The 57,671-nt window shown below is 47.0% G+C and carries 51 protein-coding genes and 1 riboswitch (1 of these 52 running past the window's edge); of the genes, 27 read left to right on the forward strand and 24 right to left on the reverse strand.

Annotated features, from left to right (window positions below; translation table 11 throughout):
• On the forward strand, positions 1–361 hold a 361-nt coding region (locus ACWIP2_RS08315), incomplete at its 5' end, for a PD-(D/E)XK nuclease family transposase (protein WP_448519458.1).
• A gap of 1 nt (position 362) precedes the next feature.
• On the opposite strand, the gene ACWIP2_RS08320 is transcribed toward ACWIP2_RS08315, so the two are convergent.
• Entirely contained in the window at positions 363–2,393 is a 2,031-nt protein-coding gene (locus ACWIP2_RS08320; protein WP_448519459.1) for a tetratricopeptide repeat protein, read from the reverse strand.
• A 103-nt stretch (positions 2,394–2,496) separates the two neighbouring features.
• Here ACWIP2_RS08320 and aroA point away from each other — a divergent pair, with 103 nt between their 5' ends.
• The 3 genes from aroA to ACWIP2_RS08335 all read left to right on the forward strand — a co-directional run bounded on the left by aroA (position 2,497) and on the right by ACWIP2_RS08335 (position 5,727).
• On the forward strand, positions 2,497–3,768 hold the full coding sequence (gene aroA, locus ACWIP2_RS08325) for a 3-phosphoshikimate 1-carboxyvinyltransferase (protein ID WP_448519460.1): 1,272 nt from the start codon (positions 2,497–2,499) through the stop codon (positions 3,766–3,768).
• Entirely contained in the window at positions 3,765–4,649 is an 885-nt protein-coding gene (locus ACWIP2_RS08330; protein ID WP_448519461.1) for a DMT family transporter, read from the forward strand. Before aroA ends, ACWIP2_RS08330 begins: the two co-directional genes overlap by 4 nt.
• Before the next feature lie 160 nt (positions 4,650–4,809).
• Positions 4,810–5,727 carry an EamA family transporter gene (locus tag ACWIP2_RS08335; protein ID WP_448519462.1) on the forward strand — a complete coding sequence of 306 codons (918 nt, stop codon included), beginning with the start codon at positions 4,810–4,812 and terminating at the stop codon, positions 5,725–5,727.
• Positions 5,728–5,755: 28 nt separating this feature from the next.
• Here ACWIP2_RS08335 and ACWIP2_RS08340 read toward each other — a convergent pair whose 3' ends face one another.
• The 3 genes from ACWIP2_RS08340 to ACWIP2_RS08350 all read right to left on the reverse strand — a co-directional run bounded on the left by ACWIP2_RS08340 (position 5,756) and on the right by ACWIP2_RS08350 (position 8,300).
• Positions 5,756–7,333, reverse strand: a complete 1,578-nt coding sequence (locus tag ACWIP2_RS08340) for a S8 family peptidase (protein WP_448519463.1) — start codon at positions 7,331–7,333, stop codon at positions 5,756–5,758.
• A 20-nt stretch (positions 7,334–7,353) separates the two neighbouring features.
• Entirely contained in the window at positions 7,354–7,572 is a 219-nt protein-coding gene (locus tag ACWIP2_RS08345) for a hypothetical protein (protein ID WP_448519464.1), read from the reverse strand.
• 356 nt (positions 7,573–7,928) lie between these two features.
• Positions 7,929–8,300: a transposase gene (locus ACWIP2_RS08350; protein WP_448519465.1), complete on the reverse strand. Its 372-nt coding sequence runs from the start codon at positions 8,298–8,300 to the stop codon at positions 7,929–7,931.
• 530 nt (positions 8,301–8,830) lie between these two features.
• On the opposite strand from ACWIP2_RS08350, the gene ACWIP2_RS08355 reads away from it, so the two are divergent.
• From ACWIP2_RS08355 to ACWIP2_RS08365, 3 genes are read left to right on the forward strand one after another with little or no spacing between them, the layout of a single operon-like run.
• A complete protein-coding gene (locus tag ACWIP2_RS08355; protein ID WP_448519466.1) occupies positions 8,831–9,961 on the forward strand; it encodes a BamA/TamA family outer membrane protein in 1,131 nt (376 codons plus the stop codon).
• Between the two features lie 48 nt (positions 9,962–10,009).
• Positions 10,010–10,645 (forward strand): cyclase family protein, encoded by a 636-nt coding sequence (locus ACWIP2_RS08360; RefSeq protein ID WP_448519467.1) that lies wholly within the window; start codon positions 10,010–10,012, stop codon positions 10,643–10,645.
• Positions 10,646–10,697: 52 nt separating this feature from the next.
• Positions 10,698–12,437, forward strand: a complete 1,740-nt coding sequence (locus tag ACWIP2_RS08365; RefSeq protein ID WP_448519468.1) for a hypothetical protein — start codon at positions 10,698–10,700, stop codon at positions 12,435–12,437.
• A gap of 82 nt (positions 12,438–12,519) precedes the next feature.
• On the opposite strand, the gene ACWIP2_RS08370 is transcribed toward ACWIP2_RS08365, so the two are convergent.
• The 12 genes from ACWIP2_RS08370 to ACWIP2_RS08425 form a co-directional block, all read right to left on the reverse strand.
• Complete coding sequence (locus ACWIP2_RS08370; RefSeq protein WP_448519469.1) at positions 12,520–14,007, reverse strand: Do family serine endopeptidase; 1,488 nt, start codon at positions 14,005–14,007, stop codon at positions 12,520–12,522.
• Between the two features lie 144 nt (positions 14,008–14,151).
• The gene (locus tag ACWIP2_RS08375) at positions 14,152–16,197 is read right to left on the reverse strand and encodes an OmpA family protein (RefSeq protein WP_448519470.1); all 2,046 of its coding nucleotides are present in this window, start codon (positions 16,195–16,197) and stop codon (positions 14,152–14,154) included.
• Positions 16,198–16,297: 100 nt separating this feature from the next.
• Complete coding sequence (gene rplT / locus ACWIP2_RS08380; protein WP_448519471.1) at positions 16,298–16,642, reverse strand: 50S ribosomal protein L20; 345 nt, start codon at positions 16,640–16,642, stop codon at positions 16,298–16,300.
• A gap of 102 nt (positions 16,643–16,744) precedes the next feature.
• Positions 16,745–16,939 carry a 50S ribosomal protein L35 gene (rpmI, locus tag ACWIP2_RS08385; protein ID WP_448519472.1) on the reverse strand — a complete coding sequence of 65 codons (195 nt, stop codon included), beginning with the start codon at positions 16,937–16,939 and terminating at the stop codon, positions 16,745–16,747.
• Positions 16,940–16,965: 26 nt separating this feature from the next.
• Complete coding sequence (gene infC, locus ACWIP2_RS08390; protein WP_448519473.1) at positions 16,966–17,508, reverse strand: translation initiation factor IF-3; 543 nt, start codon at positions 17,506–17,508, stop codon at positions 16,966–16,968.
• 58 nt (positions 17,509–17,566) lie between these two features.
• Positions 17,567–18,073: a hypothetical protein gene (locus ACWIP2_RS08395; protein WP_448519474.1), complete on the reverse strand. Its 507-nt coding sequence runs from the start codon at positions 18,071–18,073 to the stop codon at positions 17,567–17,569.
• Positions 18,074–18,287: 214 nt separating this feature from the next.
• Positions 18,288–18,620: a hypothetical protein gene (locus ACWIP2_RS08400; protein ID WP_448519475.1), complete on the reverse strand. Its 333-nt coding sequence runs from the start codon at positions 18,618–18,620 to the stop codon at positions 18,288–18,290.
• A gap of 53 nt (positions 18,621–18,673) precedes the next feature.
• Positions 18,674–20,200, reverse strand: coding sequence for a lysine--tRNA ligase (gene lysS / locus ACWIP2_RS08405; RefSeq protein WP_448519476.1), 1,527 nt, complete (start codon positions 20,198–20,200; stop codon positions 18,674–18,676).
• A 60-nt stretch (positions 20,201–20,260) separates the two neighbouring features.
• Positions 20,261–21,367, reverse strand: coding sequence for a M20 family metallo-hydrolase (locus tag ACWIP2_RS08410; RefSeq protein WP_448519477.1), 1,107 nt, complete (start codon positions 21,365–21,367; stop codon positions 20,261–20,263).
• Positions 21,368–21,382: 15 nt separating this feature from the next.
• Positions 21,383–21,724 (reverse strand): phage holin family protein, encoded by a 342-nt coding sequence (locus ACWIP2_RS08415; protein WP_448519478.1) that lies wholly within the window; start codon positions 21,722–21,724, stop codon positions 21,383–21,385.
• 2 nt (positions 21,725–21,726) lie between these two features.
• Positions 21,727–23,628 carry an OmpA family protein gene (locus ACWIP2_RS08420; protein ID WP_448519479.1) on the reverse strand — a complete coding sequence of 634 codons (1,902 nt, stop codon included), beginning with the start codon at positions 23,626–23,628 and terminating at the stop codon, positions 21,727–21,729.
• 182 nt (positions 23,629–23,810) lie between these two features.
• Complete coding sequence (locus ACWIP2_RS08425) at positions 23,811–24,473, reverse strand: hypothetical protein (protein WP_448519480.1); 663 nt, start codon at positions 24,471–24,473, stop codon at positions 23,811–23,813.
• Positions 24,474–25,139: 666 nt separating this feature from the next.
• Here ACWIP2_RS08425 and ACWIP2_RS08430 point away from each other — a divergent pair.
• Both ACWIP2_RS08430 and ACWIP2_RS08435 read left to right on the forward strand, forming a co-directional pair.
• Positions 25,140–26,435: an adenosylmethionine--8-amino-7-oxononanoate transaminase gene (locus ACWIP2_RS08430; RefSeq protein WP_448519481.1), complete on the forward strand. Its 1,296-nt coding sequence runs from the start codon at positions 25,140–25,142 to the stop codon at positions 26,433–26,435.
• A 5-nt stretch (positions 26,436–26,440) separates the two neighbouring features.
• The gene (locus ACWIP2_RS08435; protein WP_448519482.1) at positions 26,441–27,220 is read left to right on the forward strand and encodes a M48 family metalloprotease; all 780 of its coding nucleotides are present in this window, start codon (positions 26,441–26,443) and stop codon (positions 27,218–27,220) included.
• Between the two features lie 26 nt (positions 27,221–27,246).
• Here the strand turns inward: ACWIP2_RS08435 and ACWIP2_RS08440 are convergent, their stop codons facing one another.
• Both ACWIP2_RS08440 and ACWIP2_RS08445 read right to left on the reverse strand, forming a co-directional pair.
• Positions 27,247–28,476: an FtsX-like permease family protein gene (locus ACWIP2_RS08440; protein WP_448519483.1), complete on the reverse strand. Its 1,230-nt coding sequence runs from the start codon at positions 28,474–28,476 to the stop codon at positions 27,247–27,249.
• The gene (locus tag ACWIP2_RS08445) at positions 28,473–29,627 is read right to left on the reverse strand and encodes an aminotransferase class I/II-fold pyridoxal phosphate-dependent enzyme (RefSeq protein WP_448519484.1); all 1,155 of its coding nucleotides are present in this window, start codon (positions 29,625–29,627) and stop codon (positions 28,473–28,475) included. The genes ACWIP2_RS08440 and ACWIP2_RS08445 overlap by 4 nt, the downstream gene beginning before the upstream one ends.
• 186 nt (positions 29,628–29,813) lie before the next feature.
• Between ACWIP2_RS08445 and ACWIP2_RS08450 the strand changes: the two genes are divergently transcribed.
• The 4 genes from ACWIP2_RS08450 to ACWIP2_RS08465 all read left to right on the forward strand — a co-directional run bounded on the left by ACWIP2_RS08450 (position 29,814) and on the right by ACWIP2_RS08465 (position 33,512).
• Entirely contained in the window at positions 29,814–31,031 is a 1,218-nt protein-coding gene (locus tag ACWIP2_RS08450; protein WP_448519485.1) for an asparagine synthetase B, read from the forward strand.
• 153 nt (positions 31,032–31,184) lie between these two features.
• The gene (locus ACWIP2_RS08455) at positions 31,185–32,444 is read left to right on the forward strand and encodes a DUF349 domain-containing protein (RefSeq protein ID WP_448519486.1); all 1,260 of its coding nucleotides are present in this window, start codon (positions 31,185–31,187) and stop codon (positions 32,442–32,444) included.
• A 90-nt stretch (positions 32,445–32,534) separates the two neighbouring features.
• Positions 32,535–32,756, forward strand: a complete 222-nt coding sequence (locus ACWIP2_RS08460; protein WP_448519487.1) for a DUF2795 domain-containing protein — start codon at positions 32,535–32,537, stop codon at positions 32,754–32,756.
• A gap of 261 nt (positions 32,757–33,017) precedes the next feature.
• The gene (locus ACWIP2_RS08465) at positions 33,018–33,512 is read left to right on the forward strand and encodes a hypothetical protein (protein WP_448519488.1); all 495 of its coding nucleotides are present in this window, start codon (positions 33,018–33,020) and stop codon (positions 33,510–33,512) included.
• 77 nt (positions 33,513–33,589) lie between these two features.
• Here the strand turns inward: ACWIP2_RS08465 and ACWIP2_RS08470 are convergent, their stop codons facing one another.
• The 3 genes from ACWIP2_RS08470 to ACWIP2_RS08480 form a co-directional block, all read right to left on the reverse strand.
• A complete protein-coding gene (locus tag ACWIP2_RS08470) occupies positions 33,590–34,465 on the reverse strand; it encodes a DUF3822 family protein (protein WP_448519489.1) in 876 nt (291 codons plus the stop codon).
• Between the two features lie 21 nt (positions 34,466–34,486).
• Entirely contained in the window at positions 34,487–35,101 is a 615-nt protein-coding gene (locus ACWIP2_RS08475; RefSeq protein WP_448519490.1) for a hypothetical protein, read from the reverse strand.
• Positions 35,102–35,236: 135 nt separating this feature from the next.
• On the reverse strand, positions 35,237–36,757 hold the full coding sequence (locus tag ACWIP2_RS08480; RefSeq protein WP_448519491.1) for an NAD(P)H-hydrate dehydratase: 1,521 nt from the start codon (positions 36,755–36,757) through the stop codon (positions 35,237–35,239).
• Between the two features lie 124 nt (positions 36,758–36,881).
• On the opposite strand from ACWIP2_RS08480, the gene ACWIP2_RS08485 reads away from it, so the two are divergent.
• The 5 genes from ACWIP2_RS08485 (at position 36,882) to ACWIP2_RS08505 (ending at position 44,330) form a co-directional block, all read left to right on the forward strand.
• Entirely contained in the window at positions 36,882–37,328 is a 447-nt protein-coding gene (locus tag ACWIP2_RS08485; protein ID WP_448519492.1) for an HYC_CC_PP family protein, read from the forward strand.
• 136 nt (positions 37,329–37,464) lie between these two features.
• Entirely contained in the window at positions 37,465–39,744 is a 2,280-nt protein-coding gene (locus ACWIP2_RS08490) for a TonB-dependent receptor (RefSeq protein WP_448519493.1), read from the forward strand.
• 353 nt (positions 39,745–40,097) lie between these two features.
• A complete protein-coding gene (gene hemA / locus ACWIP2_RS08495) occupies positions 40,098–41,369 on the forward strand; it encodes a glutamyl-tRNA reductase (RefSeq protein WP_448519494.1) in 1,272 nt (423 codons plus the stop codon).
• 309 nt (positions 41,370–41,678) lie between these two features.
• Complete coding sequence (locus ACWIP2_RS08500) at positions 41,679–42,392, forward strand: arylesterase (RefSeq protein WP_448519495.1); 714 nt, start codon at positions 41,679–41,681, stop codon at positions 42,390–42,392.
• A 96-nt stretch (positions 42,393–42,488) separates the two neighbouring features.
• Entirely contained in the window at positions 42,489–44,330 is a 1,842-nt protein-coding gene (locus ACWIP2_RS08505) for an ABC transporter ATP-binding protein (protein ID WP_448519496.1), read from the forward strand.
• Here the strand turns inward: ACWIP2_RS08505 and ACWIP2_RS08510 are convergent.
• Positions 44,320–44,985, reverse strand: coding sequence for an outer membrane beta-barrel protein (locus ACWIP2_RS08510; RefSeq protein WP_448519497.1), 666 nt, complete (start codon positions 44,983–44,985; stop codon positions 44,320–44,322). The two genes, ACWIP2_RS08505 and ACWIP2_RS08510, sit on opposite strands and share 11 nt — an antisense overlap.
• A 204-nt stretch (positions 44,986–45,189) precedes the next feature.
• Here ACWIP2_RS08510 and ACWIP2_RS08515 point away from each other — a divergent pair, with 204 nt between their 5' ends.
• Positions 45,190–45,609, forward strand: coding sequence for a hypothetical protein (locus ACWIP2_RS08515; protein WP_448519498.1), 420 nt, complete (start codon positions 45,190–45,192; stop codon positions 45,607–45,609).
• Positions 45,610–45,729: 120 nt separating this feature from the next.
• Here the strand turns inward: ACWIP2_RS08515 and ACWIP2_RS08520 are convergent, their stop codons facing one another.
• A complete protein-coding gene (locus tag ACWIP2_RS08520; protein WP_448519499.1) occupies positions 45,730–48,108 on the reverse strand; it encodes a TonB-dependent receptor in 2,379 nt (792 codons plus the stop codon).
• 85 nt (positions 48,109–48,193) lie between these two features.
• Positions 48,194–48,299: riboswitch (TPP riboswitch) on the reverse strand.
• 102 nt (positions 48,300–48,401) lie between these two features.
• Here ACWIP2_RS08520 and ACWIP2_RS08525 point away from each other — a divergent pair.
• The 5 genes from ACWIP2_RS08525 to eat all read left to right on the forward strand — a co-directional run bounded on the left by ACWIP2_RS08525 (position 48,402) and on the right by eat (position 52,849).
• Complete coding sequence (locus tag ACWIP2_RS08525; RefSeq protein ID WP_448519500.1) at positions 48,402–49,310, forward strand: hypothetical protein; 909 nt, start codon at positions 48,402–48,404, stop codon at positions 49,308–49,310.
• Positions 49,311–49,383: 73 nt separating this feature from the next.
• Positions 49,384–50,508 carry a DNA polymerase III subunit beta gene (dnaN, locus tag ACWIP2_RS08530; RefSeq protein WP_448519501.1) on the forward strand — a complete coding sequence of 375 codons (1,125 nt, stop codon included), beginning with the start codon at positions 49,384–49,386 and terminating at the stop codon, positions 50,506–50,508.
• Between the two features lie 7 nt (positions 50,509–50,515).
• The gene (locus ACWIP2_RS08535; RefSeq protein ID WP_448519502.1) at positions 50,516–50,995 is read left to right on the forward strand and encodes a low molecular weight protein-tyrosine-phosphatase; all 480 of its coding nucleotides are present in this window, start codon (positions 50,516–50,518) and stop codon (positions 50,993–50,995) included.
• A 4-nt stretch (positions 50,996–50,999) separates the two neighbouring features.
• Positions 51,000–51,476, forward strand: a complete 477-nt coding sequence (locus ACWIP2_RS08540) for a DinB family protein (RefSeq protein WP_448519503.1) — start codon at positions 51,000–51,002, stop codon at positions 51,474–51,476.
• Positions 51,477–51,532: 56 nt separating this feature from the next.
• A complete protein-coding gene (gene eat / locus ACWIP2_RS08545; RefSeq protein ID WP_448519504.1) occupies positions 51,533–52,849 on the forward strand; it encodes an ethanolamine permease in 1,317 nt (438 codons plus the stop codon).
• 4 nt (positions 52,850–52,853) lie between these two features.
• Here eat and ACWIP2_RS08550 read toward each other — a convergent pair whose 3' ends face one another.
• Positions 52,854–54,332 (reverse strand): xylulokinase, encoded by a 1,479-nt coding sequence (locus ACWIP2_RS08550; protein WP_448519563.1) that lies wholly within the window; start codon positions 54,330–54,332, stop codon positions 52,854–52,856.
• A gap of 112 nt (positions 54,333–54,444) precedes the next feature.
• Here ACWIP2_RS08550 and ACWIP2_RS08555 point away from each other — a divergent pair, with 112 nt between their 5' ends.
• From ACWIP2_RS08555 to ACWIP2_RS08565, 3 genes are all read left to right on the forward strand, one after another.
• Positions 54,445–54,882, forward strand: coding sequence for a Fur family transcriptional regulator (locus tag ACWIP2_RS08555; protein ID WP_448519505.1), 438 nt, complete (start codon positions 54,445–54,447; stop codon positions 54,880–54,882).
• A 200-nt stretch (positions 54,883–55,082) separates the two neighbouring features.
• Entirely contained in the window at positions 55,083–57,164 is a 2,082-nt protein-coding gene (locus tag ACWIP2_RS08560) for a tetratricopeptide repeat protein (RefSeq protein WP_448519506.1), read from the forward strand.
• 98 nt (positions 57,165–57,262) lie between these two features.
• Positions 57,263–57,671: the start of a hypothetical protein gene (locus ACWIP2_RS08565; RefSeq protein WP_448519507.1), read on the forward strand. The gene runs 2,816 nt beyond the window's last position; only the first 409 of its 3,225 coding nucleotides appear in the window; it begins with the start codon at positions 57,263–57,265; its stop codon lies beyond the right edge, outside the window.

Raw genomic sequence — 57,671 nt, forward strand, 5'->3', positions numbered from 1 at the left:
ATTCAACAAAACGCTGGACGAACTGGAAACCAGATTTGACAAGTGGCTCTTTGTTATCAAAAATCTCAATCGCTTAGACCGCGTGCCTGACAAACTACGCGAACGAATTTTTGAGCGGCTCTTTGAAGTAGCAGAAATTGCCAAGTTCAACCGCGATGAACTGCTCTCCTACGAAGACAGCCTCAAATATTACCGCGATTTGAAAAATTCATTGGATACGGCGTTCGAGGAAGGCGAAATCGCCAAGGCAACCGAAGTTATCCTGCGCGGACATGCAGAAGGACTTTCTGTTACCATGCTTGCCAAACTCACCGGACTTTCAGAAGCAGTTGTGCAAAAAATCATCAGCCGCAGCAATTAATTTAGCCTTTCAAACGAATACCAATCAGCAAAATATCGTCGGTTTGTTTCTGCGGGCCGAAGCTCATCCAGTGAGCAAGCGTAGCTTCTAACTTGTGCTGCTGCTGGTAGGCTGGGAGCGTATGAATATCCTGCAAGAGTTGGCGTAAGTTTTTGGACATAAACTTTTTGTTCTGAATACCGCCGAACTGGTCTTGGTAGCCGTCGGAAGCTAAATAAATCATTGTATCGCCTTCAATATCAAAGGTGCAGCGCGTAAACGAGCCTGAATAACCGGCTATCCTGCCGCCAATCGGCTTTTTATCAGGATTGACTTTTGTAATTTCGCCGTTGCGGGCAATGTAGAGTGGACTCATCGCTCCGGCATATTCCAACTGTCGGGCAGCCAAATCAAAGGTACAAACGGCAATGTCCATCCCGTCGCGACTGTCGCTGTCTTCAATTTTCAGTACGCGGCGCAAATTCTGGTGCAATTGATTGAGAATCAGATCGGGATGTATGATGTGGCGCTCGTGTACAATCTGACTGAGCAGGTCGTTGCCTACCATGCTCATCAGTGCGCCCGGTACACCATGCCCCGTACAATCGGCAGCGGCAAGCACTATTCTTTCGCTGCCGTCTGCGACAACCACTTTTTCCAAAAAATAAAAATCGCCGCTGACAATATCGCGTGGTTTGAGCAGGGCAAACGATTCGGGGAAGATAGAGCGCAGACGTTCCTCTGACGGAATAATAGCCGACTGAATGCGCTTGGCATAGTTGATACTGGCTGTGATGTCGTTATTTTTCAATTCCAGCTCCTGATAAACCCGCTCAATTTCCTGTTTCTGCTGTTGGAGCAACTCATTGGCGTTTTTGCGCAGGCGGTTGACGCGCAGCAAAGCCACTGCAAAGACTACGAACAGCCCCAACAATCCTAAAATAAAGTAAAATCGTTGGTTTTGTTGCTTGATCTGCTGCTGTTGGAGCTTACTTTCAATGTTCAGGCGATCTATTTCAGCCTGCTTTTTTTCCGATTGAAAACGCGTTTCCAGTGCAGTAATTTTTTCGCGGCTTGTTTCGTTGAAAATAGAATCTTTCATGCTTGTAAAAAGCACGTGGTAGTCATAGGCTTTTCTGTAGTCATTCAGCAGGCGGTACGCATTGGAAATATTGTTATAGGAAATTTGAACCTCCAATTTTACTCCTGTCTTTTTTGCCAGCGCGAGCGCTTCCTCGTAATATTTCAGCGCACGTGGTACGTCGTTTTGCTTCAAATAAGCATTGCCAATGCTGTTCATCAGGCGGGCAAGGGTAAATTGCTCATTGATAGCCGCCTTGATGTCATACGATTTTTGCAGGTATTCAATGGCGCGTTTGTAGTCCTTTTGTGCCAGATAGATTTCACCTAAAAACTGAAAAATATGCCCGCGCAAACGCTGGTCGCCAAGTGAGTCGGCGATGGGCAGCGCTTTGAAGCAGTATTCCAGCGACTCGGTGTACTTTTTCTGCATCAGGTACATGTTGGCGATATTTTTCAGGCTGGTAGCCACGCCTTCCCTGTCGTTGATGGACTGTTTGAGCGCCAACGACTTGTTGTGATATTCCAGGGCGCGGTCGTAGTAGCCCTGCGTAACATAGATATTGGCGATGTCGTTGTAGCGAAACGCAATCTGGCGGTTGTCTTTGAGTTCTTCAAATAATTTGAGCGACTGCAAATGGCGATCAACAGCTCGGTCGTGCATCCCGAGCCGGTAATAAATCAAGCCCAGAAAGCCCAGACTTTCTGCCATACCCTGCTTATAATTGGCGCTTTGCGAAAGTTTGTAGGCTGCTTCGGCATAGGTGCGGGCTTTTTCAATCTGCGAATTGCGCAGCAGAAATGCCAGTTGGTTAAGCGTGCGGATGCGTACTGTATCGGGTTGCGGCCCTTGCAGGGAGCGCTCCAAACTGTCTATGGTGGGGGGGTGACGAGCCGGTAAGTGACCAAACGACAGCCATAGTCCTAGCAACAACGCCAACCTCACAAAGAAATCCACTTGCACCAATTTCATTACTTCTTGCAGATTATGCCACAATTTACGTGAAACCGACAGAGTTTAACAAGCCTCGCCACCTGAAAAAAACGCATATCTTTGTGCAGTCTCGTTTTTCTACATGGAATTAACTACTATCAATCAGGCATTTGCGCTGGCACTGCAACACCCAACCGGCACAGTACAGGCAATCGTGCCACTACCTTCTTCTAAAAGTGAAAGCAATCGCGCATTGATTATAGCCGCGCTTTGCAGCCAGCCGTGCAAGTTGGACAATCTTTCCGAAGCCCGCGATACGCAAACGATGCAGCGCTTGCTCGCCTCCGACGGCGAAGTGTTGGACGTACTGGATGCAGGCACAACCATGCGCTTTCTGACGGCTTATTGTGCTGTAACGAATCGCAAAAGCCTGCTGACAGGCACGGCAAGGATGCAGGAGCGCCCAATCGGCATTCTGGTAGATGCGCTGCGCGAAATCGGCGCTGATATTTCCTATGAAAAGAACGAGGGTTTCCCTCCTATCCGCATCAACGGTTTTGCACCGCGCCAAAACCGCATAACGATTCGCGGCGATGTGAGCAGCCAGTACATTTCGGCGCTGCTAATGATTGCGCCCGTAGTGCCGGGAGGGCTGACCCTGCAACTGACAGGCAAGGTAGGTTCGCGCCCTTATATTGAAATGACGCTGCAACTGATGCAGCGCTTTGGAGCAAGCGCACAATGGACGGGCGATACGATTCACGTGCCGCAACAACCATATAGCGCGGCTTCCTACGCGGTAGAGTCTGACTGGTCGGCATCCAGCTACTGGTTTAGCATAGCTTCGCTGGCGCAAAAAGCCGATGTTCGCCTGCTGGGGCTGAAAACCGACTCGCTGCAAGGCGACCGCGTGATTACGGACATCATGGAGCGGCTGGGCATCAAATCCGACTTCACCAACGACGGTTTGCAACTCACCAAAATTTCGCAGGTAGATCGTTTTGAGTGGGATTTCAGCGACTGCCCCGATTTAGCGCAGACGATTGCCGTTATCGGCGCGGCCAAAGGGATTTGCATGAAGTTGACCGGACTGGAAAGTCTGCGCATCAAAGAAACGGATCGCCTGACCGCGCTGCAAACCGAGCTTGCCAAATTTGGCATTGCTACCCGCGAAGAGGACGGACATACGCTCTACGTACACGGCAACGAAGTTACGCCGCTGCAAGCTCCTGCCGAAATGATTCACACCTACAAAGACCACCGCATGGCAATGGCATTTGCGCCGCTTGCCCTGCTGCATCCCTTGCAGATAGAACGCCCCGAAGTTGTGGAAAAATCCTATCCACGCTACTGGGAACACCTCGCCGCCGCAGGATTTTTGATTCAAACCATTGAAAAACAGGTTGTTACATGAGTAGTCCCAACGCCGGTTCAAAGCTGGCATGGCTGATTTTATTCCTGCTCGCTTTTGTGTGGGGCAGTTCGTTTATTTTGATGAAACGCGGGCTGACGGTGTTTTCCGCAGGCGAAGTAGGTGCGCTGCGCATCGTGATTGCCTTTGCGCTACTCCTGCCGCTGGCTTTCAGCAACTGGAAACTCGTTCCTGTCAAAAGTCGCCCCTACGTTTTTCTGACCGGATTTTTGGGGAATTTGCTGCCTGCTTTCCTGTTTGCAACGGCGCAGCAATACCTCGCAAGTTCAGTAGTAGGCATCCTCAACGCCTTGACTCCGATTTTCACACTCATTGTCGGGGTTTTGTTTTTTTCTTTGCAACTGAGAAAATGGCAATTTATCGGTATTGCAATGGGTTTTACAGGCTCAATCGGGCTTAGCTGGGTGCAGTCGGGCGGCGAAGTGGGCGATTTCAACCCCTACACGCTGCTGATTGTTGCCGCAACGTTTTGTTACGGCATCAGCGTCAATATTATTGGCAAATACCTGCGCCAACTGCCTGCGCTGGCAGTGTCGTCTATCGCCATGATGATGGTCGGACCGCTTGCGCTCGGCTATTTGTTCGCCTTTGAAAATGTACCTGCCAAACTGGCGCAAGGCAGCGATGCCTGGGCCGCTTTTGGCTATATTAGCATTCTGGGAATCTTCGGTACTGCGCTGGGGCTGATATTTTTCAACAAATTGGTGCAAATGACTTCGCCTGTGTTTGGCAGTTCGGTTACTTACCTGATTCCGCTGGTGGCGCTGCTCTGGGGCATTGCCGACAGCGAAGACTTCGGGCTGCTGCACATGGCAGGCATGGGGCTGATTGTCGGCGGAGTTTATGTTGCCAATCGCTTATAGCATCTAATATCAAACTCAGCGAACTTTGCGTTTTAAACTCGGCGCTCTCTGCGGTAAAAAAAGGTTCAACCGCAAAGGACGCAATGATTTTTCGCAAAGTCGCAAAGAATTATTGTCTGTAACAGCACCTGTAAGAATATAATTTTTCTCATCATAAGCCGTGCAAAAAACATCGCTGCCCGTTTATCTAAACCTGACGGTTATTTATTTGGTTTGGGGTTCTACTTTTTTGGGAGTGCGCTACACGTTGGAGGTGCTGCCTCCCGTTCTTGCCTCATCTATGCGCTTTTTGGTTGGCGGCATCATCTTGCTGCTCGTTGCTGTTTTGTGGCGCATGGCGAAAAATCAACGCCCTGTATTGCCCACTTTGCAACAGACATGGGGGGCGGCACAAGTTGGCATCATGCTCGTCGGGATCGGGAATACGGCGCTTTCCTATGCCATCAAGTTCATGCCGACGGGGCTGGTTGCGCTGCTCGTAGCGACGCTGCCCATCTGGACAGTCGTGCTGGACTTTGCGCTTTTCAGCAAGCTGCGCCCGCACAAGCTCACCGTAACAGGACTACTGCTCGGTATTGTGGGCATGGGCGTACTGCTCAATCCCTTTGCCGGGCTGAACACCTCCGATTTGGTCTGGTTTCCTGCCGTGCTGGTGCTGATAGGCTCTATGTCATGGGCATATGGCTCGCTGCGCGCCCCCTACCTGACCATGCCTCCGCCTTTGCAATCAACAGCTATTCAGATGCTGGCGGGCGGCATTTTTGCGCTGATTATCAGCACGTTTACCGAACCTGATGCACTATTTGCCATCAGCCGCATGAATCATGCTACCTATCTGGCGATGGGCTACCTGATTTTTATTGGCTCATTTGTCGGTTACTCCTCCTATAACTGGCTAATGCGCAATGCACCGCCGGCGCTGGTTTCTACTTACGCATATGTGAACCCTGTAATTGCTATTATTTTGGGCTGGCTGTTCCTCAACGAATCGCTCAGCGGGCACACACTAACAGCATCTGCCATCATCCTGACAGGTGTAGCGCTGATCACACTGGGCAGACGCTACGCCAATCGCTAGCGATGCTGTTCTCGGGAGGCTGCGATGATTAGAATTGAACGGTCATTTTTTGGACAGACTCAACTGCCTTGCCCGGCTGGATGAGCTTGCCCGTATCTTTTGCATCGGGAACAGAGGCTGCGCTTTTCTCTAAGATGCTGTAAGCCTCTTCGGCTGTCAGCTCGGGGCGGATGGACTTCATCAGCCCAAGCAGACCTGCTACATAAGGCGTAGCCATAGAAGTACCGCTCAGGGATTTATACTCATTTTTCGGGAAAGTAGAGTAAATATTAACCCCCGGTGCGGCAATTGGCATGGCGATATTGCGCACATGGTTCGAAAATCCGGCTTTGCGCAGTTGCTCGTCTAAGGCTGCAACTGTAATTACGCCTTTGACATTGGCTGGTGCAAAATTAGCAGCGTCTTCATCTGCATTACCCGCAGCAGCTACAACTATTGCGCCTGCCTGATGCGCATAGCGGACTGCTTCCGTATAAGCGCGTTGTTCGCTGTCGAACGAAGGCCCACCTAAGGAAAGAGAAATTACGTCTGCGCCTTTATCGGCAGCCTCTATAATGCCGTTGATAATATCCTGCTGTGTGCCGCCGCCGAATCTGTTCAATACGCGAATAGAAGTTACGCGCACAAAATTATTATCCGGAGCAAAAGAGGCTATGCCTTTGCCATTGTTGCTGACTGCTGCGGCAATGCCTGCACAATGCGTACCGTGTCCGACAGGATCAGTGTCGTAACTGCGCTTGGTCGAGTGAAAATTGCCCTGTAAATCTTCATGTGCGCCGTCCACGCCGGTATCCAAAATAGCAATGCGAGCAATTTTTTGTGGTTGTATATCTTTGAGCAAGTCAAAGAGTTCCTGCATTTGCATAGCGCTGAAGCCCCAAAGTTGCGCTACGCCCGGATCGTTTAGCCCGAAAGTAGGCTGCTTGCCTCGCGCAGGTGAAGCAGCGGGCAACTCTACCTTCATTACCTCGTTCGCCTCAAAGCCATCAATCAGCCCCGCAGTCTGGAATGCCTGTGCAATGCTTTGCCACTCGTGCAAGCGATCATCGGGAATATCAACTACATAAAATTCGTCTAAAGAGGTGTCATCGGGGCGAGCCACGTTAGGGAAAGCCGGACGACAAACAACACCCATCGCCTTAGCTTTGGCAAACAACTGCGAGGGTGTATATTTTGTATTCAGATCAATCAGCAACTCTGCCTCGCCTGCCAGTGTCAGCGGCGGAAGGGACTGCATCGCGCTTGTTTGCTGCCCTGATGGATTGTATTGTCTTAGCCAATCAACAGCATTGGCTGCTATATCGAAAAAGAAAAACTTGATTGCCAGCAGCACCGCAGCCACAACGCTAAACCAGAGTTTAGAACCCGTAACGTAGCGATTGAACAACAGCAAAATACTGATGAAAATAGCTGCATCCATAGGCAGCATCAGGAACAACTTGACAATCAGAGCGGTATCTTCGAAATACAAACCCAGAATGTATAAAATCAGTGAAACCCAGAAACTTCTACCAAAAAAAGCGGCATAAATCAGGCTTTTGGTTTTCAGAAAAAGCCAGATAACGGCAGAGGCCAGTAGCGCAACAAATCCGATCGTGTACAGCATAATTGACGATGTGTAAATGGTTAGCCTAAAATACTAAAATCAGTAACAAAAATGGGCTTCCCCCACATAAAAATAGAAACCGCCTCTTGAGCAGGCTGTGCTTCAACACGCACCTTTAAACCATCCTGCTGAAGTTCGGTAGGTGGATTGACCATGCGCCATTTTTCCCCCTGCGCGTCAATGATGCCCCAACATCCGACGGCTATCTGTTGATAAGTTGTTGTTCCTGTGATTTGCATGACTATAAAGTTATTACTTCGTAAACGTTTTTTGGCAGCTAATGGTTAAGGCAAAGCAAAATCGGTATTGTGATTTTCTGATAACAAGTAGCATTCTTTTTAGCTCGCTACATACTTTTTGCAGCTGCCAGCTTTAGCAATATGCAATAAAGAGCATAATTTTCATGCCCAAGATGAGTCTTTGCAAGTTTGAACGTACATACAACCTTTGGCTTGCTGCTTTTGGGGCAATAAAACAGTTATACGGAAACGAATCATCTATCATGCGGTTTTATCCAAAAAGTACGATCCTACAGCGTACTGATGCACGGGAAACGAATCATCTATCATGCGGTTTTATCCCGTAGGAACTGTGTTCAAGTGCAAGCCAGAGAGCCAATTTTTTTAGTGTTTCCGGCTGATACATGATAGTCGTCCATATAGGCTTGTTTACTTTTCACCACAGCGAATACTTGTCTGACGAGTTGATGCATGACCGCTACCATTGCCACTTTGTGTGGCTTGCCCTTGGCTCTAAGTCTGCTATATATTTCCTTGCAGGCGGTATGGTAGCGTTTGGCAGATTTGGCACAGTTGTAAAGCAGCGAGCGGAGCAGGGGTGCACCCTGTCGGCAAATGATACCTTTTTTGACTGTTCGCCCCGACTGGTAGCTACAGGGTTTGCCTCCTGTAAAGCAAAACACAAAGGGAAATGGTATACGCCCGTAGCTTCCATAATCGCTGTGCATCGGGGGACAGTTGGTCAATGAAGGCAGCAATCGCCTGCTGGGTGTTAGCAAATTTTCCGATGAAAGCCTTGCCTTCGCGCAAGTAATGATATTGAATGTCCGCTTTACCGACGTCCAGACCGATGTAAGTGCACATAATTTTTGTAATTTTACGTTGACTGATTGAAGTAAATGATCCGAATAGGTTTATCCTCTTACACAGGCTGGCAGCCTAAGGAACTGTCCAAACTTTCGGATAAGAAGAGGGCGACCCTTATCTACGGGACGAGTTTTTCACTAAAGGGATTGTCAGGGTATTGCCCTCTTATTTCTTCAAGTTACCCCTTTTATATTGCTACTGCAAACGTAAGAGAGATTGCAATTGGTAGCATTGTAAGCCTCAATCAAACAACTGATTATCAATCCATTAAATTCCAAAAAACTCTATTGTGTTTTAACTACAGATGCCGTCGTGGCTCCGACAACATTTAGCATAGCAGAACTGTTATATAGTATTAGTTGGCTGGTATGTAGAGCCTTCTCTCTCATCTATGCGCTATTCTCCTATTTATCGCATCTTTTTACTGGCCATGTTTTGCTGGCTGGCAGAAAAAGACCTGTTTGCCCAAAGCAAGTTTCTTCAGCGTTTTCATCCGGACTCTTTAGTTAAACGCAAATTGAGTTTTATTCCTATTCCTGTGCTCCAGAGCAGTCCAGAAACAGGGCTAAAAGGTGGGCTGGCGCTTGATTATTTTTTTAATGCGGGTACTTCGGGCGATCGGAAGATTCGTGATTCTTTTGCATGGATTCAAGGCTTGTACAGCGCACGCAACCAACTCGCTTTAGAAGTTTTCTGGCAGGTTTATACCAAAGATGAAAAATGGTTTCTGAGAAACAGAGGCGGCTATATTGATTTTAACGAGTATTACTGGGGCGTTGGCAATAACACTGTTCCTGAAGACGACTACACCAATTTCTTCTATCAGCGCGTCTACAATACAGGTAAGGTTCTTAGAAAGACAAAAGACAAGATATTCGCAGGGCTGAATTATAATTTCAGCGATACATGGGATATTTTCTTCACAGGCGGCTTTGGAGACAATAAGCCCTTTGGCAGCAAACTGAACGCTACCCGAGTTTCAGGTGTAGGACCCAATATCATTTTTGATTTTAGAGATAACCCCTTCAGCCCTGTCAGAGGCTGGTATCTGGAACTTGGCACACATCATTATCGCAGCTTTTTAGGCAGTAGAAGCACCTATGACGAATACCTGATTGATGCGCGGAAGTATTTCAAAGTTTTCAAAAAAGATTTTTTTGGCGTGCAGTTTCTGGGCAATTTTACACAAGGCGATATGCCTTTCAGGGAACTGAACAGGCTGGGCGGCCCTAACATGATGCGCGGCTTTTTTCAAGGACGCTTTAGGGACAAGCAGCACGTTGCCGCACAAATCGAATATCGCAAGCCGCTCAATCGCTTTTTGCAGGTGGCTGCTTTTACTTCCGCAGGGCAGGTTTTTGAAGAGTTAGACGGATGGAAGTGGCAGCAAATGCGCTATGCCGGCGGACTTGGCCTCAGAGTACTCATCAATAAGGAGAAAAATATTTACTCGCGGTTTGATTTTGCAGTAACCGACATAGGCACAAACGGCTTCTACTTTCGCATAGCAGATGCCTTTTGAGTTTTGACTGTATCAATAAATTTTCATCCAAACTATCGGATTTGATTTATGCAAATTATTGACATTTCTGTTACGCTTCACTCGCAATTGGTCGCTTGGCCGGGTGGCGTAGGCTTTTCTACCTCCCATGCCTCGCGCATTGCCGCCGGCGACGAGGCCAACGTTACCATCATTCACACCAATGCGCACATTGGTACGCACGTAGATGCACCGCTGCACTTCTTGGACAAAACGCGCCACATCGCAGATTTGGAACTGCAACGCATGGTAGGGCCTTGCTCGGTGCTGGACTTTCGCGGACATCGCATCATTACTGCCGACCTATTGCAGCAAGCCAAAGAAACCCGCGCCTTGCATCCGCGCCTGCTGTTCAAAACAGATAACTCTGACCTTTGGCACACGCAAAACAGCACGTTCTACCCCGATTTTTGTGCCTTGAGCCCAGATGCCGCCGAGTGGGCTGTTGCTAACGACATCCAACTGCTGGGTATTGACTACCTCTCCATTCAGCGCTACGAAGACAGTTTTGAAACGCACCGGATCATTTTGCGCAAGGAAATCGTGATTCTGGAAGGGCTGGATTTGTCGCAGGTAGCCGCGGGCGATTATATGCTTTGCTGCCTGCCGCTAAAAATACAAGGTGCAGACGGCGCACCTGCCCGCGCTATTCTGATGCCGTTGTAAAACCTTTTTCGCAGGTTTTTCTTAGATTGAAGGCGCGAAACCTGAAAATCATATGAAGAAAAACCTGCTTACCCTACTATTGCTCTGCTGCTTGTCTGCATTTTCGTGGCAGTTGCAAGCGCAGCGATTTACCGTAACCTATTCTAAAGAACAACTCAACAGCCCTGCGGCAGAAGGCAAGCCGTATTTTGATGGTCGCCTGCTGCTCATGCTTTCCACCAAAGCCACACCCGAACCGCGCTTCACTATCACCGATGCGCACCAGACGCAAATTATTTTCGGTGTGGATGTAGAAAACTGGAAGCCCGGACAGCCGATTGTTTTTGACAGCAAAGTTTTGGGCTATCCGATGGAAAGTCTTTCACAAGTGCCTAAGGGCGAGTATTACGTGCAGGCGCTGCTCCACGTGTACGCTACCTGCCAATTAGCAACGGGACATACCGTTAAAGTGCCGATGGACAGAGGCGCAGGGCAGCAATGGAATCAGGAACCGGGCAATATTTACAGCACACCGCAAAAAATCAACTTTGACCCTAAGTCTGCCAATTTTTCCATCAGCCTGAACACGATTATTCCGCCGATTGAAGAACCGAAAGACACCGAGTTCATTAAACACATCAAAATCCGCAGCGAACGTCTGTCTAAGTTCTGGGGACGCGATATGTACCTAGGTGCGCATGTGCTTGTTCCCGATGGTTTTGAACAGCACCCGGAAGCTCGCTATCCGCTGTGCATCTTCCACGGGCATTTCCCCGCTGACTTTGGCGGCTTCCGCACCACCCCACCCGACCCCGATCTAAAACCCGATTACAGCGAACGCTTCAAAATTGCGGGCTATAACAAAATCGTACAAGAAGAAGCCTATAACTTTTACAAAAAATGGACAAGCCCGAATTTCCCGCGCTTCCTGATTGCGGAAATTCAGCACGCCAACCCCTACTACGACGACAGCTACGCGGTCAACTCTGCCAATATCGGGCCTTATGGCGACGCAATTATGTACGAACTGATTCCCGAAATTGAAAGGCGGTTTCGCGGCATCGGACAAGGCTGGGCGCGGTTCATGTACGGCGGCAGCACAGGCGGCTGGGAAGCGCTGGCAGCGCAGATTTTTTATCCCGATGAATTCAACGGCTGCTTTGCCGCCTGCCCCGATCCGATTGACTTTCGCGCCTACACGCTCATTAATTTGTACGAAGATAAAAACGCTTATTACTACGATGCACCGTTCAAGAAACTGGCACGCCCCGGACATCGCGACTATTTGGGACAAATCAGCACAACCATAGAGCAGATGAACCGCCGCGAGCTGGTGCTGGGTACTAAAAGCCGCTCCGGGCAACAGTGGGACATTTGGGAAGCAGTCTATTCGCCACAAGGCCCCGACGGCTACCCGCAGCGCATTTTTGACAAGAAAACAGGCGATATTAACCCCAAAGTAGCCGAATATTGGCGCGAAAACTACGACCTGCGCTATATCCTACAGCGCGATTGGGCAAAACTTGGCCCCAAACTGGAAGGAAAAATCCACATCTATTGCGGCGATATGGACAATTTTTACCTCAACAACGCTGTCTATCTGATGGAGGAGTTTCTGGAAAAAACCCAAAATCCGTATTACAGAGGCGAAGTGAAGTATGGCGACCGCGCCGAGCACTGCTGGAACGGCGACCCGAACCTGCCCAACTACATCACACGCCTGCGCTACAACACCATGTACGTACAGAAAATGATGGATAGAATGTTGAAAACCGCTCCTGCCGGAGCAGATTTGCGCAGTTGGCGATATTAACTGCAAAAGCGACAAACCCGACAGGTTTCAAAAACCTGTCGGGTTTGTATTTTTATATGGTTGTGAGTCACTTACCAGCTTTTTAGTCCAAACCAATCGCAAAATAGTGCTTGCCCTCGCTGTCGGGGTAGTAGCCCTCTATCATCACACCGCCGCTGTTGTTTTCCAGTACATCGGTTAGGTCTTGTACTGATTTGATAGTTTTGCCACCGACTTTGGTGATGATGAAACCTTCGCGCATCTTAGTATCGCGCATAATGGGCCCGCGGTTGATCTTGGTTACTTTCAAGCCGCCATTAATATTTAGCTTTTTCAATTCTGTAGCTGGAGCAGGCTCGACCTCTATACCAAGTTTATCTAATGCTGTAGTTTTTTTCTTCACAACCTCCGTACTACCGTCGCGGCTCTTCAGGGTCAGTTTGATTTCGCGTGGAGCGCCGTTGCGATAAATTTGCAGGGTAACGCTTTCACCGGGACGCTTTCTGCCAATAGTCTCCTGCAACTCTGGCACTGACTTTACTTTTGTATCTCCAACCTTAACAATTACGTCTCCGCGACGCAGACCTGCCGCATCAGCCGAGCCATTGGGAATAATACTGTCCACGTGTACACCCTCTGTGATAGGCAAATTCAATTCTTTAGATTTTTTGCTGTCCACGTCTGTAATCAGGATACCGAGAAATGCCCGTTGTACAGTTCCGTATTTGATCAGGTCTTCAGCTACTTTTCGCGCTAAATTGGAAGGCACTGCAAATGAATAGCCTGCAAAACTGCCTGTACGAGAGGCAATTGCGGTATTAATACCTATCAAATCACCATTGAGGTTTACCAATGCACCACCGCTGTTACCGGGATTGACTGCTGCATCTGTCTGGATGAAGGACTCGATTGCCATGTTATCGCGGGTGCGCAGCAAGGAAATATTGCGTGCCTTAGCACTTACGATGCCTGCTGTAACTGTAGAAGTCAGGTTGAAGGGGTTGCCGACTGCCATTACCCACTCGCCTACCTGCACCTGATCTGAATCGGCAAATGGTACGGTGGCCAATCCTTTTTCGTCAATTTTGATCACTGCAATGTCGGTAGATGGATCTGTTCCTACCACTTTGGCTTTGTAGGAGCGCTTGTCGTGCAGGGTAACTGTTATTTCATCAGCATTATCAATCACGTGATTGTTGGTAATAATAAATCCATCCTGTGAAATAATCACACCCGAGCCGGTACCTTCTTGCGGACGGTTAAATATATCTTCGTCTCCGAAAGGTATTTCACCGAAAAGATCGAAGGGGAAGTTAAAACGGCGTTGATTTCGGTCGCGATTTTGCGCCATAGGTATTACCTTAGCAGTAATATTTACTACGGCAGGAGTAGTTTTTGCAGCTGGAACAGTAAAATCGAAGGGGGCTGCCAGCGTACCTTTCTGCTCGTTTGGGCGATATTCCGCCATCATAGCAGGGCTGCTTTGTTGTAGAATCACCTCGCGTTTATCGAATCCGGCGAGTTTATACCCGCCTATTGCAAGGATGCCGCCAATAAGAGCAGCACTCAATGTCTGAAGCCAGTTTTTCATTTTTCTAAGCGATGAAGTTTTATATGTAATTTATCAATTTATCACCTAAATACCTAATTTGCAAAAGTTGTACAAAACCGATGATCGGCGAAGCAAACCCGTTCGATTTAAGAAAGTTTGACGTTACTATGACATTTTGTCAGTCTATTTTACTTTCAGAATGCGAAATTCGACGCGTCTGTTCATTTTTTTACTCGCCTCATCGCGGCTGCGCGTCAGCGGGCGCGTGCTGCCAAATGCTTGTATCGCAACGCGGTTTTCGGCAATACCTTCTGCTACTAAATAATCGCGAATACGCTGTACGCGATCTTTTGACAGTTGCATATTCAGCAAAGGATTTCCCTCTATGTCGGTGTGTCCTTCTATGCGTATTTCCATTTGTGGATATTGCCGCATCAATCCGACCAATCGCTGTAGTTCGGCAAAAGATTCAGCTAATAATACGGCAGTACTTTGCTCAAAAAATACATTGTTGAGGCGCACCGCCTGCCCTTCTTCGATCGGTACGAGGTACAAATCGCGAACGATGGATGCGACAGCCGGTGAATCTGCTGATAGATCTACGCGCTCCTCGAGTGAGAAAAAGCCCTCTGCCGTAGCCCTGATACCATAGCTTTGTCTGATCGGCAGCGTTAGCTGGTAGTTACCCGTAACTGGATTGGCGTTGGCAGTGCCAAGCAAGAGATCATTCACAGGATTGGTATATACAATACGTGCAGCAAGCGGAGTATTGGTTTGTGCATTAAAAACGCGCCCAGAGGCAAGCACCACCTGATCGGGGCGGATTTCCTGTGCCAGTTTGATTCTAAACAGATCTGCACTTCCTTTATTTCCGTTGTGGTAGGAAACCAGATACGCATACTCGCCTTTGGCATCAATCGTATAAGAAGCATCCCAGTCTTCTGTATTGATGGGTGGTCCGAGATTAACGGGAGCAGACCAATTTTGCCAAGTATCGTCCAGACGGCGAGTCATGTAAATATCCATATCGCCGTATCCGCTCAAACCGTTCGATGCAAAATACAGGGTGCGATTGTCGGCAGCCAGCACAGGCGTGATTTCACTGCCCGGTGTATTCACCTGTGCGCCCAAATTGCGAGGCGCACTCCAACTGCCGCTTTCCTGCAAAAAACTGACGTACAGATCGCGGCCGCCGTAGCTGTCGCGACGCTGTACAGCCATCAGCAGCACCTGCTGATTAGCTGCCATAAAGTACTCGCTAAAACTGCTCTGATTGTAGAAATCATCAATATTGAGCGGACGAGGAAACTCCCACTCGTTCTCTCCAATGCGCCGCGATACAGATACACCAACCACAGAACGTCCTTCGGGCAGGTAGCGATTGGCCAGTAGCAGCGTGTTGTTATCAGGCAGGGCTGTACAAACGTAGTTGTGGCTGTAGTTATTAAGTGGTGCAGGCATGCGGCGGGCATCTTCCCACAGATCGCTGCCCTTCCTACGCGTAGCATACCAGATGTCGTCGTTCAAAAACTGTGGATTATATGGATTTCGGACATTATCCGGATGATTTTTACGCACAAAGTACAAGGTTTGTGCATCCGGTGCAATTACAGGCATAATTTCATCATACTCGCTGTTGATAGCAGGCCCCAGCGACTCGATAGTGCCTGCAAGCAATGTTTTTGCTCGGTTCAGTCCAATATCGGCAGCTACATCTATTTTCTCTTCGGCAATTCCAATAGCATCTATCTGATTATATCCTGCAACGTCTGCCGTCTTTAGTTCCAGCCGCAGCGCCGCCACTTTGTAGGCTGTCTTCGGCAAATGGTGTACAAACATTCTTGCCTGCTGCCCGACAGGAGCTGGTTGCGAATTTTGGTAAACTGTATATTCTTTGCCCAAAGAGTCGTAAAGTTTGATAGCTGCAATAGCTCCCGGATTGAAGGACTCCGCTATAGCGATTGTCTGCACATGCATCAGGCGATTGAAAGCAACTTGAATCCACTCCCCACGTGGACTATTAGCCACCGCTGGTCGCCATGCGCAGGGGCTTTCCCCACCTGCAGGCAGTTTATTTGGCTTGCCAAGTACCTGCTGCGCGCTAAAAGGTTTAGCAATCCCAGCCTCTACTGTTTCAGAAGATACACCCAATACAGCAGAAGCCCATTCTATTTGTGCTTGAGCGTAGTTGCAGAGCATTATCAGAAGCAGTAATAAAATCAGGCGCATATCTAAGGATTTTTACTTGAGTACCGAAAGATAAAAAAGGCTGTGCAATTTTGTGCACAGCCTTTGTCAAAGTAAGTTGTATATAAAACCAGATGAGGAATTATTTGACGGATTTCACAATTGCTTCGAAAGCACTTGCATGGTTCATAGCCAAATCGGCCAAAACCTTGCGGTTCAGCTCGATGCCTGCTTTCTGAACTTTGTTGATAAATTGTGAATAGCTCATACCATGTTGACGGGCAGCAGCATTGATCCGCTGAATCCACAGCGCGCGGAATTCGCGCTTGCGATTGCGACGGTCGCGATAGGCGTACAACCAACCTTTTTCAACGGCATTTTTAGCTACTGTCCACACATTTTTTCTTCTTCCCCAGTAGCCTTTGGCGTACTTGAGGATCTTTTTGCGGCGTTCTCTTGACGCTACGTGATTGACTGATCTTGGCATTTTGACTTTTTTGTTTTTGGCACCAGGCGATTGCTTGGCAATACTTGAGGGCCTGTAGCCGGGTTGAACATAAATAAACCGAAAAATTGTGTGCTAACCATGCTATGCACACAGCATCGCTTTGATGCGTGCTTCATCAGCAGGCGAAACCAGTGTAGTCTGGCCTAAACGACGCTTCTGACAGGTTTCTTTTTTAGTCAGGATGTGGTTGTGGTACGCACGCTTGCGCTTCACACGTCCTGAGCCTGTCAAATGAAAGCGCTTTTTAGCGCTTGACTTGCTCTTAATTTTTGGCATTTGAGACTAAAAAAAGGTGAAACAATTTATTTAGCAGACTTTGTAATTTTGGGTGAAATCATCACATGCATCCTTTTGCCTTCCAGCTTGGGCATCTGATCAACTTTACCTACCTCTTCTAAAGCCTGCGCAAATTTAAGCAATAAAATTTCTCCGCGCTCCTTAAATACAATAGTTCTTCCTGCAAAGTGCACATAAGCCTTTACTTTGTTGCCTTCTTTGAGAAAAGTTTCGGCATGCTTGAGCTTAAATTCAAAATCGTGATCGTCTGTGTTAGGACCGAAACGAATTTCTTTAACGACTGTTTTGTGGGTCTTTGCCTTGAGTTCCTTGTTCTTTTTCTTCTGCTCGTACTTAAACTTTGAGTAGTCAATAATCTTACAAACAGGTGGAACTGCCTTAGGCGATATTTCAACCAGATCTAATCCCTGCTGACGTGCCATTTCTAAGGCCTTGCTGGTAGGGTAAATACCAGTTTCAACGTTTTCTCCTATCAACCTTACCTCGGGAACTCTGATTTTTTCATTAATTCGGAACGGTTCTTCTACACGTTCGCGCGGGTTTGCCATGCAATATGCGTTAGGTTAATAATTTATTTGTACGCAAATATAATGATCTCGGTACATTTTACCATTTGCGATTAAAAATTTCGGAAAGCACAAAAGCACTTCGCAACTGTTCTACATCGCTCAAAATGGTAGTAAGCGGGTGCTGCTGAACAGCCTGCGATTTTACAGTTGCTTGTTCAACAGGTTTTTTTGTTGCAATAAAGGGCTGCCGCATGCGTATGCGCTCTACCTCTGCCTGCGCATCGGGCTGCTGGTATTTGTCCTCGTAAGAAAAAGGAACTGAAGAGGTCGCTTCTAACTTCTTTTTTTTGCGATTCTTCCGATCTTCAATTGTCTCTTCTACCGGCGGCGGAGGTATTTGCTGTTGTATTTTTTCTTCTAATTCTTTGAGCAACTCTTCAAAACTGACTTTTGCAGGTGGAGCCACCGGTTGTTCCTTATGGTCGAGGTTAGGAGTCTTTCCCGGACGCTTAACACGCTGTTGCTTCACACCGGTCAGACTTTGATAGATAAAATAAGCCACCGCGGCGACTATGGAAAGTATAATTTTTTCGATGTCTTCCATTATTTGTAAAATGTGTATTGAACAAATATAGGTAAAAATCTGCAAAATCAGTGAACAAATACCTCTTTTCTAAGTCCAACCGACTGGTTTTTGAGTGGTACAATACCCAACCGCAATGCCGGAGAATCGCTGCTAATATGATTGTTGCCATTGAGCAGAGGATCGGCAAACCGGCTGTCCTTTTCGTAGAAACGCTGCCAGTCTTCAAAAGGAATCAGCTTTTTAGCACGTGTGTATATGAGTCATCTTCTTCGGTAAAAACCAGCGGCTCGCTCAGTTGATAAACACCTCCGCGAATAAAAACAGTAACGTTTTTATTGAATTGCTTGCGCGAGTTGCGAATTACTTGCTTGACAAATCGAAGCGTTTTGAAAGGTTTTACTACTGTGCCACCGGTAAACTTATCTTCTCCGCCTTTATCGCTGACATAATAGTAAATACCGTCATCATTTGGGTTGATAGAATAAGCATTTGTCTTGGACTGCCCGCAAAGCATGTGAGAAAGCAAAACTAAGAGCAGGAGCAGTCCACAGCATATTGGTTTCATATTCATAAATGATAGAAGACCAATATAAGAAAATGTAGGACAATTTGTAAGATTTACTCGCTTTCTTCAACTTTTCTTTCGGGGCGCATTTGTGGAAAGAAGAGTACATCCTGAATAGACGGCTGATTTGTCATAATCATCGCCAAGCGATCAATACCAATGCCCAAACCTGCTGTTGGTGGCATACCGTACTCCAATGCACGCAAAAAATCCTCATCCAGTACCATTGCCTCGCTGTCGCCGCGTTTGCCAAGCTCGAGTTGTTCTTCGAATCGTTGACGCTGATCTATCGGGTCGTTAAGCTCCGAGAATGCGTTGCAGATCTCTTTGGCGTTGCAAATAGCCTCGAAGCGCTCTACCAAGCCGGGCTTACTGCGATGTCTTTTGGCCAAAGGCGACATTTCAACGGGATAATCTGTAATAAAAGTAGGCTGAATCAGTTGGGGTTCGCAGTGCGCACCAAATATTTCATCAATCAGTTTAGCCTTCCCCATCGTATCGTCTATGTGAACGTGCAATTGGCGGGCAGTGCTGCGCAATGCTGCCTCGTCCATTGCTGAAATATCAACGCCCGTGAAGTGCTGAATAGCTTCAAACATAGTATAGCGCTTCCATGGACGCTTGAAATTGATGATATTTTCGCCCACCTGTACTTCGGTTGTGCCGTGCAAATCAATGGCGATTTTTTCTATCATTTCTTCTACTAAGCTCATCATCCACTCGTAGTCTTTATAGGCTACATAGAGTTCTATCATTGTGAACTCAGGGTTGTGGAAGCGGCTCATGCCTTCGTTGCGGAAGTCTTTGGCAAATTCATACACGCCATCGTAACCACCAACAATAAGGCGTTTGAGGTACAACTCGTTGGCAATGCGCAAGTAAAGCGGCATATCCAGCGCATTGTGGTAGGTTTTGAAGGGACGTGCCGAAGCACCACCGTAAATAGGCTGCAAAATAGGTGTTTCAACCTCTAAGTAGCCCTTTTCGTTCAAAAACTCGCGCATCGAACTTATCATGCGGCTGCGCTTGCGGAATACCTCGCGCACCTCAGGATTGATCACCAGATCGGCATAGCGGCGGCGATAGCGGAATTCCTGATCGGTTACAGCATCGTAGACGTTGCCTTCATCGTCTTTCTTTACGATTGGCAGCGGTTTGAGCGACTTGGCAAGCAGTTTAAGTTCGGTTACATGCACGCTAATTTCACCGGTCTGGGTCGTGAATACGTACCCCTTGATGCCAACAAAATCGCCTATATCTAATAATTTTTTGAATACTGTATTATACAGTGTTTTGTCCTCGCCGGGGCAGATGTCATCGCGGCGTACATAAATTTGAATGCGCCCTGTCGTATCTTGCAGTTCGGCAAAAGAGGCATTACCCATAATGCGGAAGCTCATCAGCCTGCCCGCCATGGAAATATTTTTATAGTCGGTTTTGAAACGTTCGTAGTTCTCCTTAACATCCTTTGCGTAGGCATTAACCTCAAATAAATCTGCCGGATAAGGATCAATACCTAACTGGATGAGTTGTTCTCTTTTCTGACGACGCTGGAGTTCCTGTTCGCTCAAATGTTGCATGGTTGAAAAAAAATTAAAGGTGCAAAGTTAATGGAATTCGGCAAAAAGGTATTGCGCAGATTACGTTTGTCTGATGTCAAGTCCATCGAGCAGTTGGATGTAGAATGCTATACCTTCGCCTATTTCGTGCAGCCAAATATACTCATCGGCGCTATGCGAGCGAGCAGAGTCGCCGGGACCAATTTTGATGGTAGTGAAAGGCATCAGCGCTTGATCGGAAGTAGTTGGCGAAGCGTAGGTAGTCCGCCCCAGTTCTATACCGCGCCTGACAATGGGATGATCGAGCGCAATACTGGACGCATTGAGGCGAAAAGAGCGCTCTTTTACCTCACAATCAACGTTTTGGCGGATAATCTCCAATACTTCTGTATTGTGATAGACATCTGTTGTGCGGATATCAACCGTAAATGTACACTTTTCGGGTACTACATTGTGCTGGCTGCCCGCATTAATGATTGTTACAGACATCTTGACAGGGCCCAGCAGCGGCGAAACTTTAGGGAACTGATAGGTACGAAACCACTCAATATCTTTGAGTGCTTTGTAGAGCGCGTTTTCTCCCTCTTCGCGGGCGGCGTGCCCAGCCTTGCCCCAGACGGTACAATCAATTACTACCAGTCCTTTTTCGGCAATAGCCAACTGTGTGAGTGTAGGCTCGCCTACAATCCCCAAGTCAATTTTTCCTAAGTGTGGTAGCAACATCTCTACTCCCCCGCTACCGCTGATTTCTTCTTCGGCAGTTGCAGCTATAATCAGGTTAAACAGCTGTTTTTCAGGCTGTTGCTCGAATAGCTGATTGTAGTAAATAAAAGTAGCAAGCAGTGCGACCAAACACCCGCCCGCATCGTTGCTGCCCAGACCATAGAGTTTGCCGTCTTTTATGATGGGTGTAAAAGGATCGAACTTATAGCTGGGATTGGGCTTTACTGTATCGTGGTGCGAATTGAGCAAGATAACCGGCAGATCTTCGCGCCAGTTAGCAGATTTGCACCACACATTATTAGCTAAACGCTGGACAGGCAACTGATAGTCTGCCAGAAAATTTGCAATCAAGTCGGCTGTTTGGTGCTCCTCTTTGCTAAAAGAAGGCGTTGCAATAAGTTTTTGCAGCAACTCGACCGATTGTTCGGTGAGTGTAGCAAGATCGAGCGGAAGTTTTTTTGTCATGCTGCAAAGTTACGCTTAATCCTGCTTCAACACGCCCGACACAACTGAATTAAAGACCATCATCACAATGCTGAATACAATCGCTACCAGCCAGCCGCTCACTGCAAAACTTGTCATCAGAGCATCAACAAGCATTACAATTGCCCCATTGACAACAAACGCAAACAATCCCAACGTCAGGATTGTAGCGGGCAAAGCAAGCAAATGCAGGATCGGAGCAAGCACTGCGTTGAGCAGGCCTAATACAATGGCTACAACAAAACTTGCCTCTAATGAGGTAACCGAAATACCCGGTAGCCATTGTGAAAGAAAAAATATGAAAACGCCGTTTAGGACGATCTTGATAATGGTTTTCATTGCTATTGTTTGGCTATTTTGATAGTCGTTCGTCGGTTAGCTTGGTGCTGTGCCTCCGTTCTTGCATTCGGGATTTTAGGCTCAGTTTTTCCATAACCGCGAGCGATGATATTTTCGCGCGGAATACCTTTAGCAACGATGTAATTTACCGCAGCTGCCGCACGCCGCTGGGAGAGACGCATATTATAGTCAGCACGACCGCGCGAGTCGGTATGCGAACCCAACTCAAGTACTGTGGTAGGATACTGCTCGAAGTAGTCTTTGAGGAATTCTACGAAGTTATCTAAAATAGCGGCAGCCGCTGGTGTTATTCGCGAACTGTCGTACTCATATAAAATCTCGATTTCGGGTATGTCGGAAGGGCTGAGGGGGCGTTTGGGATCGCGAGGAGTGCGCAAAGTCGCTAGGATATCCTTGCGTAGGGTCAATTCAACATCGAAAAAGACTTTATTGTTGCGCAGTGGTAATGTTTTAGGATCTACGCCTTTGCCTTGTGTATTCAACTGCTCATTATCAGACAGATAATCAACTTTTTGACCTGTAATTTGGTAAATCCGATCAATTTCGATAGGTCGCTCGAAAACAAATTTGCCCTCTGCATCAGTACGAACGGTATCTATCACCTTGCCGCTATCATCCTTGAGCGTAACGAGCGTTTCGGGCAATAATTCCGATTGCGCGCTGATGTCTGCCTTGCCATAGGTAGTGCCGCGCAGGTAGTAGGCAACAGTTTTGATATCTGCCGAGTCGTTGCGAAACATAAAAATATCATCATCGCCTTTTGCACCGTCTCCGATGCGGTTACTGGTAAAGTAGCCACTGTTTTTAGAGCGGAACAGAATACCAAAATCATCGTAGCTGCTGTTCATAGGCGTACCTACATTTTTGATTTGCAGCTCTTTGATCGGATTTTTTAGGCTGTCGTAACCGATGATAACAGTATCTTGGACGAAAATGTCCAATCCACCCAGTCCGGGATGTCCGTTGGAGGCAAAGAACAAGCGACCATCCGGAGCGATGTAAGGAAATATCTCATCGCCGGGAGTATTGATGGTTCTGCCAAGGTTGCGCGGACGCGACCATGTGCCATTATCGTTCAGGCGGCTGCTGTATAGGTCTGTGCCGCCCTGACTACCATCTTTGCGGTTTGAAGAAAAGTAAAGCGTTTTTCCGTCTAAGCTAAGTGCAGGCGAGGAGTCCCACGTGAGCGAATCACTTACGCGGTCGAGGAATTCGGGGGCTGTCCATTGACCATCTTGCATGCGGCTGATAAAGAGATTGACTTCGCGGAATTCTTCCTTTTTCTTACCACTGTTGCCTCTGGCAAAAATCATAAAGCGGTTGCGGGGAGCAAAAGTAATGCCGCCTTCGTTATGCCCGTCCAGATTGAATTCAGGGCTAAGAAAAGGGCGCACCTCGCCGCTGCAAGTCAGCGTATCCGAAAATATAAATTCATAGAAATCGCTGAAGCCTCCTCCCGTTGTTTCAAATACCTTTTCCCCGCGTCGCGAACTGGCAAACACCAGATTGCCATTGTAAAAAGCAGGAGCATACTCAGAGGCAGGAGTATTGATGGCTTCGCAATTTGAAATGGTTGTGTAGGTTTCCATTTCCAGAATAGCTGTCACTTCCGCAAGATTTTTGACTTCTATTCTTGCCCTGCGGATCAGTTCGGCATCGCGTCCTGTCTTGCTGTACTTTTCTAACTCAGCCGCAGCATCGTTGTACATCTCATTGGCTTTCAGGGACATGCCCAAATGAAAACCAATACTCTCATTCTCAAATCCACTGCTGACTGCTGCCTGATAATAGGGCAGCGCAAGCCGAGAACGGTTAGAAAGACGGTAACACTCACCAATCAGAAAATTAATTTCGGCAGCATTGGCAGGCTTGCTCTCTAGCACTTTTTTATATAGTTGAGCGGCTGTTTCGTATTCAGCCCTAGCGAACTTTGTTTCTGCCTTTTTAAAAACCGAAGTACAGGATGCTAGCAAAGCCATCAGGCAAATTGCAATCAAGGTTTGTTTTATCATAGCCTTTAGTAAGGTGTATTATTGGTTTTTGGTTTTGTTGCTGCCTGCCGGGTTTAGGTACTCATGACGAGCGTAACCATTTCAATAAGTTTAGTGATTGTTTTTTCGATTCCTTCAAAAACCTGTGCCATACTTTGGCTGTTCAGATAACCTGCTGTTGTAATGATATTGTTCAGATCGTCTTCTATGAAGTCATCCGAGTCGGCATCTACGAGGCTTATTCCGGTGTCTTTTGCCTGCGCAATCCACTGCTGAAGAGCCTGATTATCTGTGTGTACAGTTTGCCCCAAAGTAATTTTTGGTTGTAGATCTATCGTGCGTAAGGCTTCTGCAATCCATAGAGCAGCCGTAGAGGTAGCTGCCATCGGCTTACCTGCCGCAGCCATCTGGCGGATGACCTGAGTTATCTCAGCGGGTGCAGGCGCACTGATATCGTGATAGCTGCCGGGGATTACCACAGCATCGAAGTCTGTTACTTGGAAACCGCTCAAAGGCTTAATTTTCCCTCTGGCAATCCTTCCAGACTCTATGAGCATATTGCGCCGGTGCGGCATTTTCTCGCGCGTCAGCGGATTGTACACATCCGACTCATCATCAGGCGCAAAGCACTCATAGTCCACATTCAAACGCTCAAGCATCAAGAGTACAATCACTGCCTCGTGCACGCCGGAACCATCGTATATACCAAATCCCGAAAGCAAAACGCCTATTTTCATATCTCTACAAGATTAGTTCAGAGTTGAAGCCCCGCAAAGGTCTTAATTGCAATTTTAATATTTTGTTTTCTAAATTGAATCATGCCAAGCCGATTATACATAGCTGATGATCTAAAATCGCTGTTAGAGCAGGCCAACCTACGGCTCACATCAGTAGACGCTATTCAAGAAGAAGTGGTTGCTATACAGGCACACCTGTAAGCAAAAAATATCGTCTTCAAAGCTGAAACATCAGCGCTATATCGGTTGAGCCACCGCCGTCTAAGCCTATTTTCTACCGAAGCGATCAAAGAGTGCTTACAGGCGAGGCAGCGCCCTGCCACAGCGTCCTCAAAGTCTGTCAGTTGGCTTGAAAAATTATTGGCACAACAATGCGCATAAGTTGTCGGAAGGCTGATTGGTGGAAAGCACTACCTGCACACCAAATATCGCACCTTTGAAGCTACATCGGCTATCTTTGTAGTAAAATCATACATTCTCTATTGACAGAATGCTGCACGCATAGCAATCGCAAACTCTAGCATATGACCACAAAACGTTGCATTTTGCTAAACTACTTACCAATCTGATTCAGCAGATAACCAGTAGTAAAGTTCAAGCTACTGTAAAGAGTCTTCTGCTAAATGTACGAATACCATAGCAACCGGAAATCAAAATCAAACAGTAATGAACCCTGTTATATCCTCTGAATCAATAAGTCGCATTGTTGCAACCGATGCACGGGCTGTATGGCATCCGTTCACGCCGCTGCATGGTTTGCGTCCGCCGCTGGAGGTCGTTCGCTCGGAAGGGGCATGGCTGCACACCGCTGACGGCCGCAGCATACTCGATGCCATTTCCTCTTGGTGGGTAAACCTGCATGGACACAGCCACCCCTACATCGCAGCAGCAATTGGCAAGCAAGCAGCGACGCTTGCTCACGTTATCTTTGCAGGCTTTACGCATGAACCAGCCGCACAATTGGCCACGCGGCTACTGGAGATTTTACCGCCCAATATGAGTAAAATTTTTTACTCTGATAATGGTAGCACATCCACAGAAGTTGCCATGAAGATGGCTTTCCAATACTTCTATAATCTGGGACAGCACAAGCCAAAAATTATTGCCATAGACGGCGCTTACCACGGCGATACCTTCGGGGCTATGTCCGTAGGCGATCGCAGCCCTTTTAACGCTCCTTTTCAGCCCTACTTATTTGAAGTCGAGTTTATTCCTTTTCCGGAAGCAGATACAGAAGAAACTGTTTTTCAGCAGTTTAGTAGCCTGATTGCACAGGGTGATGTTGGGGCTTTCATCTTTGAGCCGCTGGTACAAGGCGCAAGCGGTATGCGCATGTACAGCGCTGCACTGTTGGATCGGATGATTGCCTATGCCCAACAAAATGGCGTTATCTGCATTGCCGATGAGGTAATGACAGGCTTCGGCAGAACCGGAAAACTATTTGCAAGCCTTCACTTAGCAAACTATCCCGATATTATCTGCCTTTCTAAAGGCATCACGGGAGGTTTTCTGCCACTTGGCGCTACTGCCTGTACGCAGCGTATTCAGGATGCCTACAATAGTCCTGATCTGATGAAAACCTTCTTCCACGGACACTCCTACACTGCCAATCCGATTGCTTGTGCAGCGGCTAATGCCAGCTTAGACTTATTGCTTACTGAAGATTGCAGCGCAGCTATCGCGCGTATCAACAGCAATCACCTGCAATTTGCAGCGCATTTGCAACGGGGCAACTACGCCGTGCGCAATGTGCGCGTACTAGGCACCATCCTCGCGCTCGAAATAGACCGCAGCGGCGAAACCTCTTATTTCCACGAAGCCCGCAACAATTTGTACTACCATTTCTTAGACAAAAACCTGTTGATGCGACCATTAGGCAATGTGGTATATCTATTGCCTCCTTATTGCATAAGCGATGACGAACTCGCGCTTGCTTACAATGCTGTTCTTGAAATTATTTGACAACTATGAAGAAAATCCTTGTAACGCTTTGTGTATTGATCCTGACTTGCTACGGTTCTTATGCCTACGCGCAGATCAATCTGTTTTCTATTGAAGACGAAATCAAACTGGGGCGGCAGGTTGCCCAACAAGTAGAATCAGACCCCAAAAATCGCATTTTGGACGAAAGGCGCTTTCCCGAAGCCTACCGACACCTTCGCAGGATTACTAACAACATCCTCAATTCAGGGCAGGTGCGCTTCCGCAACGAATTTCCCTGGGAGGTAAAAATTATTCACAATGATAGCGTCTTAAATGCTTTCTGCGCTCCGGGCGGTTTTATCTACGTTTACACGGGCATCATTAAATTTTTGGATACTGAAGATGAATTTGCGGGCGTAATGGCACATGAAATCGCTCATGCAGACCGCCGGCACTCGACCAGCAACCTGACGCGCATGTATGGCATTTCGGTGCTGACCGAAATTATTTTGGGCAGAAATCCGGGGCGGCTTACACAAATTGCACAAGGGCTATTAGGCTTGCAATTCAGCCGCAACCACGAGCGCGACGCTGATAATCAATCGGTTATTTACCTGTGTAACACCGAATATGAAGCCAATGGCGCAGCAGGATTTTTTGAAAAAATGCTGCAAATGCGATCTGCCGAGCCACCGGCTTTCCTGAGTACGCACCCTGCCTCAGCATCGCGCGTGCGCGACATCAACGCAGCCGCGCGCGCTCGAAACTGCCGCAAGCAACAAGGACAAAAAAATTATCAGGCTTTTAAAAACAGCCTGCCGTGATAACTGTTGATGTTCTGCCGAGGTGCTTAGAGTACCTCGGCAACATTCACCGCTGCCGCACGCTGTGCAGGCGCATGCGATGCTAATACTGTAATAACAAATACCAATAGGCTAATACTAAGAAAATCAGTCCATTGCATCACCACAGGATAAGCGCTAATCACAGAAGATTGAATGCCTAAGGAGATGATACCAAACCGCATTTGCAAGAAACAGATTGTAAAGCCAAGCAGCATCCCGCCTACTGCCCCTATCCATGCAATAAAAAATCCTTCTACAAGGAATATTTTACGGATCATTTGCACCGATGCGCCCATTGCCATCAGCACTGCAATATCGTGCTGCTTTTCGATAGCTAACATACTGAGCGTGAAGAAGATGTTGAACGAAGCAATCACCAAAACAAAGGCAAGCGCAACAAATACAAAGAGCTTTTCGATGCGAATGGCCCGCATAATACTTTCCTGTTGTTCTTCGCTGGTTTTGACCTGCAACTGCCGCGCTGCCACAATTTCTTGAACAGCTTTTTGCACTGCAAGCAAATTTTTTTTGTCCGGTACGCGGATTTCCAGCGCAGTACGCAGCCCTTGATACTGCATCAGATCTTCTGCCCACTCAATTGGCACGAGAACGTGGTTCTGATCGAACTGCTGCTCAACAGCAATCGCTCCACCCGGTAAAATGATGCGCTGCTCGAAATTGCGCGAAGGATCTGACATATTGACCTGCCTATCTTTACGCGGATACCAGAAGATAAGCGGCTCCATATCATTACCGATATCTATACCGAGTTGCATTTGAACCCCGATTCCTATGAGCGCGTAGGGAATATTTTGCTGTTGCAATGCAAAATTGCCGCTAACTAATTTTTCGCGCAGTGGGTACTGCTGATCGAAATTGCGGCTCAGTCCTTTTACTTTAACTACCAGTTGAGCATCCCTATAACGCAAAAGGGCATCATCGGCAATCACCTCCGTTACTGCCTGTATGCCGGGTACTTTCCCCAAAGCAGCAAGCAACGCATCATCTACAGGAAAAGATTTGCCCTGAACAGGCGTAATTTCCAGATCGGCATGATAGGAAGCGTACAGGCTGCGGGTGAAATCTTCCATGCCATTGAAAACCGACAGCACAATAACCATCGCCGCCGTACCGACAGTTACTCCCACTACCGATACGATTGACACGATATTAATAAAATTGCGCTTTTTCTTTGAAAAGAGATAGCGTCGGGCAATAAATATTGCAGTATTCATCCGAAAAAGCGAGAAATTTGTGCAATTAAATGAACTATTTCTACCTCTGTGTTAAAAGCGTGCAGACAGATGCGCAATCGCTCCACACCTGCGGGAACGGTAGGGGCTAATATAGGCAAAACAATGCAGCCGTTGGCCATCAAATGTGCTGCCAGCGCTTTGCAACGCTCGTTTCCCGGTACTACCAATGCCTGAATCGGACTTTGGTTACAGATCAGCGATATGTCTTCGGGTAATTGCAGGTTGCGGGCCTCTCGCAAGTAGCAGTTAACTATCCATCGCAGGCGCTCGTTGCATTCGGGATGCTGTGCAATGTAATCAAAGGCTGTGTCAATGCTCACCAATGTATGATCGGGCATAGCCGTGCTGTAAATAAACGGTCTGCCAAAATTGACTAAGTAGTCAATGAGCCACTGCGGCCCTACTACGCAAGCCCCGTGCGCACCAATTGCTTTGCCAAAGGTATAGACCCGCGCCAAAAAGTGCTGCTGAAGTTGAAGTTCACAAACCATCCCATTGCCACCTGTGCCGAAAATGCCCGTGCTGTGCGCTTCGTCAATCAATAGATATGCCCCATAATGCTTGCACAGAGCTACTATTTCTGCCAGTACTGCATTATCGCCATCCATTGAATAAACCGATTCGGTAATCACAAAAACACAACCTGAGGCATGTGTCTGTTGGGCATGAACAAGTTTTTGCTCCAGATCTGCCAAGTTATTGTGTAAAAAGGCCTTCCGATCGGCAAAACTAAGCCTGTAGCCTTCGCGCAGGCTTGCGTGAACCAACTCGTCGTAGAGAATCAGGTCGCCTTTTTGTGCCAGCGCAGCAATGAGTGCCATATTTGCCACATAGCCCGAATTGAACAGCAAAGCAGCCTCCCCCTCGAATATACGCGCCAGTTTTTGCTCTAATTGCATGGCTAAGGCACTATTTCCGGACAGCAGGCGCGAGCCGGTAGCGCCCAAGCGGGGTTTTTCTAAAGCTCCGTACCGCTCCGCAACTATCGCTGCTACCTCAGGTAACTGCGCCAAACCTAAGTAATCGTTAGAAAAAAAATCAACACCTTGCCTGTCGGGCTTCAGATAGCGCAAATTGCCTTGAGCTGCCCGCTTGCTTAGTTGTTTGCTGATGCGTTCTTGGATAGACATCGCTCAAAATTGCACGATATTTTGTAAATTCAGCAGCAAATTTGCTTGCAAATCGTTAACATATCTTTGGTTGAAACTTTGCTTTGATAAACAGAGTTTAAAAACCGTACATTTATACAAACCGCTGATACCATGAAACTATCCGGGATAACTCTCTCAGTTGTGCTGATATTATTAACAGCAAGCATGCCACTTCGGGCTTCTTACTTATTAGTGCCGATGGACAAAACCCAGCAAAACCACCTGAAGGCCTACGGCATTACTTATTGGGTATTGAAACAAGACGTTGAGGCAGAGTGGCTGCTGAACTATCGTGGCGGCAGTTTTATGTTTAAATACGCACAAAAGTTTGAGAACGAACTCATTATCAGAGGAATCAGCTACGAAGTAATTTCAGATGCGCAGGCGGTACGCATCAAGGAAGAAATAGCACACCCTGAGGCAAACATGGATGTAATTAAGTTAGAGGTTGCCCCTAAAATAGCAGTTTACTCGCCTAAGACCAAGCAGCCATGGGACGACGCAGTTACATTGGTACTTTCCTATGCAGAAATTCCCTACGACATTATTTTCGATGAAGAAGTAATGGATGGCCTGCTTCCCAAATATGATTGGCTGCACCTACACCATGAAGATTTTACAGGTCAATACGGCAAGTTCTATCGCAACTTCAGCGGGCAGCCTTGGTATCAGGAACAGCAGCGCGAGTTTGAAGGTATTGCCCACAAGTACGGCTACAAGAAGGTTTCACAACTGAAACTCGCAGTCGTTCGGAAAATCCGCGACTATATCGTAGGTGGTGGATTCATGTTTGCTATGTGCTCGGCAACAGACACTTACGACATCGCCTTAGCTGCCCATGCCACCGACATTTGCGATGTTGTATATGACGGGGATCCATATGATCCGGCCGCTAACAGCAAGTTAGACTACTCCCAAACATTGGCGTTTAAAGATTTTCGCGTCATCTTAGATCCCTACGATGTCGAATATTCTAACATAGATAACCAGATGGCAGAGCGTGGATTGACAGAACGCAACGATTTTTTCCGCCTTTTTCAGTTTTCCGCTAAATGGGATCCTATCCCTACCATGCTGACACAAAATCACGAGACCAGCATCAAGGGGTTCATGGGGCAAACGACCGGTTTTAAAAAGCGCTTGATCAAGTCGGATGTGCTTATTATGGCCGAAACTAAAAGTTGCGACGAGGCACGCTACATCCACAACACTTTGGGGAAAGGCACATGGACATTCTATGGCGGACACGATCCGGAAGATTATCAACACTTTGTTGGCGAAGAACCCACCGATCTCAACCTACATCCCAGTTCGCCCGGATATAGGCTCATCCTGAATAATATCCTGTTTCCGGCAGCAAAAAAGAAAAAACAAAAAACCTGATTTAGAATAAGTGTGTAATTTTGAAGAATCAAATCAAATTTAATAACTTAACGTAGTTAAACAATGCACTCACTTGCGGTCTTTAAATTTTAGAGAGCGCATTTTATGCATAAGCCTAACAGTAAACTGACACAATACCATATTCCCATCACTATGGACTCACTAACTACATTCGGCTATACCAAAGATGGTAAAGTCTATTTGAAAGGGTACTTGAACTTCCCCGACCGTGAGATTGGGCTTGTAAAAGAAAGCGAAGAAGCCAGTCTTCAATACTTCATTAAACGATTTGAACTTGCCGAAAACAAGGTAAAAGAACTGGTAGAGGCAGTTGCTAAAACAACTAACAAAGGCTCCTATTTGATGAAACTCGTGCATATGCGCACTTACTTGGCAGAGTTCAACGGACTGGGCGATTTCCCTACCCTATTTGAAAAGTTAGACGAGCTTGAGCAGGATATTCGCGCCTACATACAGGAAAACCGCATCAAAAACCACGAGATTAAAACTAACCTTTTAAAAGAAGCCGAAAGCTATAGCCAAGGCAACAACTGGAATGTATTTACCAAAAAGTTCAAAGAACTGAAGCTGCGCTGGATCAAAACAGGCAGTACGTTTGAAGAGGAGGAAGCCAAATTTAACGAGGCATTCGACAAATATTACAACACCTTTTTCGAGCGGAAAAATCGCTTTTTCGAGCAGCGACGCGAGCTGATGGAAAACCGTCGGATTCGTTATGAAGCCATACTTGCAGAAATGGCAAAAATCAATGCCGAGATGCCCGAAAATGCACAACAACAAATGACGCACCTGCAAAAGCAGTGGAAAGTTGTCGGCAAGATCAACGCTCGCTTTTTCAAAGAGTTGACTAAAAAAATGCAAAACGAGGTCAAAGTTTTTAATGAAAAACTCAAGCGCCTCCAAGAACGTATCCAAGCCAACCCAATCGAGCGTAAGAAAGAGTTGTGCGAAAAAGTAGAAGGCATGCTTCGCAGCGATGCTGCACTGCAAATTGCTATCGTAAAAAGTATTCAGGCTGAATGGAAGCGCTTAGGCAAGTTAAAGCACCCGATGGATAAGGACTACAACACCCGTTTCAAAATAGCGTGTAACGAAATCTTTGAAACCTTTTTTCTCGATCAGACTGCCAAAACTAAATATGAGCATTTTGACGAAAAAACACGCTTTGAGCAGCTAAAAATAAAGATCCGCCTGCTTAAAGACTCCATCAAAGAGGATGAAACCATCCTAAACCAACTCAATGCTCGCGATGGCTACTTTGCTAAACGCTATACAGGCAACAGCGGTGAGACAGGTCCGATAGATATGGAAAAGCTAAATCAGATCAATAAACTAAAAACTAAGCAACGCATTCTTAAAAAACTTCAATCGCAGCTAATGTCCAATTATTGATCTCATAAGACTTTATTGGAAAATTCTTCTGCTAAGAAACATTTTTAAGTGTTTTACTGTTACTTTTCACGAAAAACAATCCATTGCACTATGTACTGGACACTCGAATTAGCGTCTTATCTAGAAGATGCTCCTTGGCCTGCAACAAAGGACGAATTAATTGACTACTCTGTGCGCTCAGGTGCGCCATTGGAAGTGGTAGAAAATCTACAGGAGTTGGAAGATGACGGGCAGCCTTACGAAAGTATCGAAGAAATATGGCCTGACTATCCGACTAAGGAAGATTTTCTCTTTAATGACGACGAGTACTAACCTGAACGTACTTCCATCATCTTAACATGAGGCTGTCCATAAAGGCTACATGTAGCACAGACTTCAGTCTGTAGTTGTTTATCAAGTATTTCAACAATCACAGACTAAAGTCCATTTTACTTTTTGGACAGCCTCTACGTTTCATTTTAATCTGCTTAGGACATTGAGTAATTAGGCGAGTTAAAACGTATCGCATCCCAGAGTATGCTCGTCAATTACTTACATACTTTAAAGGATGTGTCATATTTTGCTCAAATCCCCATGAAACAGGAAAACATAGCTGCTGCCCTACCCGACCATGCACGCGTGTGGATCTATGGTGCTAATCGTCCATTTACAGCACAGGAAGAAGCCGCTGTCAGCAAGTGGCTGTCCGACTTTATCAGTGGATGGAATAGTCACGGCAACAGCCTGACCGCAACTGCACAAGTATTGTCCCATCAAATCATTGTTTTTGCTGTTGATGAAGCAGTGCAACCGCCTTCAGGTTGCTCTATTGATAAGTCTGTAGCGCTCCTGCGTGAGATTGAAAAGCGCTTACAAGTCGTGCTTTTGGATGGCGGAAGAGTTTTTTACAAAAAGGATGATGATACGATTGCTGTATTGTCTTTGCCTGAACTCAGGAAAGCGGTAGCAGAAAGGCACTTACATCCCGAAACACCTGTACTCAATATGCAGGCAGGCAATATTAGAGAAATTAAGGAGCGTTTGTTTATTCCTGCCGCACAGTCCTGGATGGCGCGCTATTTTAGGTAGTGTGAAGTAAGAATTTGTACTTCAGAAATTTTGCCTATCATACATATTTTTTCTCTCTGATTCCAGCGACTGCCCCACTACACAAACAGATAATATGCACTTAGCAGATCGAAGGCAACATGACTATCCAGTTCGTCAAACTGATACTGGTATTGTAGCCCTTTGGGTCTGCTACCAAAAGTTACAAGCGGGAAATAGCGTTCCAAAATAGACAAGCGCTCCGCAAAAGAAGCGCCTATATCTCCCCAAAGCAGTAATTCGGTTGTTTCTTTGTCTAAATTCAGTTCGCTAACAGCAAACAGCACATAATAGATAAAATCTTCAGGCGTATCAAACTGATAAGTATTAAGCAAATGAAGATTACCTACACGAAAAAAAGCGATCGTTAACAGATTGCTATTAACAAACAGATGTAGGTTGCGGTAGTCCAACTTTTCGGGCAGCGAAAGTAATCCTTTAATGATCGCGTCGCTGACGTGTGCATTTTTTAATTGCCGCAGCGGATACAGACCTGCAATAATAGTAGAAATTTGTGTGTTACAGCCTGCTATATTGACAATATTGAGTTGTGTATGATGCGTAAAGGACAGTTGTTCTACAGCCGATGGGGGTGCATGGAGTTGGAGCAATTCTAAGGCAAGATCGGATCTGAAAAACTCGGCAGGGATCTGTACATAGGGAAGTTCTGCTTCTAACAACATAACCTCTTTCCAATACCCGGCCCCAAGAAAATTGTGATGGGTAATTAATTGCTGCAAAGTCTCTTGCAGCGATACAACTTTGGAAAGGCTGAATCGTTCGTAATACACAACGATTTTGCTGGCAGTATCAAAGGCAACCGCCTCTAATATTCTCCCATGCAACTTGAAACACAGAGCATAATAACCTATATGCTCTGTGCTGAAAGATGAGCTGCGCAGTTGCAGCAGTGAATAAAATGCGTTATGATCCAAAATCAATGCAAATACTTGAGCCTAATCTTCCCAGTTACCTGTTGTAGAAACCTCATCCTGAGCACCAAAGCGCAGGAAACGACGCTTGCGGTTCGGGTGATTTTCTTTTCTTGTTTTGTCAAAAGGAAAAGGATCTACCACTTCAATTACATCTACCTTTGCACCACTTTTTTGCGTAAGTTTACCTGCATACATTTTAAATTGTTTGTTTGGATCGTTGTAACCGGGTACCCAGCTAAAAGTTTCGAGGTTAAAGTTGGGAAATTTATCGGCAGGAAATATGTAATCTTTCACTCGTTCGCGGCGGAGCGTATCGTAAGTTACCAATATGCTGTCTCCAAGGTAGGCCAAGTTTGGTGGACGCTGAATAATTGTTTCCTTCTTCTCTACGATAGGAATAATACCTTCTGCAATGAAGGAACGCAAAGTGTCCCAACTGCCAGTGTAGCGTCCGTTAACTAACAGAAACCATTTTTGTACTTCGCGAATTTCTTTCAAACGCTCGATTACAGCCGCTTCTCTGGCCTTGATTTCGCGATCCTCATCTACTTTGTTTTTGATACCCGCAAAAAGGAAATAGGCAAGTGCCAAAATGACAGGCACCATTGCAATAGTAAACAGTTGAGTCTTCTTCATATCGTTTAAAAATGGGAAGGAGTTTCTTTCAGTCGCAATTATAGCATTTTCAAACAAATCAAATTGCACTCTTTGGAAAAAAGATGCTTTTTCAGGACAAATACTTTTGTTGCCTTGCGCAGTTTACCATTTATTTTATTTGATTACTTGCTTCCATGCTTGGGGCAGATAGGCTATCAGGTCGCCTGCTTTCATTGCCTCCTGTGAAAGAGCTGCCGCCGCCAGATCACCTGCTAAACCGTGCAGAAAAGCGCCCATAACAGCCGCCTGTACAGGGGTGTATTGCTGGGCAAGCAGCGCAAGGATTATTCCTGTCAGCACATCTCCGCTGCCGCCTGTAGCCATACCGGGATTACCTGTCGAATTGAAATAGGTAAACCCTTCGGGGGTCGTAATGCACGTATTAGCTCCTTTTAGTAGAATCACGCAATTGTATTTAATGCTGAGCGCAAGTTGCAACTCATGACTTTTAAAATCACTGGCTGCTATGCCGATTAAGCGCTCAAATTCCTTTGGATGCGGAGTCAGGATGCTGCCTGCGGGAATTTTTTCCCACCAGTGTCGGTTTTGAGCCAATAAATTCAAAGCATCTGCATCCCAAACCATTGGGCGCAGGATTGGTTTTTTGAGCATCTCTTCAATGGCTGCCGCTGTGATCCTATCCTGCCCGATTCCCGGGCCAATAGCTACATTAGTGTAGTTGGTTGTATCAGGCAGTCTGTGCAGCACTGTATTGCCCAGATCGGGGAGGCACATAGCCTCAGGCGCAGCTACCTGTAGTATAGGAAGCCCTGCGGCAGGGATGGCAGCAGTCAGCAAACCAATGCCTGAACGAAGAGCCGCTTGAACAGCAAGTACGGCAGCACCCATTTTCCCAATACTGCCCGCTACGATCAGTCCATGACCAAAATTGCCTTTATGCGCTGTTTTTTTGCGGGGCATATGATACTCCCTGACCAGTTCATGGTCAGTGCGTACGATTTTGGTTACTACTTGATTGATAAATTCCGGATGGATACCGATTGGCACAACCTCCCATTCGCCAACAAATTCATCGTAGGCATCATAAAGAAAGCAGCGCTTGGGAAACTCAAAGGTGATGGTATAGTTTGCCCGAAAAGCTATCGCATGGGCAGGAATAGGCTTATCTGCAAATAAACCTGAGGGAATATCTATCGCTACTTTATAAGATTGTGCTTGATTGAGGTGTGCAATAACAGCCGCAGGAAAGCCGGAGGGCGGTCGGTTTAAACCCGAGCCAAAGATGCAGTCAATGCAGATGTCTTCCGTCTGTAGTTCCGGCAGCGGTATATTAGGCGATAAGGTATGCACTTTTGCGCTGTCGCTTTGCTCTAAGCGCCGCATATTAATAATAAAGTCAGGGCTTGGCACATCAGGAACCGGACAAATCCACACATGCACCTCATAGCTACTGCTCAATAAGCGTGCTATTACCAGCCCGTCGCCGCCGTTATTGCCTCTGCCACAAAATATATGTATGCAGCGCGGCGCTAACTTCTTGTCGGCTATGTGGCGCGAAAGTGCATGAAAAGCAGCAGTAGCAGCCCGTTCCATTAGCTCCAAAGAGCTAATAGGTTCGTGCTGAATGGTGTATACGTCAGCCTCGCGGACTTGCTGGGCGCTGAGAATTTTCACAGGATCACTTCATTTAGTTCCGAAAGAAAGCGAACCCGATGCTGTCATGCAAGTTTTTTGGATGATTTTAAACTTGTTGTAAGAAGAAACGAACTTTTTTGGCGATATTTGCGTTAAAAGGCATATGCAGAAAAACCTGCGCCATATTTTCAGCCTCCTGCTTGCCTTGCAGGTAATCGTTGCTTCTACAGGGGCAACCTTCTATCGGCATTATTGCAATACCGAAGGCGAACTGATGGCTGTTTCTGCTTATCAGCCTGAAAGCTCCTGCTGCGCAAACCATCACCACGAAGACCACCACGATCACGAATCAGGCTCCTGCCAAACAGATCCTTGCTGCGATCTGAGCTATGAGTTCCGCAAGGCGGAAACAGCGCCGATTGCCGAAGGTCTGAAATTAGCTGTTCACTCGTTGGTATTTGCGCTGCCTGAACGCTTTTTCAGTATTCCTCTGCCTGTTTTTCAGGTAAGTGATGCTGCTGATGTACAGGCTTTTACAAACAATTACTCTCCCCCTCGCTGCTATGCGGGCAAATCGCTGTTGCCTGTGATTCAGCAATTCAGGTTGTAGTTTAAGGATAGTAGTTCGTGCGGACACGAACTGTGGCATTGTTACCCACGCCGTAGTTTGTGTCCCCACAAACTACTTCGAAGCCATTTTTACACCCTAAAGGGCGTGCTACACTTTCCTTAACTCACTGAAAATCATGAAACTACATATAAAAAATGCCTTACTGGCGGCATTCACGCTGTCATTCATTCATCTTGTTGCAGCGCAACAGAAAATAAAAACCATTCATGGATACGTTGCCGAACAGATCGGCAAAGAGGAACAACCCTTAGTGGGGGCAAGTATTATCTGGCTGGGTACTACCGTCGGAACTGTTACAGATACCAAAGGACATTTTGAGTTAAAATACCCTGCCAATGATCCCAATGCTCACATACTCGTTGTCAGCTTTGCAGGTTATAAGACCGATACCGTTAATATTCACAAAGCACATACCCACCAGCACGGTAAGGAAACTCATATTGAAATTATCTTGCAACCGCTTGAATTGCGCACCGTTACGGTAACGGCAGGCAAAACAGACGAACATAGTCCGATGCGCGTAGATGTGCTGACTACCAAAGACTTGCGCAAAGCTGCCTGCTGCAACCTGTCGGAAAGTTTTGAAACGCAGGCTGCCGTAGATGTTACTTTTGCGGATGCTGTTTCGGGCGCTAAACAAATCCACATGCTTGGGCTGGACGGCGTTTATGCGCAGATTTCTTCAGAAAACCTGCCGGCAGTGCGCGGACTGGCAGCCCGCAGCGGTATGTATTTCATTCCCGGTACATGGATTCGCTCCATAGACATCAGCAAGGGCGCGGGCAGCGTCGTAAACGGCTACGAGTCTATCACCGGACAAATTAACGTTGAATTAGTCAAGCCTTTTGAACACGCCGAACGCCTGTTTTTTAATACCTACGTCAATCAGTTTGGCAGAGCGGAGCAAAATATCCATTGGAGAAAAGAACTAAATCCTAAGTGGGCTACCGCTACGCTGCTTCATGCAAGCGGGCAGCGTTTCCGCGAAGATTTCAACGAAGATGGCTTTCTGGATGCTCCTCAGTTTTCACAACTGAACGGCATCAGCCGCTGGCAGTATAAGGGCGATAAAATGGAAGCTCAGTTTGGTATCAAGGCACTTTACGACGATAAAATTGGCGGGCAATTAGATTTTCGTAAGAATACGCCAAGCGTGCGCGGCGGCATTTACGGCTTCCGTTGGGAAAATCAACGCACCGAATTTTTCAGCAAAACAGGTTTTTTCCTGCCCAAAGAAACTGAAAGTATCGGTATTATTGTCAATGCTTCAAACCACAACGTCAGAGGTATATGGGGCGACTCTCGCTACAATGGCAGGCAGCAATACATGATGATTAACAGTATCTATCAAAACCAATTCGGCGATAACCACATCCTCAAAGCAGGCGTGAGCGCTGCGATGGACAACTACGACGAAACCTACAACAACAGCGACCGCATCCGCCATGAGCGTGTGGCAGGTGTATTTACAGAATACAGCTACACGCTGCCCGGTAAGTTTGCACTGATTGCAGGTTTGCGCTACGACCGCCACAACCTGGCAGGCAACGTCATCACTCCCCGCCTCCACCTGAAATACGATTTTAGCCCGCTGACGGCGCTGCGACTCTCTGCCGGACGCGGTATGCGCTTTGCCAACCCGATTGCCGAAAATATGGGCTATCTGGTAAGCAATCGCCGCCTGAGCATCGCCGACGACCTGCGCGCTGAGTTTGCATGGAACATGGGCGGCAGCCTCCACCAAAAATTCCTGATTAACAATCGCAATGGCTCGGTAACCGTGGATTTCTTCCACACTAACTTTGAAAATCAGACGATTGTAGATTTGGACAGCGACCCGCATCAGGTGCAAGTTTACAACCTCAAGGGGCGATCGTTTGCCAACAGTTTCCAGATACAGGGCGACTATCAAATCGCTGAGGGGCTGAGCATCACGGGCGCTTACAAGTACTACGACGTGCGCGCGCAAATCGGCAGTGAACTGCGCCGCGTGCCGTTTATTCCTATGCACCGTGCGATGGGCAACGCCGAATTGGATTTGAAACGCTGGCGCTTTGACCTGACCGTGCAGTGGTATGGTTCTAAGCGTCTGCCCGTAGCTCCGCTGGTAGGTATGCCAATGCCCGGCGATGACCACAGCGGACACCTACCCAATTTGGGCAGCCCTTACTGGCGCGCCAATTCGCCGCATTACTTCCTGATTAACAGCCAAGTAACGCGCGTGTTCCGCACATGGGAAGCGTATATGGGCATGGAAAACATAGGCAACTTTATGCAAATGCACCCGATTGTGCAGGCAGATAACCCGTGGGGACAGCATTTTGATGCAGGCGTAATCTGGGCGCCTATCATGGGGCGCATGCTCTATGCCGGCGTGCGGATTACGATTGACTAATAACATATATATTTTGGGATACTACCACGCTGAAAACGGCGGATTACACAGATTGGCGCAGATTTTTATGCCGAGCCTGTTCAAAAGCAACACGGACTTTAGCCTGCGATTTGTTAATTAATTGATAATCAAATAGATCCAGACTGAAGTCTGTGCTATATTCAGCCTTCTTGGACAGCCTCGATTTACGGCTACAGAAGTTTTATGCAAATATTATGTCGGGCGGTCTGTACAAAATCATCTAACAATGCGTTATTAGATAAGAGGCAAAGAGAGTTTTTTCCGTGAATGACACAGATCATCTTTTTTACCGCTTCCGAGTGTAATTTTGCACCATTGAACCGTGAGAACACATGTTTGAGAACTTCAAAGCCGTTATACTGACTTACAAGACAGCACCTATTGAGGTACGCGAAAAAGTAGCATTAGACGAGCAGCAGGCTCGCAAGTTGTTGCAGCGCCTCAAAGACATTCTGGGCTTGTCTGAGGCGTTGGTGGTTTCTACTTGCAATCGCACAGAAGTTTACTACAGTGCCGATCAGTCTATGGGCAGAGAGGTTGTTACGCAGCTTTGTCTGGAAAAAAACCATCTGTCTATTGGTGATATATTGCCTTACTTTCGCATTGTCGACACCCACGCAATGGCTGTAGAACATCTGTTCCGGGTGGGTATTGGGCTGGAGTCGCAGGTAGTCGGCGATTTGCAGATCATCCACCAAATGAAAATGGCTTATCAGTGGTCGGCAGACGAAGGAATGGCAGGGCCTTTTTTGCATCGTCTAATGCATACCATTTTCTTTACCAACAAGCGCGTATTTCAGGAAACAGCCTTCCGCGACGGTGCAGCTTCGGTTTCCTATGCTGCCGTTGAGATGATGGAAGAACTTACTGCTACCAATAGTGCGCCTTCGGCTTTGGTCATTGGACTGGGCGAAATCGGTGCAGACGTGGTGCGCAACCTAAAAGACTCTCACTTTGGGAAAGTATGGCTTGCCAATCGCACCCGCGCTAAAGCCGAAGCCCTTGCACAAAATACTGACTTTGAGGTAGTTGATTTTGCTGATTGGGAAAATTATATGGCATTAGCCGATGTGGTGATCTGTTCGGTAGCCAAAGAAACCCCGTTGATAGAGGCTGCGCAGGTAGCACGCCACCATCAGGCAGGCAAATTCCGCTACTTCTTCGATCTTTCCGTACCGCGCAGCATAGCGCCTGAAGTAGAGCAACTGACCGGCTGTATTGTCTATAACGTAGATGATATTAACAACCGTGCTAACGAAGCACTGCAACGCAGGCTGGCAGCCATTCCCGATGTAGAACGCATCATCGGCGAGGCTATCGGCGAATTTGGTAACTGGACAAAGGAGATGGTCGTCTCTCCTGTCATCAATAAACTCAAGAATATGCTGGAGCAAATCCGCAAAGAGGAAATTGCCCGCTACATGAAGCATTTGAATGCAGAAGAAACTGAAAAAATTGAACAGATTACTAAGAATATGATGCAAAAGATCATCAAAATGCCGGTGTTGCAACTAAAGGCAGCCTGCAAGCGCGGAGAAGCCGAAACGCTGGCAGACGTGCTGAATGATTTGTTCAATCTGGAAAAAGTAGCAATAGAAAGCTAACACAAAGAGGCTGTCCAAAAAGGCTGAATGTAGCACGACTTCAGCCTGTATCTATATTGATTATCAAGCGATTAACAAATAATAGACCAAAGTCTGTGTTACTTTTTGGACAGCCACAACCGAAGAGGAGATGCTACTATTACACTGCCGATATTGAATGGGTGATTTACCCATCATGCAATTCATATGGTATTAAATCCGAGTAACGTGTAACACTTTCATAACGTATAAGCAATTGATAATCAGTAGATAATTAACGTATATCCCGAAAGGGCATCATATATATAAGCTGCCCAATCACTTATACTTATGCGCAAATACACTTATCCTACCTATCAACTTTGGCTCTTGCTCGTTGCAGTTTGCCTGCTGATTGCCTGTGATTCGCCTAAGCAAGAGCAGCAGCAAGACGCTACAGCAGTTGATACAAAAACCACCCCTACAGGAGCTGCAACTGACAATCGCAAAGTCATTCTCTTCTTCGGCAACAGCCTGACTGCGGGTTTTGGGCTGGAAATTGAACAGGCTTTCCCTGCCCTGATCCAACGGCGTTTAGACTCGCTGGGGCTGCCCTACCGCTGCGTCAATGCAGGTTTGAGCGGCGAAACTACCGCCAGCGGCGACACGCGCATAGATTGGATGCTGGAGCAACCTGTTGATATTCTGGTGATTGAATTGGGCGGCAACGACGGCTTGCGTGGCATCAGCCCCGAAGAGACCCGAAAAAATCTCCAATCCATCATTAGCAAAGCCAAAGCAAAATATCCTGATATTACCATTATTCTGGCAGGGATGGAAGTGCCACCCAACATGGGCCCTGAATACGCGGCGGCTTTCCGCAAGATCTATCCGGAACTTGCCAAAGCTAACGACATAGCGCTGATCCCTTTTCTTTTGGATAAAGTCGGCGGCGAGCCATCGCTCAACCTGCCCGATGGCATCCATCCAACCGCCGAAGGACATCTGATTGTAACCGAAACTGTCTGGAAAACGCTGCAAACCGTACTACAAAAGCCTAATTAGTAAGCGCAGACATGTAGATTTATGTTATATACACTAAATTACTGCCTGATTTTGAATGTCTGTTCAGAAAGCAGATATTGACTTGATAACCTGTTTATGGCCTCTGAAAAAGACGAGATACCCCTGCTGTCGGTTGAAGATCTGAAAGTATGCTTTGATACTAAACACGGTAAAGTTACAGCCGTCGAGCATATCAGTTTTCAGGTTAAAAAGCGCGAAACAATCGGTATTGTAGGAGAATCCGGCTCGGGCAAATCAGTAACGGCGCTTGCCACGATGCGCCTGATTCCGCCTCCGGGCCATATCGAACAGGGTAAAATCCTATTCCAATCGCCAAGTTTGGGGAGAGTTGATATTACAGAGCTTAGCCGAGAAGAAATGCGGATGCTGCGCGGCGGAGAGATTGCGATGATTTTTCAAGAGCCGATGACTTCGCTCAATCCTGTATTTTCGTGTGGCAATCAAGTAATGGAAGCGATTCAATTGCATCAGCCTGAACTGTCTTATGCAGAAGCCCGCAAACGCACACTGGAAATGTTTGATAAGGTAAAGTTGCCCAATCCTGAAAATATTTTCAAAGCTTATCCACACGAAATTTCAGGCGGGCAAAAACAGCGTGTGATGATTGCGATGGCGCTTTCCTGCAACCCTGCGCTGCTCATTGCTGATGAGCCGACAACCGCACTGGACGTAACAGTACAGCATCGCATTCTGGAACTTTTTCAAGAACTGCGCGACCAGATAGACACCGCCATCATATTTGTTAGCCACGATCTGGGCGTAATTGGCGAGGTTGCAGATCGCCTGCTGGTGATGTACAACGGCAAAGTGGTTGAGCATGGCGCTACTTGGGATATATTTTCAGCGCCACAACATCCATACACCAAAGGGTTGCTTGCCTGCCGCCCGCGCTTAGATATCAAACTCAAAGTGTTACCTGTTATTTCTGACTTCATGGATACGGATGCTAATGGCAACGTTACCGACCGCCAAGAGAATAAATTCAAGTCTGTAGGTCAGGCACTTTTATTGAACTTCCAGAGCAGAGACGAGATTATATTGCGTCAAGAGCAACTGCTTGCACAAGAACCGCTGATTAAGGTACGAAACCTGCACGTGCATTTTCCAATAGAAAAAAACTGGCTCGGTAAAACTACAAAAGTACAAAAAGCCGTAGATGGCGTTAGTTTTGAGATTTATCCGGGCGAAACGCTGGGGCTGGTAGGGACAAGCGGCTGCGGTAAAACAACGCTGGGGCGTGCAATCCTCAATCTGGTAGATAATGTATCAGGAGAGGTTTTCTATAAAAACCGCAACATTTTAAAAATCTCTAAGCGCGAGTTGCGGGAATTGCGCCGCGAAATTCAAATCATTTTTCAGGATCCGTACTCCTCGCTGAACCCACGCATGACTATCGGAGAAGCAATTATGGAGCCAATGCGCTTTCACAACCTGCACGAAAACGACCGCAAGCGCAAAGAAGTTGCCATTGACCTATTGGAAACAGTAAACTTGAGTAGTGTTCACTTTAATCGCTTTCCGCACGAGTTTTCGGGGGGGCAACGCCAACGCATTTCCATTGCTCGCACATTGGCGCTACAACCCAAGTTTATTATCTGCGATGAATCGGTCTCGGCATTAGATGTTTCCGTGCAGGCGCAAGTGCTCAACCTGCTCAACCAACTCAAGGAAAAGTTCAAACTCACCTATATTTTCATTTCACACGATCTTTCGGTAGTTAAGTTTATTTCCGATCGCATTTTGGTGATGAAAGAAGGCAGGTTGGTAGAATGCGGTTTTGCCGAAGAAATTTACGAAAACCCCAAAAATGAGTACACTCGTAAGCTTATTCAATCTATTCCAAAGGGAACACTGGAAGACGTACGCCGCGCTATGCTCCGCCGCAAAATGCAGAAGAAAGAAGTGCTCAAAAAGTAGTCAATGAGATACCAAACATAAACGGCACAATAGCGGCTCCTTGCGGCGCTCTGCCCGAGCGGAACAATTCGGATAGTCCGTAATAAGCAAAAACATTGTATGAACTGTAGCCAATGCGCCCGTAAACACCATAGCGCAAGGGATTGAGGTTGAAGTCGTCTTTGAACTTGCCTGTGCCTTCTTCATAGCGGATCTTGGTGTGTGAGCTAATCCGCACCCCTACTTTGCCCCCTACAGCTACTCTGAACGCACGGCGACCACTGCTCGAGGCAAAACGCAACTCCGCCGGAAGATCTATATAATTAACCGCCAGCAGCGAACGGCGCACATTAGTTTGGGAAATATCAATAACTTCTGTACCCGAAGCAGATGCTATGAGCGTAACCTCATTGGAAAATCCGTACTTTTCCATTCCTCCACCCAATCCTGAATTGAATGAAAAGCGATTGCTGATGCGAAAACTTTTCATGTAGTAAATATTGATGCTGCGCGAGTTCAGGGTATTAAGCGCCATTTCTTCGGGGGCATCGCGAAGATTAGAAATGCCAAGATCTACCACCAGATTAATAGGTGCGCCTTTTAAAAAATCTAATTGCGCTTTTGCAGCTATTGTCCAAACTGCCAACAGCAGGCATAGAAAAAATTTCTTTGTCATATTGGTCGGTTTTTTTAATCAATATAAATAATGCTTTAAAGCTAAAATATGTCAGATACTATGCCTAAAAGCATCCGATACCTCAAAAAAATCCCGTCGCAAAGATAGTACACCTGTATTTGTCCTGTGAAACTACGTACAGAACGATGACAAATGTAAGTTTCATCGTAGATTTAAGCAGTTATCACTTAATCACTAATAATTATGAACCATTTCATTCATCGGACTATCTGTTTAGCCGCGCTTAGTGTTTTATTCCTCTGTACTGCCTTTGTAACGCCAACATTTGCCCAACCCGGAGGTGGACAACCCACAGGCGTACAAATGGGCAATCCTAACTGGGAATATGCCCGAATGATTACGCTGGAATCTATGATTGCGGGCGGTGCCGGCAGATCGCGGATGTTCATTATCACACCGGACGGGAAGAAACAAGAAGCAGACCTGAAAAATTATTACAGTCTGACAGGAATTAACTTCTCCAATATTTATGAGAATGAAGAGAAGAAAGCCCTCGCACTTAACGAACTCTCTAAAGCAGGTTGGGAGGTTTACTGGATTGAAACCGGCAATCAGGACGGCATCTATACTACCAAATACCTACTCCGCCGCTCAAGACAATAGTCTATCCAGCAGATTAAAACGGACAACACAGATCAACGCCGTTTTATCAATAAAATCCGTGAAAATCTGTGTCGTCCGTACTTTTCCGCATTCCGAAAATTTGGATAGTTACTATTTCGTCTAAAACTTAATGCTCACCTGCGTGAGGAAATTGGTGCCTGCCTGTGGGAAGTAGAAATTTTCGTAAACAGGTCGTCCGCCGCTGATGTAGCCAAAGGTGTAGCCGTTATTTTCATACAAATGATTGAAAATATTATTGACTAACAGGTTCAGCCCTATTTCGCTGCAAAACTTCGGATGCAGCGTGTAGCCCAAGCGCAAATCGTTGGTAAAGAATGCATCCAAACTGCGGCTCAACTGCTGTGTATTGTCCAAATACTGGCGGCTGACGTATTTAGTCAGCAATGAAATTTGCAGGTCTTTGGTTGGAGTAAAATGCAGTTGAGAAGCGGCTACAACCGCAGGCGAAAAGGCAATATCCGTATTGCGGTGTTCTACCGTAACCTGTCCGCTATTGTCAAAATCATCTAAAAACTCGGTGAAAGCACGGATTTTATTGCGGCTAAATGCGGCGTTGCCTTCCCATTTCCACTTTTTATTGACCTGCCATGCCGCCACTAATTCAATGCCTGCGCGGTAGCTGTCGGGAATGTTCTGGCGGATGTAGCCGCCTACGTCGTTGACGCTGCCTGTCAGTACGAGTTGATCTCTGTAATACATGTAGAACACGTTCGCATTAAACGCCCACTTGCCTACGCTGCCACTGTAACCTGCCTCTACGTTGTGCAGTTGTTCGGGGCGGGGGCGGCTGGTCGGGCTGCTTTCCGTAAAGTCGCGGCGATTGGGTTCGCGATGCCCGACGGCATACGAGGCATACCACTCCGAAGCGCCTTTGAGGTAACGCACGCCTGTTTTAGGATTGAAAAACAACAGGTTAGCATTTTGGGTAACATTTTCTAGACGGTTATCAAAGCCCAAAAAGTCATAGTTGATATGTCGCAATTGCAAATCGCCAAAGGCAAAGAGTCCGTCGGCTATTTGATAAGTAGCGCGGGCATAAGCATTGATGTCGTCTTTTACTGCATCGTTGTCGTAGTAGCGGTGGCGGATGTTGCTATTGCCCGCAAAGCGCGCCCAGATGACCTCGCCAAAATGTTTGCCTAAGTAGCGGTTAGCCGCGCCGCCCAACTGAAAATCCAGCACAGGCGCATCAGCGCGGAGTTCGGGGCTTTGGTAGCTCAGTTGCCAAGTTATGCCGTAAAAGTGGTTATCTAACCAGCGGCGGCGGATGAGGTCGCTGCGCGTAATAATCTGATTGCCAATTTGTATAGGTTCAATCAGATAAAGCGACAAGCGGTCATTTTCGCGGTACTGCTCAAAATAGCCCCGACCGCGCGTATAGTGCAGGGTAGATTTCCAACTCCAGCCACCGCTGATGTCGGTTTGCCAAATCAGTTGGTAGTGGTCTTGCTGGTAGTTGTCGGTTTCGTTGTCATAGGTTTGCGAATTAAATCGGCGGTTGCCTCTGCGCAACTCCTCTTCGGGAACTCCGTACCACGCCTGATAGGTTTGCTCCCTGCCGCTCCATATGTTTGCCGTAATGCTGCCTTTTTTGGTCAGGTAAACTCCTGACAAATAGAAAGATTTTAAATCTGCAAAGGCGCGGTCAATAAAGCCGTCGGAGGTGATTTTAGACAGCCGCCCCATCATTTTGAAGCGGTCGTTGATCAGGCCTGAATGTACGACCACATTGTGCCTCCAAGTATTAAAAGAACCATAGCCGTTGATGATTTCTGCCGAAGCTTTGTCTTCTGGCGCGAGTGTGGTAATATTCACGCTTGCTCCAAACGCGCCGGCACCGTTCACCGAAGTACCCACGCCGCGTTGCACCTGAATTTGCGACACGGAGGTGGCAAAATCGGGCATATTGACCCAAAAAACGCCCTGCGATTCGGCATCGTTGAGCGGCACGTCGTTAATGGTAACGTTGATGCGCGTCGGGTCGCTGCCCCGAATCCGCATACCCGTGTAGCCAATGCCTGCTCCCGCATCGGAGGTGGTAACAATTGACGGCGTAAAATTGAGCAGAATAGGCAAGTCCTGCCCCAGATTTTGCGGCGCAAGGTCTTTCCTGTCCACAATAGTTTTAGTAATCGGATAGAGGCGCGTACCGAATACATCCACCTCTTTGCTCCACACTGCCGCTGCCGAAAGTTGAATGTCCAGTACTATATCTTGCTGTAAATCAATGCGTTGTTCGTAGTTGCGGTAGCCTACAAACGAGATTTGCAGCGTGTAAGTTCCGGCAGCAAGCCCCGAAAAAACAAACTGTCCCTTTTCATCGGCGGCAAGGCCTTTGTTAGCACCTTTGAGCACGACTGATGCACCCGCAAGCGGAGTAGCATCATCGGCTGCTAAAATTTTACCCGAAATACTGAATTGCGCCCATACAAAGGAATGGAGCAATACTGCAAATGTGGTTAATAGATACTTTTTCATTGTTCCGTCAATGGTTTTAGTTAAACAAAAACCCGACGGTGTTCTGTGGGGGAAGAAGGCGGCTGCATTCAGAACCATCGCAGCCTTTGGTCAGACGTAAACTCCCTACGCAGGCATTATCCTGATCAGGTTATACGGGTATCATCTCAGCCTCCTCGCCATTGGCACAGGAAACACCCCGGTGAGCCACTTGCTCACCACAAAAGTAGCGCAGCGCAGCATCTTTACAATACGCGGCTATGTTTTTGAGCGAACATTTTGTTATTTCGCACTGCTGAAAACCAGTTTACCTGTTGACCACCAAGCTCAAAATATTAATTGCCGTAATTGTTGTGGAAGTAGCCGCATTAGGCTTTTGGTTTTATCAACGCAGCGTAAATGCCGCTACAAACGCTTCTGTCGGCGAAAATTACTTTGCCCTGACCGATACTGTGGGGATAGACCGCATGGTACTAGGCAAAAATACTTTCCGACTGGAAAAAGGCGAATGGCAACTCAACGGGCGCTATCAAGCTGACAAAACCCTGCTGCGCGAGCTTTTTATGTTGTTGCGCAAAGTGGAAACACAGCAACTTATCACAGGAAAAGAGGGGGAAACACTTCGAAAAGATATTGAAAATCAGGGACAAACGATTGAGCTATGGCAAGGCAGCCGCCAATTGCTCTCCTTTAAAATATTGGGGGTACGAGGCAATGCTTATGCGATAGCCAAAAACAGCCAGTCGCCTGCCGCCCTTTACATTCCCGGCTACAGCATCAATATTTACGAAGCTCTGACGCTGCCCGAAGGCGAATGGCGCAACAAAAACTTAGTCAGTTCAGGCTGGCTGGGCATTCGCAGCCTGCGCATTCGCTATGCGGAAACACCCGACCAAAATATTGACATTCGCCGCGAAGATGAATTTTACAAAGTTGCGGGAGTAAAAAATCTGGATTCGGCGATGCTCTACCGCTACATAGAGGCTTATCGCAATTTCAGGGTTTATAATTTCATAGACAATACTGCGATGCGCGATTCACTCAATCAACTCGTGCCGTTTTGTGAAATGGAAATTGAAACACTGGGCGGTACAAGCGGACTGTATGTTTATGCAGGTCAAAGCGGTATGTTTGGCATCACGCGCCCCGACAACGAGTTGGTGCAACTTGAGCCGCGCTACTTCGCCCGCTTCCTTGTACGCAAGAAAGATTTTGAACGCTAAAACAGCAACATTTTAAAAATGTGCTAATTTTGATAATTAAACGCATTGAAAAGCCATTACTAACAACAGCCACATGGATTTCACCATATCATCAAACGCCTTATTAAAACAGATTTCCGCCCTGAGTGGCGTGATCGTTAGCAACCCAGTTGTACCTATTTTGGAAAATTTCTTATTTGAAATCAAAGACGGCATCTTGACAATTACTGCTTCTGACCTGCAAACATCTATGATGGCGGAGATGAGCGTTGAGTCGGAAATGAATGGCAGCATTGCCGTTCCTGCCAAAATGCTGGCAGATACACTGCGCAACCTGCCCGAACAGCCGGTAACTTTTACAATCAATCCCGATACTTACATTATAGAACTTAACTCAGACAACGGTCATTACAAGTTGGCAGGTGAAAATGCGGCTGATTTTCCGCGCATACCCGAACCCAAAAACGCCCAGACAGTTGAACTAAGGGCTGAAGTGTTCTCAAGCGCTATTGCTTACACGCTGTTTGCAGCAAGCACAGACGAGATGAAGCCCAATATGAATGGCGTATTCGTCAACCTGCGCAATACAGACGCAACCTTCGTTTCTACCGATAGCCACCGCTTAGTACGCTATCGCCGTTTCGATGTAAGTTCACCTAACGAGGTTGCTGTGATTATTCCCCGCCGAGCTTTGGGTTTACTGAAAAACACACTCCCCGCAGACAACACGCCATTACAACTGGCATTTAACAAAGCCAATGCCTTCATTTCATTTGCCAACATCAGAATGGTTTGCCGCCTGATTGATGAGCGCTTCCCTGATTATGAGTACGTCATCCCGACAGACAACAACAAAGTACTGGAGATTGACCGGGCCGAACTGCTCGGTTCATTGAAACGCATTGCGATCTATGCCAATAAATCTACCAACCAGATCCGTCTGAAAATCAATGCAGACAGCTTAGAAGTTCACGCCGAAGACATTGATTTCTCTAACGAAGGTGAAGAAAAACTTGCCTGCGTATATGAAGGCGAAGAAATGGAAATCGGCTTTAATGCCAAATTCCTGATAGAAGGTTTGAGCAACCTGAATTCTAAGAAAGTTATTTTCAAAATGTCCGAGCCTAACCGCGCCGGCTTGCTGACCCCTGAGGCAACTGATGAAAACGAGGACATCCTCATGCTCATCATGCCCGTCATGCTGAACAGCTATTATTAATTGGCTGATGATCAAGGTTCTTTTTGTTTGTTTGGGCAATATATGCCGTTCGCCGCTGGCAGAGGGTGTGTTTGCCCATCTGATCAGGCAATCAGATTTGGCACATCGCTTTGCCTGCGACTCTGCCGGAACGAGCAACTACCATGTTGGTGATTTACCCGACCGACGCGCCCGAAAAGTAGCCGAAGACAACGGTATAGTCCTTCCCAGTCGTGCGCGTCAGCTAACTACTGCTGACTTCTACAACTTCGACTATATCTTGGCGATGGACAGGAGCAACTTGCGCAACATCATCAGCCTAAAGGAGCGCGTTGCCCCTGACAGTACCGCTCAAATCATGCTGTTGCGTGAGTTTGATACCGAAAAAGATGAACTTTTGGAAGTAGATGACCCTTACTACGGCGATATGCAGGACTTTATTACCTGCTTTACGACCGTTTACCGGAGTTGTGAATCTTTATTAGCCTATTTACAAGAAAAACACTGATGCGATGAAAGAGTACTTTTTGCGCCTTTACACTTACAACCACTGGGCAAACGAACGCTATTTCCACCTGTTTGATCGCCAGCTTGCCATCCCCGATCGCGTGCAGTTGCTGATGAGCCACGTATTAGTTGCGCAAAAATTGTGGCTGTCGCGCATTCAGGGCAAACCGGATTTGTCGCTGCATATCTGGAAATCTCTACCTATTGACGAACTGAAGGCAATGGCTGTAGCAAATACCAAAAACTGGCTGGCATATCTCTCAGGCGCAGATCAGGCAGAGTTTGACCGCATGATGGACTACCAGAACTTTCAAAAAATAGATTACACCAACCGCGTGTCGGATATTATTATCCATACGGCCAACCACGCGACCTACCACCGCGCACAGTTTGCGGTATTGTTCCGGCAGGAGGGCGTTGAGCCGCCAAATACCGATTTTATCACCTTTGCCCGCGAGTTTTCGGGAGAATTGGCTTTATAGTAGCAAACGCTTAGGGGTGCTGCTTCTACATTTTTTGATGCGTTTCCATTACAAGCATGAAACAAGAACCCGGCGGGACGCTTCGCAAGGAAATCAATACTATTCAGCTATGGGCTATCGCCGTCGGGCTGGTTATTTCGGGAGAGTATTTTGGTTGGAACTACGGCTGGGCTGTATCGGGAACGATCGGCTTTCTGCTCGCAACCCTGCTGGTGATTGTGATGTATGTCAGTTTTATTTTCAGCTATACCGAACTGACAGCGGCTATTCCACAAGCTGGGGGGACTTTCTCTTATGCCAAACGCGCCTTTGGGCCTTTGGGTGGATTTCTGGCAGGTTTTGCCACATTAGTTGATTTTCTGCTCGCTCCGCCTGCAATCGCTTATGCGCTCGGCAGCTATGCCAATTTTTTATATCCTCAAATTCCCGTACTGCCAACTGCCATCATCTCATGTGCCATTTTTATTGGAATAAACCTGCTGGGAATCAAAGAGGTGGCGCAGTTTTCGCTCATTGTTACGCTGCTTTCTGTAGGTGAAATTGTTTTATTTCTTGGACTGATTGCCCCTTATTTTGAATGGGATTATTTCATTGCACACAATCCGCAACCGCTCCATGCGGGGCATGTTTTTGCAGGCGTACCCTATGCTATCTGGTTTTTTGTTGCCATAGAAGGCGTTGCTATGGTTGCCGAAGAAGTTAAAAACCCGCAAAAAACCATTGCTAAAGGCTATATGCTCAGTATCAGCACCTTAGTAGTGTTGGTGATGGGTATTATGATCCTTAGCGGCGGCGTAGGAGACTGGAGGCTTCTGACCGACATAGACCACCCGCTGCCGGAAACGCTGGCAATGGCTTTGGGGCCACAAAATATTTGGGCAAAAATATTTACAGGCTTAGGGCTATTCGGGCTGATCGCTTCCTTCCATGGAAATACCATCAGCTACTCCCGTCAGATTTATGCCATGGCGCGCGAAGGTTTTCTGCCGCAGTTTCTGACGCGTCTCAACAGGCACCAGACACCACATTGGGCATTGCTTGCAGGCGGTGGCGTAGGATTTATTGCTATTTTTTCGGGCAAGACTGATCAGATTATCACGCTCTCGGTGCTGGGCGCTGTGGTTATGTACGTTTTTAGTATGGCCAGCCTGCTGGCGCTTCGCATCAAAGAACCGACACTGCACCGCCCCTTTCGCGTACCAATGTATCCGTTTTTGCCTTGGCTGGCGCTTATCCTGACAGTAGTTTGTACGATTGCTATTGTCTATTACAACCTGATCATCAGCCTGATTTTTATAGGCTTAATGCTGCTCTCGCTGGTATGGTTTGCTTTGGTAAAAAATCGCGTTAGCGATTACGAGGAAAAACCGTAGCAGGCTAAAGTCCATTAGGCAGATTGGCGAGCCATTCCCTGTAAGATGCGAGCGCCTTGCTGTTTTTGCTGTCCGGATAGATTTTTTGCAAGCGCACAAGAGAGTGAAATGCCTCCTCTATTCGCACCAATCCAGCGCCTACGGCTGCGCCTCTTGCTGCACCTTGCGCACCATCTGTTTGATAAAGTTCGATTGTTGCACCGCTCAAATCGGCAAGCGTTTGCGCAAACAAAGGACTAAGAAACATATTGGCATTACCTGCGCGGATTGTTTCGAGGCGAATACCCGTTTGCTGCATTGCCTCCATACCATACATGAGCGCAAATGCAATCCCCTCTTGGGCTGCACGCAGCACGTGTGCACGCGCATGGCGATTGAATTGCAGTCCTTGTATCCGCGCATCTATGGGGCGGCTACCCAGCGTTCGCTCTGCGCCATTGCCAAAGGGATACACCTGCACGCCATCTGCCCCCTGCGGCGCAGTAGCTGCCAGATCGTTCATCTGTGTATAGGAAAGTTCGGGGCACAAGTTCCGGCGCAGCCATGCGTACATGCTGCCCGTACCATTGACACAAAGCAAAGCCCCTAATCGCTGTTGATCGGCGCTGTGATTGACGTGCAGAAAAGTATTGAAGCGCATTTTCAAATCGGGCTGTGCAGTATCTCCTACGCCATAGACTACCCCTGAAGTACCTGCCGTTGCCGCAACCTCGCCCGGGTGCATAACATTGAGCGAAAAAGCGTTGTTAGGTTGATCGCCTGCCCGATAAGTAACAGGCGTACCGGCTGCAAGTCCCAATAGATCAGCAGCTTGTGGTGTCAATTCGCCCTGTAGTCCAAAAGTTGTTACGAGTTGCGGCAGCCACTCGGTTCGAATGCTGTAATGATCCATCAACCATTGGGCAGGGCAGTTATCGCGAAAGTCCCACAAGATGCCCTCTGAAAGTCCGCATGCTGTTGTAGATGCACATCCTGTCATCCGAAAAGCAACAAAATCGCCGGGCAACATCCAGTAGCGTATCCTCCGGCTAATTTCAGGTTCGTTTTCGATCACCCAGCGTAGTTTGGATGCAGTAAAATTACCCGGGGTATTCAGCAGACGCTTGAGGCAATATTCCTGCCCTAAGGTTTGTGCGGCTCGCTCGCCAATCGTTACTGCGCGGCTATCGCACCAGATAATGGCAGGTCGCAGCGGATTTGCAGCCGCATCAGTCAGTACAAGCCCGTGCATTTGGTAGGCTATGCCTATGGCACGGATATCGCGCGGGGCTATGTTCGATGCTTGTGCGAGTAATTGTCTTGTGGCTTGCTGTACGTAGAGCCACCAACTATCAGGCGATTGCTCTGCCCAACCGGGCTGCGGCGCATCTATGGGCATTTCAGCGGCGGGGCAAGTTGCAGAAGCTAGCACTGTCCCTGCTTCCATATCAAAAATTACAGCCTTTACCGAAGAACTGCCCAGATCATAGCCGATAGTAAGCATCACATTGCGATTTTTTTGTAAGTATAAATATATGCATGTTTGTAGCATACCGACAAACAGTAAGCAACTTGCCAAATTCTACTTATCTTTGCAATAAAGCACGCAGCAGCACATGCATACGGAGCATATCAGAAAAATCCTAGATCAGAAAGGAGTCCGCAAGACCAAAATCAGAGAAGCTGTACTTGCATTGTTTCTCGACAAGGGTTATGCGCTTTCTCATGCTGATATAGAGTTGCATCTACCGCGAGGCTTCGACCGCGTAACAATTTATCGCACGCTCAAATCTTTTGAAGAACAGGGACTTATCCACAAGGTTCCCGACGAAAGGGGGCTTATGCGCTACGCATTGTGTCCTGAAAACCACAACCAAGAGCACAGCCACCTTCATTTCTTCTGCCGCAATTGCGAACACACTTATTGCATCCATGTTCCCGTTCCTTACCTTACTCTCCCTACCGGTTTTCAGGCAGAAAGCTACGAATGGCTGGTACAAGGAATCTGTAGGAACTGCGAAAAGTCATATATCAACCAAAGCAGCACGAAATAGCATGGATATACAATCTTGACATCATTCATCCGAGTCCTCTGCCTGCAAATATTTTTTTAATGTGATAGTTCAAAAATCATCACCTACAAGATTTGTAGTAAAATGTGTAGATGTGCTATTCTTGGCACTATTTTGCCGGAGATACTCAATAAAATGCTATGCGTTCTTAAATTCACAACAAATTCTAAGAATTTACCCCTATGAGAACTCATCTTCTTGCTTTAGTAAGTATGCTGTACTTACTCGCAACTATTGCCACTGCACAAAGCAACAAAAACTTAAGTAAAGGCAATAATGCCTATGAGGCAAAACAGTACGAGAATGCGGTCAAGTACTACACCAACTATCTAAAGACCAATCAAGGTGCTGTTTTCATTCTATTTAGGCGCGGCGAATGTCTGTTGCATTTAGGCAGGAACAATGAAGCAATTAGCGACTTAACCGAAGTCATCCGGTTGCAGCCTCGCCACCAGCAGGCAAGCTACATGCGCGGAATTGCTTATCAGCGACTCAACAATCTGGCAGCTGCCATACTTGATTTTGAACGCCATGTTACCATCACAGAAAAAGATATTGACAAAGTAAGCGCTCTCCGACGAATCAGCGAATGTTACGAAAAACTTGGCGAACCCTTGCGTGCGCGTGCTAAGGCACTACTGGCAGATCAGTATGAAGCAGAGAGCGCTGCCAATCAAGGCAAAAAAACACAACAGGCTGCGCCAGCTATCAACGGAGGAAGAAACCAACAGGTAACAGAAGCACCCAATATCCTCTCAGATCTATCACCCGATATGCGCATGCTCAGCAGGGCGCGTAGCTTTGCCGAAGATGGCGACTATGCTACAGCCGAGACCTTGCTTACCCAATTTATCAACTCATCGAAAGACAATAAAAAAGAGGCTTTAGACCTTCGCGGGCAAGTCCGCAGTGCGCAGAAAAAATATAAAGAAGCCATTGAAGACTTTCAGGCATCTCTGCGCATTGCAGCCAACGACGCATGGACTTATAATCAGATGGGGCTTGCATACATGCATATCCAACAATTTGATGCAGCAGCAACAGCTTTTAAGCAAGCCCTCAACATCAATCCAACATTTTCCTTAGCAGGCTACAATCTGGAAGAAACGATCAGAAGGCAGGCGGCAAGTTCTACAGCAAACGATCGAACCGGTCCGCAAATAACCATCACCAGTCCGCATGTGATAGAAGTAAGTAAGAATGCACAAGAACCAACCCGTGGACTTAGCCTCGTAAGCGTTACCGGCAATCACATATTAGTTACAGGCATAGCAGAAGACCCCAGCGGGGTACGCGAGGTACAACTCAATGGTCTGACAGCAGAGCTTACACAAAGCGACCCCACCGGCAGACGCTTCACGTTTACGATCAACCTTCCTGTTGGGCAGTTGGGCGGCGAAGAAAACATGATCTATCTGGCAGCTAAGGACAGACAGAACAATACCACTACCAAGCAATATAAATACAAGGCAACGTCTCAACTTACAGCAGTAGACGACAGAATAGCTGCACGTCAGTTGCTTGGAAAAACTTATGTCCTACTGATTGGCATAGACGAGTATATCCACTGGGATAATCTGAGCAATGCCGTGCGCGATGTATCAACCATTGGGAGTGTATTGAAAGAACAATATGGAGCAGAGGTAGAAATACTCGCCAATCCCAAAACCAAAGAAGAGATCGAAAGAAAAATCAGGGAATACGCTAATAAAGACTACGCACCTAACGATCAGTTGATGGTTTTTATTGCAGCCCACGGTTATTTTATCGAACATATTTCGCAAGGATTCATCATACCTTACCAAGGACTGCCCGTAGGCAACGAGCGCAACGGCAATAGCTGGCTCTCACACAACTTCATTCGCCAAACATTAGATGCTTCCAAATGTAAGCACATATTTTTGATCATGGATGCCTGTTACAGCGGTACTTTCAGCCCGCTGATCGCACGTTCGCGTGGAGCAGAATCAGCTATTTCGAAAAGCGAACTGGTTGCAAAAAAAATCCAACTCACTACGCGCAAATTTCTTACATCAGGTGGAAAAGAGCGCGTACCTGACGGGGAGCCGGGCAGACATTCACCCTTTGCAGGTGCATTAATTGATCTGCTGAAAAGTCGTGGCGAAATGACAGGCGGCATCATCACCATCAACGATATGCGCCGCGCTGTACAAAACCTCAAGCCGGTACCCCAGAGTTCCTCATTCCCTAGTAGCAACGACCATCTGGAAAGCGATTTCTTTCTGATCCCGCTGGTAAGATAATTGTAAAAAATAATCAGTTGCGGCTGTTAAGTTAAGCGGCAACTGACTCACTTTACAGTCTTTCTTATTAATTTAGCAGCAATACGTAAATTGAGCTTATGAAGCATCTCTGCATTGCGCTGAAACTCATCTGCATCGTGTGCTGTATTGCTTGGGTAACAATTGCTAACGCACAGTACAGCACAGGCAAATTCGGAAAGAATCGCATCCAGTACAAAGAGTTAAACTGGCAATATATTTCCAGCCAAAACTTTAACGTTTTTTTCTACGACAATAACGAAGAACTTGCCCGCCTAACAGCTAATATAGCAGAGCAGGAATTTGGTAGCATTACCGACTTTGTCGGCTATGCTCCCTTCAATAAAATCAGGATTTTTGTTTATCCTTCCGTAAAAGACATCCACCAAAGTAATATTGGTGTGGACAAACAAGGATTTGCCCCTACAGGACAAACAAGATTTGCCAAATCCGAAATAGAGATTGCCTTTCCGGGGCTGCAAAGCGAGT

The sequence above is a fragment of the Rhodoflexus sp. genome, from assembly GCF_053489755.1.

What these genes read in the sequence shown, in the direction of transcription:
- ACWIP2_RS08360 (WP_448519467.1), top strand. Translation starts at nt 10,010, where the DNA reads ATGCAAATTATTGACATTTCTGTTACGCTTCACTCGCAATTGGTCGCT.
- ACWIP2_RS08415 (WP_448519478.1), bottom strand. Translation starts at nt 21,724, where the DNA reads ATGAAAACCATTATCAAGATCGTCCTAAACGGCGTTTTCATATTTTTT.
- ACWIP2_RS08515 (WP_448519498.1), top strand. Translation starts at nt 45,190, where the DNA reads ATGAACCATTTCATTCATCGGACTATCTGTTTAGCCGCGCTTAGTGTT.
- ACWIP2_RS08550 (WP_448519563.1), bottom strand. Translation starts at nt 54,332, where the DNA reads ATGCTTACTATCGGCTATGATCTGGGCAGTTCTTCGGTAAAGGCTGTA.
- ACWIP2_RS08345 (WP_448519464.1), bottom strand. Translation starts at nt 7,572, where the DNA reads ATGCAAATCACAGGAACAACAACTTATCAACAGATAGCCGTCGGATGT.
- ACWIP2_RS08455 (WP_448519486.1), top strand. Translation starts at nt 31,185, where the DNA reads ATGGACTCACTAACTACATTCGGCTATACCAAAGATGGTAAAGTCTAT.
- ACWIP2_RS08375 (WP_448519470.1), bottom strand. Translation starts at nt 16,197, where the DNA reads ATGCGCCTGATTTTATTACTGCTTCTGATAATGCTCTGCAACTACGCT.
- rplT (WP_448519471.1), bottom strand. Translation starts at nt 16,642, where the DNA reads ATGCCAAGATCAGTCAATCACGTAGCGTCAAGAGAACGCCGCAAAAAG.
- ACWIP2_RS08555 (WP_448519505.1), top strand. Translation starts at nt 54,445, where the DNA reads ATGCATACGGAGCATATCAGAAAAATCCTAGATCAGAAAGGAGTCCGC.
- ACWIP2_RS08355 (WP_448519466.1), top strand. Translation starts at nt 8,831, where the DNA reads ATGCGCTATTCTCCTATTTATCGCATCTTTTTACTGGCCATGTTTTGC.
- ACWIP2_RS08520 (WP_448519499.1), bottom strand. Translation starts at nt 48,108, where the DNA reads ATGAAAAAGTATCTATTAACCACATTTGCAGTATTGCTCCATTCCTTT.
- ACWIP2_RS08440 (WP_448519483.1), bottom strand. Translation starts at nt 28,476, where the DNA reads ATGAATACTGCAATATTTATTGCCCGACGCTATCTCTTTTCAAAGAAA.
- ACWIP2_RS08460 (WP_448519487.1), top strand. Translation starts at nt 32,535, where the DNA reads ATGTACTGGACACTCGAATTAGCGTCTTATCTAGAAGATGCTCCTTGG.
- ACWIP2_RS08535 (WP_448519502.1), top strand. Translation starts at nt 50,516, where the DNA reads ATGATCAAGGTTCTTTTTGTTTGTTTGGGCAATATATGCCGTTCGCCG.
- ACWIP2_RS08400 (WP_448519475.1), bottom strand. Translation starts at nt 18,620, where the DNA reads ATGAAACCAATATGCTGTGGACTGCTCCTGCTCTTAGTTTTGCTTTCT.
- aroA (WP_448519460.1), top strand. Translation starts at nt 2,497, where the DNA reads ATGGAATTAACTACTATCAATCAGGCATTTGCGCTGGCACTGCAACAC.
- rpmI (WP_448519472.1), bottom strand. Translation starts at nt 16,939, where the DNA reads ATGCCAAAAATTAAGAGCAAGTCAAGCGCTAAAAAGCGCTTTCATTTG.
- ACWIP2_RS08490 (WP_448519493.1), top strand. Translation starts at nt 37,465, where the DNA reads ATGAAACTACATATAAAAAATGCCTTACTGGCGGCATTCACGCTGTCA.
- ACWIP2_RS08425 (WP_448519480.1), bottom strand. Translation starts at nt 24,473, where the DNA reads ATGAAAATAGGCGTTTTGCTTTCGGGATTTGGTATATACGATGGTTCC.
- infC (WP_448519473.1), bottom strand. Translation starts at nt 17,508, where the DNA reads ATGGCAAACCCGCGCGAACGTGTAGAAGAACCGTTCCGAATTAATGAA.
- ACWIP2_RS08560 (WP_448519506.1), top strand. Translation starts at nt 55,083, where the DNA reads ATGAGAACTCATCTTCTTGCTTTAGTAAGTATGCTGTACTTACTCGCA.
- ACWIP2_RS08450 (WP_448519485.1), top strand. Translation starts at nt 29,814, where the DNA reads ATGCCACTTCGGGCTTCTTACTTATTAGTGCCGATGGACAAAACCCAG.
- ACWIP2_RS08370 (WP_448519469.1), bottom strand. Translation starts at nt 14,007, where the DNA reads ATGAAAAACTGGCTTCAGACATTGAGTGCTGCTCTTATTGGCGGCATC.
- ACWIP2_RS08445 (WP_448519484.1), bottom strand. Translation starts at nt 29,627, where the DNA reads ATGTCTATCCAAGAACGCATCAGCAAACAACTAAGCAAGCGGGCAGCT.
- ACWIP2_RS08540 (WP_448519503.1), top strand. Translation starts at nt 51,000, where the DNA reads ATGAAAGAGTACTTTTTGCGCCTTTACACTTACAACCACTGGGCAAAC.
- dnaN (WP_448519501.1), top strand. Translation starts at nt 49,384, where the DNA reads ATGGATTTCACCATATCATCAAACGCCTTATTAAAACAGATTTCCGCC.
- ACWIP2_RS08500 (WP_448519495.1), top strand. Translation starts at nt 41,679, where the DNA reads ATGCGCAAATACACTTATCCTACCTATCAACTTTGGCTCTTGCTCGTT.
- ACWIP2_RS08485 (WP_448519492.1), top strand. Translation starts at nt 36,882, where the DNA reads ATGCAGAAAAACCTGCGCCATATTTTCAGCCTCCTGCTTGCCTTGCAG.
- ACWIP2_RS08365 (WP_448519468.1), top strand. Translation starts at nt 10,698, where the DNA reads ATGAAGAAAAACCTGCTTACCCTACTATTGCTCTGCTGCTTGTCTGCA.
- ACWIP2_RS08340 (WP_448519463.1), bottom strand. Translation starts at nt 7,333, where the DNA reads ATGCTGTACACGATCGGATTTGTTGCGCTACTGGCCTCTGCCGTTATC.
- lysS (WP_448519476.1), bottom strand. Translation starts at nt 20,200, where the DNA reads ATGCAACATTTGAGCGAACAGGAACTCCAGCGTCGTCAGAAAAGAGAA.
- eat (WP_448519504.1), top strand. Translation starts at nt 51,533, where the DNA reads ATGAAACAAGAACCCGGCGGGACGCTTCGCAAGGAAATCAATACTATT.
- ACWIP2_RS08395 (WP_448519474.1), bottom strand. Translation starts at nt 18,073, where the DNA reads ATGGAAGACATCGAAAAAATTATACTTTCCATAGTCGCCGCGGTGGCT.
- ACWIP2_RS08465 (WP_448519488.1), top strand. Translation starts at nt 33,018, where the DNA reads ATGAAACAGGAAAACATAGCTGCTGCCCTACCCGACCATGCACGCGTG.
- ACWIP2_RS08330 (WP_448519461.1), top strand. Translation starts at nt 3,765, where the DNA reads ATGAGTAGTCCCAACGCCGGTTCAAAGCTGGCATGGCTGATTTTATTC.
- ACWIP2_RS08475 (WP_448519490.1), bottom strand. Translation starts at nt 35,101, where the DNA reads ATGAAGAAGACTCAACTGTTTACTATTGCAATGGTGCCTGTCATTTTG.
- ACWIP2_RS08435 (WP_448519482.1), top strand. Translation starts at nt 26,441, where the DNA reads ATGAAGAAAATCCTTGTAACGCTTTGTGTATTGATCCTGACTTGCTAC.
- ACWIP2_RS08510 (WP_448519497.1), bottom strand. Translation starts at nt 44,985, where the DNA reads ATGACAAAGAAATTTTTTCTATGCCTGCTGTTGGCAGTTTGGACAATA.
- ACWIP2_RS08410 (WP_448519477.1), bottom strand. Translation starts at nt 21,367, where the DNA reads ATGACAAAAAAACTTCCGCTCGATCTTGCTACACTCACCGAACAATCG.
- ACWIP2_RS08430 (WP_448519481.1), top strand. Translation starts at nt 25,140, where the DNA reads ATGAACCCTGTTATATCCTCTGAATCAATAAGTCGCATTGTTGCAACC.
- ACWIP2_RS08320 (WP_448519459.1), bottom strand. Translation starts at nt 2,393, where the DNA reads ATGAAATTGGTGCAAGTGGATTTCTTTGTGAGGTTGGCGTTGTTGCTA.
- ACWIP2_RS08505 (WP_448519496.1), top strand. Translation starts at nt 42,489, where the DNA reads ATGGCCTCTGAAAAAGACGAGATACCCCTGCTGTCGGTTGAAGATCTG.
- hemA (WP_448519494.1), top strand. Translation starts at nt 40,098, where the DNA reads ATGTTTGAGAACTTCAAAGCCGTTATACTGACTTACAAGACAGCACCT.
- ACWIP2_RS08350 (WP_448519465.1), bottom strand. Translation starts at nt 8,300, where the DNA reads ATGCACAGCGATTATGGAAGCTACGGGCGTATACCATTTCCCTTTGTG.